This window comes from Sphaerothrix gracilis Ecp01, from assembly GCF_030405905.1.
In the GTDB taxonomy this organism is placed as follows: Bacteria; Cyanobacteriota; Cyanobacteriia; order Phormidesmidales; family Phormidesmidaceae; genus Sphaerothrix; species Sphaerothrix gracilis.
Genome location: NZ_JASATW010000029.1, coordinates 1 through 57,355, shown reverse-complemented (window position 1 = coordinate 57,355; position 57,355 = coordinate 1). Strand labels below are relative to the sequence as shown.

Here is a 57,355-nt window from a genome sequence, read left to right as displayed (position 1 = left end):
CGAATGGAACTTCCGCCACGACAAAATCATGGAGTTCTTCATTGTCCAGACCTTCCTCGGCTCCAATAATGACAAGCCAGAGCAGCACTTAGGCGATCCGCGCTTTCGCGGTGTCTATTTTCTGCTCGCCCGTTTACTGCCCCTCAAAGATGCTCTAGCCTTGCGAGAACGACTGATCAACCACGCTGCCGACACCCGCGACCACACCGTTAGCGACGATTTTATCCAGCTCTTGCGATCGCGCCAAAAACTCAGTCTTGCCAGCTAGCGATCATTCCAAGATACTTACACGGGCACGATAGGACAGCCTTTATTCCTCAGCTCATCTCGTGCCCTACGATCCCAACAAAACATCATCGGCGATCGCTGCGACTCCCTGGCTATGACTACGCTCAGGCAGGGGTCTATTTTATGACGCTGTGCATCTTTATGACGCTGTGCATCCGCGATCGCGCCCACTTATTCGGTGAAATCATCAACGGCGAAAGGCAATACCCCACTTGAGAACCCTGCGCCGCCAAGCCATCAGCTTGAGGCAGATTGAGAGAGCAGCGCGATCGCTCTACTGAAAGCAAACTCACCCTTCTGCTACGAGGGCAAACAAAAAAGGGCGGACAGTAAACTGCCCACCCATGACCTTTTAGGAAACTAGCTTAAACCTTAGTAGCGATAGCTGCTGCCACCGGGCTTATGCACGATAAAGCTGAGAATCTGGCACTGCTTCACGTTATCAAAGCCGACAACGCGCACAAAGCAGTTGGGATACTCAGAACGGCAAGCCTGAACTTCATCTAGCACCTCGCGGGTGGAGTTCGCCTTAAACAGCGGCAGCTTCCACATCGTCCAGTAATAAACTTCCGGGTCAGAGGTTTCGTTAAACTCAACCGCCGGAATGTAGCCCATCTTGAGAATGTAGGCAATTTGCTTCTCAATCTGCGCATCCGTTAGCGGCGGCAGGTAAGAAAGAGTTTCATAACGACGCTCTTTTGGCAGAGTTTTCATAGTTCTCAGTAGGGGTTGAATTGAAAGTAATTAACAACTGAGGAATTAAGCTGTTTAATTCCTACTCCGACGAATTTTCTGAGTCGGGATTGGCTTCCACATCCGACAGCGTCATCTGGGTAGCCCGCTCTAAATATTGACGACGATGCTCTATATTGGCTTGCTGAATACTGGTGTTGACCAGTTCTGGCAAAAACTCACAGATTTCTTCAGCGATATGCTGCCGCACCGTCATGACGCGAACCGCCAAGTCTGGCTGTTCCTGCAGTAGGGCTTGCAAAAAGGCTTCGCCATCCTGCAGTTTTTCACGGGTCGCAAAGGCATTAAGCCAATAGGAACGGGGCAGATTGGTTTCGCGTAGCTGGCTGAGGACTGTACGCACGGCTTGATAAGTCAGATAGCTGACCGTCACCTTGGCGGTGTCCTTGGCAATTTGCTTTAGATCCATCAATTCACGAAAACCTGGACGATTATTCTCCGCCAGCGTATTGATGGCAGATGAGTCCTGATTAAAGCCCCATTCGAGCGGCTGAAGGCGCGGGCAGCAGAATTTGACCTACTGCCCGCCTCAGACAGCTCGCCGTCAAAGCTAGATTAGAGCTTATCCATCGTCTCGAATTCGAACTTGATTTCCTTCCACAGTTCGCAAGCCGCCTGAAGTTCAGGTGACCACTTGCAAGCCTCGCGGATGATATCGCCACCTTCGCGGGCCAGATTGCGGCCTTCGTTCCGGGCTTGGACGCAGGCTTCGAGAGCAACGCGGTTAGCGGTTGCACCCGGCGCATTACCCCAAGGGTGACCCAGAGTACCGCCCCCAAACTGCAGAACGGAGTCATCACCGAAGATTTCCACCAGCGCTGGCATGTGCCAAACGTGGATACCACCGGAAGCAACGGCAAAGACGCCGCCCATAGAAGCCCAGTCCTGGGTGAAGTAGACACCGCGAGACTTGTCTTTCTCGACATAGTTCTCGCGCAGCAGGTCGATGAAACCGAGGGTGCTCTCGCGATCGCCCTCTAGCTTACCGACGACAGTTCCAGTGTGGATGTGGTCACCGCCGGACATCCGCAGGCACTTGGCCAAGACGCGGAAGTGCATACCGTGGTTGCGCTGACGGTCAATTACCGCGTGCATGGCCCGGTGGATGTGCAGCAGCATACCGTTGTCCCGGCACCACTTGGCCAGGGTGGTATTGGCGGTGAAGCCAGCGGTGAGGAAGTCATGCATGACGATGGGCATGTCGAGTTCCTTCGCGTACTCGGCCCGCTTCATCATTTCCTCGCAGGTGGCAGCGGTGACGTTGAGGTAGTGACCTTTGATTTCGCCTGTTTCTGCCTGCGCCTTATGAATCGCATCTGCGACAAACAGGAAGCGATCGCGCCAGCGCTGGAAAGGCTGTGAGTTAATGTTCTCGTCGTCCTTGGTGAAGTCTAGACCACCTCGCAGACACTCATAAACCGCCCGGCCATAGTTTTTAGCGGAAAGACCGAGCTTCGGCTTAATGGTGCAGCCCAGCAGCGGACGACCATACTTGTTGAGCTTGTCGCGCTCAACGGTGATGCCGTGAGGCGGGCCTTGGAAAGTCTTGAGGTAGGCAACGGGAATCCGCAAGTCTTCCAGACGCAGGGCTCGCAGCGCCTTGAAACCAAACACGTTACCGACAATGGAGGTCAGCATGTTCGTGACTGATCCTTCCTCGAACAGATCGAGGGGATAGGCCACGTAGCAGATGTACTGATTGTCTTCACCCGGAACCGGCTCAATGTCGTAGCAGCGGCCCTTATAGCGGTCAAGATCGGTCAGCAGGTCTGTCCATACGGTTGTCCAAGTACCCGTTGAGGATTCAGCGGCAACCGCTGCCGCACACTCTTCGGGAGGGACGCCAGGCTGAGGCGTCATCCGGAATGCCGCCAGCAGGTCTGTATCTTTGGGGGTGTAGTCGGGAGTGTAATAGGTCAGTTTATAGTCCTTTACACCCGCATCATATCCAGCAGCTTTTGACTGAGTCGTTGTCTGAGAGTAAGACATATCTCCTCTTCTTCCTGTGAATCTAAAATAAACCTCGAACCAACCCTACCCATCAACTCAGTGGCCACGACCGGCCTAAACCAGACGTGAGCGCAGGTGTTCGAAGCACTCATCTTGACAGCCGAACGCTGGAACAAATGTCGAAACGATTGCTCCTACCGAATTTCAGGCATTGCCAAATTCCTATGCCCTAGAATACTACCAGTGTTCTGATAAGTTTGATTTTGAAAGATCTGTATACATTCATAACTTTTGATTATGAATATAGGTGACAGTAAGTGTCACTTTTTCTCGGAGCGTGAAGAAGGGGTTTTGTATTTGGACAACTGCTGGTATGAGTTGACATTTCTCCAACAGCGAGCTATCAAGGCATCATCAAAATCTCATCACATTTGCGAGGTATGGCGTGTTAGCACCTTCACTCAGGCACTGGGGAATTTTTATTGGCGCTTCCTGTTTGTGGCTGGGATTGCCGGGGCAAGAACTGATTAACAGCGCGATCGCGGCCTCACTGCTGTCTGGGGACGCGGAGACATCCGAACTAGCTCAAGCACTGCCCGTAGAGCCGCCCAGCTCTTATGAAATCGCGCCGCCACCGCCTCGCCGGGAATCGCTGCCCCCCCAGCGCTATCTGGAGGAACAGCAGCAGATAGACTACCGGGTCGGTGCCCTACAGGAAGACTACACGGGCAGCTTGTGGGTCGGTTCCTGGCAGGGACTGGCCCGTATCGACCCGAATACAGGTAATGTGCAGGCCGAGGTGAGGCTGCCCAGCGCCGTGATTTCGGCAATGGCGCAAGACCGGGTGGGGCGGATTTGGGTTGGCACCTATGCCGGACTGTCCCGCGTAGATCCGCGCAGCAATGAAATTACGGCCCAAAACTTTTTCCTGCCGTCCAACCGGATTTTGGCGCTGCAGGTAGATAACCGAGGTTTTCTGTGGGTGGGCACCGATCGCGGCTTGGGCATGATCAGCCCCGATCGCGGCCTGTTGATGACGACGCTGCAGGATTTGCCGGGAGTTAGCGCCAATGCCCTAGCGATCGATCGCGACGGCCAGCTCTGGGTCGGAACCTTAGACGGCATTGTTCGGATCAATACGGGCAGCGCCTTCCCAATGGTGCGCAACGCCAACGTACCGGGAGATGTGGTGCAGGCGCTCACCATTGGCCCGCAGGGACGGCTGTGGGCTGGCACGCCAGACGGCGTCTTTGTCTTTGATCCGCGCAGCGGCCAGCTCCAGCGAGCCGTGACCCAGCTTAGAGGGCGTAACGTAACCGCCCTGGGCTTCGACAGTACGACCAGTCTGTGGGTCGGGACTCAGGACGGGTTGCTAAAGCTCAATCCTTATAACGGGGCCATTATCGGTCAGGTGCCGGGCCTGCCGTCTAGCTATGTGCTATCGCTGTCAACGGATACGGGGAATAAACTTTGGGTGGGAACCCGTCAGGGGCTGGCCTGGGTCAGCCTGCTGACCGGAGAGGCGCGATCGCACATGGAATTTGTCAGCCCCACCGAATAATTTGTCGTCGTTGGTGAGGGTTTAGCAGAAAATTGTTCAACTGTGTCTGAATAATTACGCTCAAAACCCTCCCCTAAAACCGATCGCAGGTCATTTTAATTAACAAACGGCGTTTACAATTCGCCGCGAATTTCTTCCACCACGCCGTCCCGTAGCAAAATTTCCACCTGCATTTTACGAATCAGATTGTCGCCCACTGCCACCCGAAAGAAACTCTCAACCTGGCCCTGAGCCACTTCGTTGTTGAGTTCTAGGGTTTGCACCTGCTGTAGCTGCTGCAAAGCCTGATTTTTCTGCTGCAGCAGCTTGCTTTTCTGCTGGTTGAGCTGGTTTTGCACATTGCCAATTTGCTGAGTCACAGCGGGGCTATCCGGCTGAGGACTTTGCTTTTGAATTTCAGTAACCGCTCGCTGCCCCTGCATTTCGAGCTGCTGTAGCTGGCTGTCTAGCTTGTTGAGCTGAGCCTGTAACTGCTTTTGGGCTTCTTCTTTCCAGAGCGGAGTCACAATCGCCTTGATATTGACGACCCGCTTCATCAGTAAGTTAGATTGAGAAACATCCATAGGAATACTGGTCGGCTGAGAAACTCTTCTTAACGCACATCGACGAGGCAGATGCCCCACCTGCAGTCATGGCCCGCTCAACTGGCTGGCAAGCAGCGATCGCGGAAACTATGAAAACATCGCGTCAATCATACCGCGATACCGTTCCATAACGACGGGACGACGAATCTTCAGCGTTTGCGTCATCATGCCGTTTTCGATTGTTAGCGGCTCGTCAATCAGCGTAAAGACGCCAATGCGGTCATCGGGGCGGTAGCCGGGGCGACCTTTAACCTCGCGGTTTAGCTCTTGGCGATAAAGCGCTTGAATAGAAGGGTGATTCAGCGGCAGGGCACTTGGACTGGCGATGTCTGCCGGAGAAGTGGCTATAGTTTTGCCCTGCTCGGCAGCCCACTGTTCTAAAGCTTCGAAGTTGGGCACAACCAGCGCTCCCAGCGTTTTTTGATCTTGTCCCACCAGCATGATCTGATCGATGTAGGGGCTGCGCTGACAGGCATTTTCAATCGGCTGCGGCTCAATGTTTTCGCCGTTGGTCAAAACAATGGTGTCTTTAGCCCGCCCGGTAATGATCAGGTCGTCCGTCGGAGTGACCTTACCGAGATCGCCCGTATCAAACCAGCCTTCAGGATCGATGGCCTTGGCAGTAGCTTCGGGGTTTTTGTAATACCCCTGCATCACTTGTGGCCCCCGCAGCAGCACTAGGCCCTGCTGACCCACCGCCAAATCCTGCCGGGTTTCGGGGTTGACAATGCGGGTTTCAGTGCCGGGCACAGGCTGACCGTCGGCCCCGCGCAGGTTGTGCCAAGGACGGCGTACGTGGGTAATGGGGGCGGTTTCTGTGAGGCCGTAGCCGCCGAGAATATCGATGCCGACGACTTCGTAAAAGTCTTCTAGGTGTTCAGCAATCGAGCCACCACCGCTGACGACAAACTCAATCTGGTCTCCCGTTGCCGCCCGCACCTGCTTGTAGACCAGGCGATCGCCGAGCTGATGAATCGGCCAAAGGGCGATCGCCTGCACCAGGGCTACCAGCTTATCTGCCAGAGAAGGCTGCAGGTTTTCTAAATCCAGGTTGTGTAAGGTGCGGCGAGCGTAGATGTAGCGATGACTCTGCTGCAGAAAGAAGCGCACCAGCTTTTGTTTCTTGGCAGGCTGCTCGCGGAACTGCTTCTGCACCCCTTCATAAATGGACTCCCACAGCCGCGGCACGCCTACCATGTAGCGAGGCCGAAACTGCTTTAGGTCTTTCTTGACCTGGCGAATGTTGGTGTAGACCTGACTGCAGCCCTGAGAGAGCACAAAGTACTCAAACGTGCGCTCATAGCAGTGCCAAATCGGCAAAATGCTCAGCGCGCCTTCACCGGGTAGGGGATGCACTACCGAACAAGCCGCCGTGATTTGTGACAGCAGGTTGCCGTGGCTTAGCATCACCCCCTTCGGCTTGCCGGAGGTCCCGGAGGTGTACATCAGCGTCGCCAGCTCATCCCGCTTGAAGCTGACAGGCTGAAGCTGAGCGCTCTGGCCTAAAGCCATGATTTCCGAGAAGTTAAGCAATTTAACAGGCAAGTCAGACGCCTGCTCATCGCTCAGCAGACCGATGAACCGCAGCGATCGCCCTTCTAAGCCGGTTGAAAGCTGTTTTAGCGTTGCTAAATCCTGCACAATCAGCGCCGTACTGTCGCTGTGTTCCAAAATGTAAAGCAGCTCGTCTGGGTCAGCCTGGGAACCGCGCACAGCATCGATCGCCCCGGCGGTCATCAGTCCCTGGTCGGCTACCATCCAGCGAGGACTATTATCCGCAAAGAGGGCAACCCGGTCGCCCTTGTTAATCCCCAATGCCTGTAGCCCTGCCGCAAACTGACGAATTTGCTGGTGCAGTTCCGCAAAGGTGAGCTGGGCAGTAGGTTTACTGTGGGGGTCATGGAGGGCGACAATGTGACCAAAACGCTCGGCGGCGATCGCCCAAATTTCAGGAATGCCCTGAGCGCTACTGTAGTCTACCGATTGCTGTAGGTTCTGCCGTTCTTGCTCTGCAAGGGGACGCACGTTGGGAAGAGCCATCACCGTCACCTCCATTGGGAGAGTTGCATCATGCGGACAATAGTACCGCAGCTTGCCTTCAGCCTACTCGCTTCTAGCCAACATGCCGTTACAGGGCAGGACGAAATCGTAACTGGCTGCAGGATCTATCTGACGATTAGGTTAGCCAGGGTAAGAGTTTTGTAAAGTGGTTTGTAAAGTAAAAAATCAAAGGAGAAACCCATGCCTAAAGCCACTTGGAACGGGGCTGTTTTAGCCGAAAGCGACAATTGCGAGGTAGTCGAAGGAAACCAGTATTTCCCGCCAGACTCGATCAACCAGGAATACTTCAAGCCCAGCGATAAGCACACCACCTGTCCCTGGAAAGGCCAGGCCAGCTACTACACGATTGAGGTGGATGGCGAAACCAATCAGGATGCCGCCTGGTACTATCCGACCGCCAAAGACGCCGCCAAGAATATTGAAGGCTATGTCGCCTTCTGGCGCGGCGTCAAGGTGGAAGCCTAGCGGTTATCGGCTGGCAGTCTGCACTAAGTTTGCTAGGTCAGAGGGGGCGATCGCTCCCTGCTCGGTGACAATGGCGGTAATCAGCTCTGCCGGCGTGACATCAGAGGCCGGGTTGTAATACTCGGCTCCCTCCGGGGCGATCACCGTCTCACCAATCTGGTAAATATCGGCAGCCGGATTTTCGCTGATAGCGATCGCGTCTCCGGTCTTAAGCCGCAGATCGACGGTAGAAAGGGGGGCCGCCACCAGGAAAGGAACTTGGTGAGCTTTGGCAATCAGCGCGAGGCCATAGGTACCGATCTTGTTGAGGGTATCGCCGTTGAGGGCAATGCGGTCAGCCCCGACCAGCACCGCCTGCACCAGGCCCTGTCGCATACAGTGAGCCGCCATGCTGTCAGTGACGATTGACACCGGGATGCCTTCCTGAACGCACTCCCAGGCGGTCAGGCGGGCTCCCTGCAGTCGCGGCCGGGTTTCCCCAGCGTAGACCCGTGCTAGACGGCCTTGCTGCCAGGTCGCGCGCACGACGCCCAGAGAGGTGCCATAGCCAGAGGCGGCCAGCGCGCCGTGATTGCAGTGGGTATAGATGGCCAGCTGCTGCGGGCTGTCCGGCAGTGCCTGCAGGCCATGACGACCAATGGCGTAGCAGGTTTCTAGGTCTTCTTTTTGCAAAGCTTGGGCAGCTTCCAGCAGAACTTGTTTGAGGTAGTCAACGCTGCCTAGAGTGTTGCTGACTTTTTTAAGCAGGCGATCGATAGCCCAGCTCAGATTGGCCTTGGCCGGACGGGTTTCCTTCAGCCGCTCAGCGACAGCTTCTAGCCGCTCTAAAAAAGCTGGGCGATCGCGGGTCGGAATTTCCCTAGCCCCCAGATATAAGCCATAGGCCGCCGCGATGCCGATGGCCGGGCCGCCGCGCACAATCAGGGTTTTGATGGCCGTTACCATGTCTTCAAAGCGGCTGATAGACACCAGGGTATAGACCGCTGGCAGTCGATTTTGATCGATCAGCAAAACGTGATCGTCTTGCCAGACCACTGGATAAACATGGGTTTCAGGAATCTCTGCCATCGCGATCGCCCGTTTGTCTACACGCTCACTACCGATTTCCCGACCGTCATGGAGGCCCGAATCCGTTCTGCCATCTGAGCCGGGGTCAACTCCAACGTTACCTTAGACTCGTCCGGCTTGGCGTGATCGACTAGCCGATCGGGCACGCCTAGACGCAGCAGCGGCACGTTGACCTGAGCATCCAGCAGCATTTCCGCCACCGCACTGCCAAAACCGCCCATCAGGCAGCCCTCTTCTAGGGTCACGACGCGGCCAATTTGCTGGGCCAAGGGCAAAATCAGCGCCTGATCTAGCGGCTTGACAAAGCGAGCGTTGAGCACCGTTGCCTCGATGCCATGTTCGCTGAGAATTTCGGCTGTCTGCATCGCCGGATATACCATTGAGCCGTAGCCCAACAGCAGCACGTCGTCGCCCTGGCGCAGCAGCTCGCCTTTGCCGATGGGCAGTGCCTCTAGTCCTTCATCCATCAGCGGCACGCCGTAGCCGCTGCCACGGGGATAGCGCACTGCAATTGGCCCATCCGTGTAGTTGATGCCTGTGACAATCATGCGCTGCAGCTCAGCTTCATCTTTGGGAGCCATCAGCACCATGTTGGGAATGCAGCGCAGATAGGCAATGTCGTAGAGTCCCTGATGGGTAGGGCCATCAGCCCCGACAATGCCGGCCCGGTCTAAGCAGAAAAAGACGGGCAGCTTTTGGATGCAAACGTCATGCACAATTTGGTCAAAGCCGCGCTGGAGGAAAGTTGAGTAAATAGCGGCTACCGGGCGCATTCCTTCGCAGGCCAGTCCTGCCGCTAGCGTGACGGCGTGCTGTTCGGCAATGCCGACATCGATGTACTGTTTCGGCAACTTTTCCTGCAGCTTACTGAGCCCTGTACCCGTTGCCATCGCCGCTGTGATGCCGATGATTCGCGGATCGTCTTCGGCTAGCTTAATCAGGGTTTCCACGAAAACTTTAGAGTAGCTCGGCGGCTTGGGCTTGCTCGGCGGCATCCCTTTGCCTGTACTGAGGTTGAAGGGCGACTGGGCATGGTAGCCCACCTGATCTTTCTCAGCCAGGCTATAGCCCTTGCCCTTGGTCGTGGCTACGTGGACTAAAACCGGCCCAACGTGCTTGTGGGCTTCTTTGAAGGTGCCGATCAGTTCTGCTAGGTTGTGACCATCTACTGGCCCCATATAGGTAAAGCCTAGTTCTTCAAATACAGCCCCTACCTTGGGAACGGCTAGCCGTTTCATGCCTTCCTTGACCCGGCTGAGTTCAGGGGAGAGGGACTCGCCGACAAAGGGCAGCTGCTTGAACTGCTCTTCTAAATTGTCAGAGATGAACTGTACAGGCGGGCTGAGGCGCATTTTGTTGAGGTAGCGGGGAATGGCGCCGACATTGGGTGAAATCGACATTTCGTTGTCGTTCAGCACCACCAGCAGGTTAGTGTTGGGCATGTGGCCGGCGTGATTGATCGCTTCTAGGGCCATGCCGCCCGTGAGCGCCCCGTCGCCAATAATGGCCGCTACTTTGAAGTCTTCGCCTTTAGCATCGCGGGCCAGGGCCATGCCCAACGCCGCCGAGATACTGGTAGAAGCGTGTCCGGCGCCAAAATGGTCAAAGTTACTTTCGCAGCGTTTGAGATAGCCCGCCACGCCGTCCTTTTGGCGCAGCGTATGGAACTGGTTGTAGCGCCCAGTGATTAGTTTATGGGGATAGGCCTGATGGCCCACATCCCAAATCACCTTGTCTCGATCAAGATCTAAGGTTTGGTACAGCGCCAGGGTCAGCTCAACAACACCCAAGCCAGGCCCTAGATGCCCGCCGCTAGTCGCCACCGTTTGCAAATGCTTCTCTCGAATTTGACGGGCAATTTGCTCAAGCTGATGGACGGAAAGGTTATGCAGTTGGTTAGGGTGAGTTATTTCACTCAGGTGCATATTGAAATACCCTCAAGATCACGTAAATTAAGGTTTGAATACCCTTTCACTGTAATAAAAGTTTAGGGTGGGGGCGATCGCTAATCCGAAATCCAAGCGTTTGTCTGAAGCTAGAGCAGCGATCAGTTGATAGGCTGTTGTTAGCCTAAATCGAGTTGTGTTAACTTCACGATACGCTTTTAATCAACCGATATAACCCGTAATTTTCTGTTATGGTTCATTCTCGTCGGTGGTCAACCCATTTCCAGTGGCCTGTGATACAGTTGGCGATCGCGGGGCTGGCGGCGGCTTCGCTACCGTTAGCGGCGGTTCGCCCGGCTCTGGGCAACGACTTTCAGGAATGTGCTGCCGGACTGCTGGCAGCCGGAGTTGACACTGAGGTGGCGGCTGCAGCCTGTGCTTCGGCGCTGGAGCCTGATGAGGTTTCTGAATGTGTCACGGATATTAAGGCGCAAACGGAATTAGATTTAGCGGATGTTGTGTTTGCCTGCCGCCGAGTCCGGCGACCGCTAGAGCTGGCTGACTGTACGGTAGATATTCATTTCAGTTTGGCGCTGAGTGAGTCTGCGTCCACCCTGTCTCACTGTCGCCGCACTTTGCTGCCGCTGCGCTTTTCTGACTGCGTCGTGGGATTAAATCAGGCAGCAGGTTTGGATCTAGATAATGCCCTAGAGCGCTGCATTGGCGCAGGTTACGAACCGAGAGATATCAGCCCCACATTCATCCCTCGGCAGTAGGAGGTGGGTTTTGTAGAGTGGACTGTTTATGGCTGATATATCTCAACTAAACTGACCCTCTACAAAACCACGCGAAATATGTCTATACGCAAAACCCGTCCCTATTCTTCAATCTGGTAGCCCAGATCGGCCAGACGGGTACGGGACTGCCGCCATTTCGGCTGCACCTTGACAAACAGCTCTAGATAAACCTTGCCAGCAATCAACTTTTGAATCTGCTGGCGGGCAGCCGTACCGATAGTCTTCATCATGCTGCCGCCCTTGCCAATCAAAATGCCCTTTTGAGACGATCGCTCCACATGAACCGTTGCCAATACCCGCGTAATCGTTTCTTCTTCCTCCACCCGGTCGATCGAAATCGCCACCGAATGAGGCACTTCTTCGCGGGTGTGCGCTAAAATCTGCTCCCGAATTAGCTCACCCATGATGAACCGCTCCGGCTGATCGGTCACCAGATCGGGCGGATAGTAGTAAGGCCCAGGTTCAAGCTGCTGCGTCAGCAAGTCCTGCAGCGAGTCCATACCGGCACCCGTTAGAGCCGAGAACTGGTGCAGCGGCCACTGGTGTTCGGCCGCGATCGCCGCGTAGCTCTGATTAATCGCATCAGCCTCTTCAGCCTGCTGGTCAATTTTATTGATGCCCAAAATCACCGGCGTCTGGCTGCGCTTCAGCAATTCCACAATGAAGCGATCGCCCCGTCCGGCTGCCCCTGTGCCATCGACCACAAATAGAGTAGCATCTACTGAAGAAATAGCCATCTGAGCGTTTTGCACCAGCACCCGGCCCAGTTCATGATGAGGCTTGTGAATACCGGGCGTATCAACAAAGATAATTTGGGCCGTCGGCGTTGTCAGAATGCCGCGCAGACGGTTGCGGGTCGTCTGGGCGATGGGTGAAGTAATGGCAATTTTCTGCCCCACCAGGTAGTTCATCAGGGTGGACTTGCCGACATTGGGCCGTCCGACAATGCCGACAAAGCCGGAGCAAAATCCCTCTGGAGCAGCGGGAATCAAACTTAGATTCAGTTCCTCCATCTTGTTCTAGCTGCCCGTGATGTGAATAATGACTTCTCGCTGATGGCCGCGATCGCGGTGTTCCCAAAGATAAATACCCTGCCAGGTGCCCAACCCTAACCGACCGTTGCTCACCGGAATCTGCTCAGAGGTGTGGGTTAGCGCTGTGCGAATATGGGCAGGCATATCGTCCGGGCCTTCGGTACTGTGGCGATAGCGGCGGTTTTCGGGCACTAAATCGGCAAAATAATTTTCCATATCGACCAGCACGTCTGGGTCGGCATTCTCTTGAATTACCAGGCTAGCGGATGTATGCCGTAGAAATATGCTGCACAGCCCGGTCTGAACGCCAGAATCAGCTACGGCTGACTGTACTTTATGGGTGAAGCGCTCTAGGGATTTGCCCCGCGTCTGCAGTGTCAGGGTCGTTTGGTAATGAATCGTTTCCGTGGTCTTAGTCGCCATGCAGGTCTGTCTAGCTCATCTCTTCCAGGATAAGACAGGGGCGAGTTTCTCGCGGCAGTCCTGGCTAGCGGTTGTCAAGGCAATGCGGCAGACCGGCTCACCTGAGCTATGGCCTATTAGTCCAGAGAAAACTTTGCCTTGTCGATGTTCTGGATATTTTGTATGAGCTTGATCCGGCCAAGCCTTCACTGAAAATACAAAACTGTCAAGCCATTTTTGTTAAAGCCAAATTAAACACTTGTTAACCCAATTCGCTGGAGAGTCGTCTACGCTTAAAAGTAGACAAGCTGCCAGATTTTATCAGCGAAATGACGCGACTTTTAGTTCATCTGGGCGTCCTAGCTAGCAGCCTCTGGATAATATTGATCCGCCCAGGAATAGCAGAATTTAGAGAAATTGTTGTCACCCTGAAGCTAGAGGGCTTAAGTTCCTATAGAAGCGTATTAGCGCAGGCTGAAAGTTTAGCCCAGCAAACCCTCAGTCAGGCTTTTACTAATGATAGCGAGCTGACAGAAGTGACCCTCACGGTGTTAGGCGATCGCAATGGTCAATCTGCTCCGTTGGTGCTAACAGCCATTACGCGAGAACAGTGGCAGGAAAGCCAAATAACTGCTGAGCGCCCGCAAGCCTTGCTAAGTTCAGTAGCGCTGCTGGGGCTTTTGGAACCGGAGCGATCGCCGGTGGCAAAACCCGCTTCAGTAGCCCCTGCCTCACTGCCCTATGAAGATGTCCTGGAACAAGATCCAGCATTCCGAGATGACTGAAAAAGGCTGTTAGCGGAAACGCTGACGCCACACAAGTAGCTGCGATCAGCCTGAATGCGTAAAAGGCAGACACAGGCCGTCACCCCGGCCCTTGTGCTGCAGTTTTATTCTCGCTTCTGCCCTAGCACTCATACCAACAATTTATAGAGCTTGTCGAGTGTCTCAGATCACATTTGCAGAGAATAAGCCATTTTTAGGCTTCAGCCGCAACAGCTTAATCACTAATTAACCAGTACTTACTCTTAAATTAATCAGGCTCAGATTAAAAAATAGGCTAGCTGAATAAAACGCTTCAAAAGTAAGGAGTCTTTTGCCTAAAATTTGAAGCAATTCTTAAGTGCGATCGCGGCAAATTTTTAATATTAGCGAAATGCCACAAATTTCTTTTCAGCCTCAATAAACCTAGTTAATATAAAAAAGACTAGATTGTTTTATGCAAAAAACTGCTCTATTTTTAGGACAGTTTAAACGCGGGTTTAGGCTGCATAGCATATTTCTGCTCTGGCTCTTTCATCAATAAGGCTGCTGTTGCAGCTATCTGTGCTTATTCACCCATAAGACAGAGCTGTTGTTGTTGGCTCAATGATTTTTACTGGGTCAGACTTAATTGCTTTATGCGCCTAGGCTAAGCTCCCTGCTCTCGCTTCTGCTGTTCGACTGATCTGGACTGTAGTTTTGCAGTCTGGTGCCGTCGGTCTGGATTGAAAGTTATCTGATGTAAGCCGAGAGATTCTTAGGGATACCATGTCCAAGCTTTCCCGTAGGCAGCTCCTGATCTTTTTTGGAGCAAGTGCCGCAACAACCGCGCTAGCGCCGACCCTTAGCAGTCGCGTATTCGATCGCTCTGAGGCCGCGATCGCCCGCTCAACCTTTATCAGCCCTAAGCTAACCCCCGTTCGTTTGCCCCATCCGCTGCCGGCCTATCAGGCGGCTAACAGCTATTTGCCAGAGACGAAAGCTGTTCTGAGGCCCACTAGCAATGTCAAGCTCGATAGCTATACGGTCGTAGACGATGTGGTTGTTCCGCCAGAATACAGTCGCTACGTCGTCATTGCCTGGGGCGATCGCGTCTTCCCCAGCAGCAGCGACTACTTTGGCTATAACAATGACTACACAGCGTTCATTCCGGTTCGTCGCCGGGATCTCAGCGATGGCTATCTCTGGGTCAATCACGAATACATTTCCTATCCTTTCTCACCGCTGGCACCGGGCGCTGACCCTGCCTTCAACAGTCCAGAATTCAAATCCACGTTTGAGGATGTAGTTGGCTTTGCGCTGCCCGACGTGGTGAATACCGAACTGCTAGGAGAATTTGCCTACAACGTTGGGGGGTCTGTTGTTCGCATTCGCCGCAATGGCGGCGGTGAGTACAAGCCTGTGGCGCGCGACAGTGCTAATCGCCGCTACTCTTTGGTTTCAGGTCTAGCGCTCAATCGTAACCGTTCTTTTCCTGCCGCCTGGGGAGCGCGTCCCCACCAGCGCGGTGATAACAACTACTTCATCGGCACTGGGCCGGCTGCAACCGATGTCTTCAAGCAGGTCAACAGCGATAGCCTGGGCGAAAAGATTATCGGCACCGGCTTCAACTGCTCCGGCGGTGACACCCCCTGGGGCACGATTCTTTCAGCCGAAGAAAACTTCCAGGCCAGCAGTACCTTCTTTGTGGGTGTGCAGGAACTGGTCGACTCCAAAGGCACCCAGACCGATTATATTGACGGCACTGTAGGCGCTGAATTCGGCCTAGTCGGTGAGAAATACGGCTGGATGGTTGAGGTTGATCCCGAAAATCCTAACGTGCGGGCCAAGAAGCATACGGCCCTAGGCCGCTTCCGCCATGAAAACATCGCTTTTCGCCTCAGACGGGGTCAGCCTCTAATTGCCTACATGGGCGACGATCGCCGAGGCGGTCATACCTGGAAATACGTCAGCAAGGGAGTCCTAGGCCGTCCGCGAGACAAAAGCAACAGCCGCCTATTTGAAGAGGGCACTCTGTACGTTGCTAAGTTCAATCCCAACGGCACGGGCGAGTGGCTACCCCTAGAAATTAACCAAACGACCAACCCGATTTCGCCTTCGGTCTTAGCGTCAGAAGTGATCGCCGCTCTGGGCGATCCGGGACGGAGTGTTAACCTGCTGCTACCGCTCCGGCCTGGATTCCCCGATGGCGGTTTTGCGGATGCAGGAGGCAATCCCACTGACGCTGAGAACGGCACCCCCACGCTTTCTGGTAAAGACGGTGGCGTTGTTACCGTTACGCTTGAGAATGAGAGCATTCTCAGTGCCTATCAGGGTAAAAAGCTGAGTGACTTCTATGCCAGTCAGGGCGCAGTTTTAGTAGATTCCTATTTGGCGGCGAACCTAATCGGTGGGACTCCATCGGCGCGGCCAGAAGACCTCGAAGTTCATCCTCGTACCGGCGAAGTCTTCATTGCCTACACCGATCACATTCCGGGCGGAGATGGCTATCCTGACTCCCGCATTTTCCAAACGGCCAAGCTCAGCCCTGAAGTAAATGCCCAGCAACCCTCCGGAGGTCTTTACAAGATTATTGAGAGCAGCGCCAATGGAGCCGGAACCACTTTCCGCTGGGATAACTTTGCCCCCGCCGGTGAAGCCGGCGCTGATGAAGGAACTGGTTTTGCCAACGTCGATAACCTCGCCTTTGATGGCGTAGGCAATGTCTGGGGCGTCACCGATATGTCTACCAGTCGTCAAAATGGCTTCCGCACGGGAATCAATCCGGGTACCCGCACCATTGATCATACCGAGACGGGCAGCACCGATGCTCTGGTAGGTGTCTTCGGCAATAACTGGGTGTTTTACATTCCCACGCGCGGTCAGGATGCCGGTGCCGTGGTGCCATTCGCTCAAGGCCCTATGCGCTGTGAGATTACAGGCCCTACCTTTGTCGGTTCTGACACCCTGATTGCATCCGTGCAGCACCCCGGTGAGGATGTGCCTGTCGGTTCTGAAACTGTGCTAGAGCGCGAAATTGAAATATTGAACTTGGATGGCACCCTGTTCAATCAGGTGCGTCGGGTGCCGCTAAGCAGCGGTTTCCCCAGCAATATTGGCTATCCGCTGCCCGGTGATAATGACAGGTTTGAAGAGATTGCCGATCTGCCGCGTCCCTGTATTATCGGCATTCAGCGTTTAGATGCTGAGGATGGCGATTTTGCCGGAGATGAAGATGACGAAGCCCCTGATAATGACTTTGAGGGGGATGAAGACTAACACGGTGTCAGGCGTCAGGTTTTGGGGAGGTAAGATGTGGAGACGCAAAGACGCTTTCTAGATGAGCGATCGCCGCGTCCGCTTTTCTGGCTTCCCCATGTCTGCTTCTGTCTACAAAGTTGAAAGAAACTGACATCCATTTGGAACAGTTATTGGCGCTGGTGGGCCAAAGTCTGCCAGCGCTAATACTGCTCAGCTAGATTTATAGAGGCTGCCATCGGGCAGTGTCGCCCCGCTTAGATTAGCGCCTGTCAGGTCAGCGCTGCTGATTTCAGCTCGCGTGAGCAGGGCTTCAGCCAAATTAGCCTCAATCAGCCTCGCCCGCGCTAGATAGGCACTCACCAGTGTCGCCTGGGTTAGATCAGCTCGGTAAAAATCAACCCGGCTGAGGTCTGCTCGATTGAGACGTGCTTTCAAGAGGTGAGCCTCACTGAGGACGGCATTAGTCAGCTTGGCTTCAGCCAGATTGACCTCTGTCAGAACCGCTTGCGACAGGTTAGCGCCCATGAGCTGCGATCGCTGCATTTTAGCCTCGGTCAGATTGGCCTGAGTTAGGTCAGCCCCCGTCAAAAAGGCATCACTGAGAGAGGCTTGCGCTAAATTAGCGCCCTGCAGCTTTGCGCCGCTGAGATCGGCATCTCGCAAAAATGCTTCGCTCAAGTTTGCCCCCCGCAGATCGGCATTGGCTAAATCTGCCCCCCGCAGATTGGCCCCCTGTAGATCTGCCTGTCTCAAATTTGCCCCCCGCAGATAGGCTCTGCCCTGAAGACTTTCTTGCCTCAAATTTGCCCCCCGCAGACAGGCTCCGGTGAGATTAGCGCCGCTGAGATTGGCATCTCTGAGATCAGCGTCCATCAGGTTGGCGTCCAGCAGATTCGCCAGGCTTAAATCGGCACCATATAGGCTGGCCTTTTGCAGGCTGGCCCCGTGCAGATCGGCGTCGCTAAGATTGACGTGCACCAGGTTGGCCTGGTTGAGATTGGCCCCCGACAGCCGCGCTCGCATCAGATTAGTTTGACAAAAACTGACGCGACTGAGAAAAGAAAGGGTCAGATTGGCATTTTCCAGGTCAGCTTTGTCTAAGTTGGCCCCGATCAGGTCGGCCTTTTCCAACTGGGCACTGACCAGATGGGCACCCTGAAAATCTAGCTCACCTGCTGCATAACGCTGTAGTAGTTCGCTCGCGTTCATAGCAGGTAGTAAGGTCGCATTACCCGCGCGATCGCCGCCGCTACCCGCAGATTTTCGTCAGCGCCGTCTAAGCAGTGGGCCAAAATGGTCAGCTTGCTTTCCAGATCGGCAAAGGTTTTGCAATAGTCAAAGGTTTCTTTGAGCAAGTCTTCTAAGGTTTTGGCTCGCAGCGATCGCCAGTCAGGCTCAGTAAAGCTAAACGGCCCGTACACGCAGGACTGCAGTAGGATCTTGGCTCGCAGCGGATTGGTGTACTTCAGGATTTCTAAACGCAGCGGGAACAGATTGCGGCGGTTCTGAGCGGTTTCTGTGGCAACTGTCGGCTGGGGTCGCAGTAGCGACTGATGCGTGCGGGTTTGCCCGGTAACGGCTGACTGGATGGGGGCTTCTAGCTGAGTGAGCGGAGCTGCCCGTTGGCCAGGCTGACCGATAGAAGTATCTAGACTAGTAGAGATTAGCTTTGAGGCGTGATAGAGCGGCTGTACCGCCTTTAGCAAGATATAGGCTACCTGGCGGTACTCGTTCTGGCGGTTGAGCTGTTTAATGATGTGCTCTAGCTGAGACTTGAGCGCCTGAGCCGTTGGAAATTGCTGATGTACCTGCTGCACTAATTCTGTAAGGTCAATTTGCCCCAAAATTTGAGCGTTGTTTTCCCAACTGCTGTAGTTGAGACAGTACAGCAGCTTGGTCAGCCGCCGCCGCTGCGCAGATCGCCCTATCATCTGAGCGATCGCCTCGTACTTTTCGGTCACCAGGCTGACTTCTAGCTGAGTGGCCTTATCAGCCTGCCTGAATGTGAGCGGGCGAGCGGCATAGAGATGACTGACCTGCGCCACAATAGTCTGCGCGACTGCCGTATAAACCTGCCGGTGATTGAGACTAGCCACCGTATCCAGCAGTTTTGCTTCTAGCGCCTCCAGCGTGGGATAGCGTTCGAGCAAAGACTGCAGCAGTAACTCTAACTCAAACTTGGCTAGAACAGCCGGACTGTTTTCCCAAATGTTTTGACAAATAGCAAAAATGAGCTTCTTGATGCGGCGACTCTCGTTGTGATGCTGTAAAGCATAGACAACCTTGTCTAGCGTGTCAGATTTATTAAAGACATCAACAGCATTTTTCATGCGTAGACTAAAAGCCGAAGTACCCCTGCTTTCAAAGTACCCGTTTTAGCGGGCGAGTACGCTAAAACGCTGAGATTCAGATCTGGTGTTCTACGGTAGGCTATAGCTGGCAATACGAATCACTAAGTTCCCCTGACTGGGATTTTGGTTGAAGACAAAAGCGCCTGCTTCGGTTTCGCTGCTGGCTAAAAACTGAAACTGTTGTTCCCCCGATTCAACCACGGTGCCGTTGACCTCTAGCTCCGCAGTAATTTGAACTGAGTCCACAGTACGGCCTCCCTGATTCATCACCACAAACGGCACGTAAAACTGATCCCCCTGCTGTCGCACCTGTCGGTATTTGACCTCTAGATGAGGCGGTTCCTGGGTTTTAGGTTCGCCTAGCCACAGATAGCTAGCCAGCCCCACGATGACGGTGAGAATAATAGAGGCGATCGCAAAGCTAGTCCATTCTGCCAGCGATCGCGAAGACTCATCTTCTAAAAAGGGGGCGTCACTATGTTGCGGCAGCGGCTGTGGGTCTGGTTTGGAGTTGCTCATATCACCAGCCGACCTGCTGCGCCACCTACACTCGCCGGCAGTCCCAGCACCAACGTTTGTGAGAGCCAAACCGCCAGCGGATCGCCAATCTCAATCTGCTTGAAAAAGCCCAGCATCAGTCCAGCTGCGATCAGAGCAATCAGGTAAGAGACTACGGTTTCGTTTAGCGGTGTTTGAAACAGGCCCCGCTGGCGGCGGCGCTTGGGCTGGTTGGCAAAGCTGGCCTGAAACACGATGCTGTATGAAATTAGCAGCGAAACCCCAATCATCACAATTAGCCAAGGCCCAGAGATGGCGGTTGCTAGCATGGGCACCTCCTCGGTGGGGGCAATGTTAAACGCAATAAAGATAGCGCCAATCAGGGTGGCGCCAATGTCGCTGATCGTCTCATTCAGATTGTCTTTGGGGTCTTCGCGGCGAGCATGACCGTCTTCACTGCCGAGATACTGATTGGCAACGGTGACACCCAGGGCAAAAGGTACGCCGCTGTAAACGACCTTGCCTAAGGCTTCTTGAATCTGGGTTGTCAGCGTAATTTCTCGCAAAATAATCAGCATCAGTCCGGCGCAGAGCAGACCAATGGCGATCGCTTCAATGCTGTCAAACAGAGCGCTAGTCCAGTGAACGCTCTGGGTTTTACGAAAGCCTTCAGTGCGGTTGAGCAAAAAGACTACGCTGAACGTGATGACTAGAGCCAGCAGCAGCAGTCGCGGTTCTGCCGCCGAACCAATCCACCACATTTCCATCGTGTAGAGCAGGGGGATGCCAAATAGAAAACCGCCGCAGGCGCCGCGCACGAGATCGTTAAATTCGTGCTTCCAAGCCGAATGGCCCTTCGTTTTTTTCCGCCCCATAATGTCGTTTTTCTGCAGCCTAAATCGGTGAGAGCTGCAGCTATTAGAGCTATTATCCTACAGCGATCGCCCCCCTAGCGAGAGATCAGGTAGAACGCATGTCCGCGATCGCCCCCCTGGCCATCGCCGCGATCGCCTGATCGGTGGCTTTGGGCAAACGGTAATACTTGCCGCCCGCCGTCTTCGCCAGTTCTTTGCCAAAGCCGGTAGAGACAAACTTGCGCTCGGTGTCGATAATCAGGAGCTGAAAGCCAATAGCCCGAATGCGGGCGGCAATTTCTAGCAGTTCAGCCTTGATATCTGGCTTTTCATCGGCGTCAACGGGTTCTCCCAGGGATCGGGCCAGGGGAATATTGCCGCGCCCGTCAGTAATCGCCACAATCACCACATTGCCAATATCGCCGGACTGCTGGGCATTGGTACCTACTCGCACCGCCTGCGCTAGACCGTGGGCCAACGGAGACCCGCCGCCGCAGGGCAGGCGCTCTAGTCGCCGCCGCGCGGCAGCAATGGATCTTGTTGGCGGCAGCAGCACCTCGGCCTGCTCGCCCCGAAACGGAATCAGCGATACCTGATCGCGGTTTTGATAGGCTTCGGTGAGGAGCTGTAGTACGGCTCCCTTGGCTGACTGCATCCGGTTCAGCGCCATCGAGCCAGAAGCATCCACCAGAAACACCACCAAAGATCCGGCTTTACGGGCCAGCTTTTTGGCTCGGATGTCCCCCTGCTCCACAATTACCCGGCGCTCGGGCTGACGGGCGCGGCGAGCTTTTTGATAGGGAGAAGCAGCCCGCAGCGTCGCATCCACCGCAATTCGACGCACCGGGCCTTGGGGCAGCATCGGCTTGATGTAGCGGCCTCGCTCATCCGAAAAAATAATGCTCTGACTGCCAGACTTACCCTGGCGGCTCATGGCCTGGGCAAATAGCAGCACTGACGGATCGATCACGACCCCTTCCGGGTCGAAGACAAATTCTTCTGGAATGCTAGGGGGCGACTCCTCCTGCTCCTCATCAGAGTCCTCTTCGTCTTCCGGGTCTTCGGCATTGTCTTCTTCTGGCTCGTCTGGTTCATCCGCTTGCTGGCTTTGCGGCGGCGGCGGTGGCGGCGGTGGCTCCTCTGGGGGCGGTTCCTGCATTGCCAGCGATCGCGGCAGGATCACCAGTTCAACTGCGCAGCGCAGATCTTCAGCGCTGACTGCGGTGCGACCGTCTAAAGCGGCATGGGCCTTCGCTACCCGCAGGGCAAACAGTTCCGCCCGGTGTCCCTGGACGCCGCCCCGCAGCGCTTCTGTCACCAGGTACTGCACCTGCTCCCGGCTGATGCGCACGTCCTTCAGCCACTCTCGCGCCAAAATGATCTGGGTTTTGAGCGCGTCTAGCTCCTCAGCATACTGGGCCAGAAAGGCTTGCGGGTCGTCATTAAACCGAGCGGTGCGCTCCACCACTTCAACCCGGCTATCCAAGTCCAGGGGCCGATCGGCAGCTAGAGCGATCGCAATTCGATCGAGCAGATGATCTCGTAGATTTCCTTCTTCTGGATTGTAAGTGGCAATCAGCAGCGGCTCGCAGGGATGCTGAAAGCTAATGCCTTCACGCTCAATCAGGTTGCGGCCTTCGGTCAGCGTCGACAACAGCAGATTGGAAATCTGATCGTCCAGCAGATTAATTTCATCAACGTAGAGCACGCCGCGATTGGCCTCAGCCAGCAGCCCCGGCTGAAATACCGTTTCCCCCCGCGTAATCGACTTGGCGACATCTACTGAACCCAGCAGCCGATCCTCCGTCACCCCTAGCGGAATTTGAATGAAAGGTGCTGGAATCACCTTAGTTGGCAGCTCAGAAATATCCCTCGCTTCCTGACCCAGTCGCTCCAGGGTAGCGTCATCCCAGCGGCGGGGATTCGTCGGCTCGGCGTTGCAGCAGGAGCCGTCAATCACCTCAATCGGCGGCAGCAGCTCGTGCAGGGCGCGGGCCATGACCGACTTAGCGGTACCGCGCCGCCCGGCAATCACCACGCCGCCGAGGCCCGGATCGACTGCCGCCAGCAGCAGCGCCAGCTTGATGGCGTCCTGATCGACAATTGCCGTCAGCGGGAACGTAGCGGGGGAAGGAAAATCAGCAACCGCAGTCATAGCAACGAGATAAATGTCCAGTGTTTCAGCTTATCAAGAAATTTGGGGGGACGGGGCTGGCGGCCACCCGCAAACCCGGCATTTTTACGGATTGTCAGGGAGCGGTAAGGCTGAAAAATCCTGGTTTTTGCGGGATACGGCGGTAGTTGGTTAGTCAACGATAGAGCTGGTGCCGTTTACCTATTGTCCTATGTTCACTCTGCTATCGGCAGCGCGATCGCCCCTTCAGGCCACCCTAAACCTATTTTTACAGGGAACCTGTCCTCTCTGCGATCGCGCTACGCCCGCTGCCTTTTGCCCTACCTGTACCACTAGCCTACAGCAGCAAGTTTCTCCTCAGCTTGACCGGCAAAGCTCACTGCTTGTTTTGGCCTGGGGCCGCTACGAAGGACTGCTGAAACGAGCGATCGCGGCGCTGAAATATCAGCAGCAGGCTCAGATTGGGGCTGTTCTCGGTCAGTGGCTGGGAGAAGCTTGGCATCAGCACGGTCAGATTTTCAGTCAGCGCCCTGTTGTCGTGCCCATTCCCCTGCATCCTGACAAGCTGAAGCAGCGGGGCTACAATCAGGCGGAGCTGATTGCCCAGGGATTTTGCCGGGTGACGGGCTGGCCGCTGGCGGCTCGCGGTTTGCAGCGGACTCGCGCGACTGAAGCCCAATTTGGCCTAGATGCTCAGGCGCGGCAGCGCAATGTGGCTGAGGCATTTGAGCTGGGTCATGCCTGGCAGCAGCGATCTAGGACTTCCGTCCTGCTGATAGACGATATTTACACAACCGGGGCGACTGCGCTGTCAGCGGCAAATACTTTGCGGCGGCATCAGGTTTCGGTATTGGGCATTGCCGCGATCGCCCGCGCTGGCTCCCAGATTAGGACAAAGCCTCATAGGCCAGGGCAAAAACGGGTTCAGGATCAAGTCCGGTAACTAGCTGAAACTGGGTGGGCGTTAAAACGCTCATGACGGGCTGAGTTTCCCAATTTTTTAGTTTCTCATGTACCTGCATTAGGAAACTAACGCCCCTAATCATGGGATAGCGCAGCCAGTTTTTGACCAAAATTTCAGCTAGGGCTAGCTCGACTAAAGCAGTTGAATAGCAGTCTAAAAGGCAGCTAAGATACACCTCAAAAGCAGTACACTCTTCACCGAATAGCTGATAGCTATCAATCACGTGTCTAACTCTTTGGTGGTGAATGCGCTCCTCAATTTCCATCGTTTTTAGGCTAAATTCTGTAGTTTTATCAGCGCTTTAATGTCCTTATAGCTTAGCTTTAATCTCAGCTTAAGCGCATATTTGCCAAGCATTAATCTATTGAAATCAATCAATTTATTTCCATTATTGAAAATAACCAGGGACAAGCAAAAGCAGTTTGTAACATTTCGCAAGCTAAACAGCGCTTATTTCAGGAACATTAATCTAATAAAAAAGGGTGAGCGTCACTCACCCTGAAGATTTGCTGTGTCCAATTATGGTTTTCTACGCAGCGAGTAGCTGGCGTAAAACGTAGTGCAAGATGCCGCCATTGCGATAGTATTCCACCTCTTCGTCGGTATCAATTCGGCAAAGCAAAGTGGTCTGTTCGCTGCTGCCATCGGCTCGATGCACCGTCAGCATTACCTCCATACCGGGCTTGATGCCGTCCTTGAGCCCGGTCAGGTCAAAGGTTTCGCTGCCGTCTAGCTTCAGCGTTTCGCGGCTAGTGCCCGTGGGAAACTGTAGCGGCAAAACGCCCATGCCAACTAGATTAGAGCGGTGAATCCGCTCATAGCTTTCCGCGACGACCGCCTTGACGCCCAAAAGCCGGGTGCCCTTAGCGGCCCAGTCCCGCGATGACCCCGTACCGTACTCCTTACCCGAAAATACGATCAGCGGCGTATCTTCAGCCACGTACTTCATCGCCGCGTCGTAAATCGACATTTCTGCGCCAGCGGGCATGTACTGAGTGACGCCGCCAGAGGTGCCAGGGGCCATCTCGTTGCGCAGGCGAATATTGGCAAAGGTGCCGCGCATCATCACCTCATGATTGCCGCGCCGGGAGCCGAAGGAATTGAAGCCAGCCGAGGTGACCCCGTGGTCAATCAGATAGCTGCCGGCAGGACTGTCTTTTTTAATCGCGCCAGCGGGTGAAATGTGGTCAGTGGTAATGCTGTCGCCTAAAAGCGCCAGGGGACGGGCACCGTGGATATCTTCGACAGCGCGATCGCCCACGGTAGACTGCATCCCGGCAAAGAACGGCGGATTTTGCACGTAGGTGCTGTCAGCTTTCCAGGGATAGGTTTGACTATCAGCTGCTTCAATCTGCTGCCAGGACTCAGTGCCCGTAAAGACATTGCTGTAGCGGCTTTGATACATCTCTGGCGTCAGCGAAGCCTGCATCACCTCACGAATTTCGGCCGTGCTAGGCCAAATATCTTTCAGGTAAACGGGCCGACCGTCGGCGTCCTGACCAATAGGGTCATTAAGTAAGTCAATGGCGAGATTGCCTGCGATCGCGTAGGCCACTACCAGCGGCGGCGAGGCCAGATAGTTAGCTTTGGTGTAGGGACTGACGCGGCCTTCAAAGTTGCGGTTACCGGAGAGAACAGCGCCCACTACCAGGTCTTTGTCCTCGATCGCCGCTACAATCGGCTTTGGCAGCGGCCCGGAATTGCCGATACAGGTGGTGCAGCCATAGCCCACCAGGTTAAAGCCTAGTTCGTCTAAGTCCTGTTGCAGGCCCGCTCGTTCCAAATAGTCAGAAACTACCTGACTCCCAGGTGCCAAGGAAGTTTTCACCCAGGGCTTCACCGTTAGCCCTTTCTCACGCGCTTTGCGAGCCACCAGTCCGGCCCCAATCATCACCGAAGGATTCGAGGTATTGGTACAGCTCGTAATCGCCGCAATGACGACAGCACCATCTACGAGGTCGTAGTCAGCCCCCTGCACCGGCGCTAGCCGCTTCTCGGCGTAGGATTCTAAGCCGCTGAAGCTGGGAAAGTCAGAAGTTCTAAACTGCTCGGCTAGCTGCGACAGCAGTACCCGGTCTTGGGGACGCTTGGGACCCGCCAGAGAGGGTTCAACCGTAGACAGATCTAGCTCTAGGGTGTCGGTAAAGATGGGATCGGGGGTGTCCGCATAGCGCCAGAGTCCCTGTTCTTTGGCATAGGCTTCCACCAGGGCAATGCGATCGGCCTCCCGCCCGGTGAAGTGCAGATAGGTAATGGTTTCTTCGTCAATGGGGAAGAAGCCGCAGGTGGCGCCATACTCAGGTGCCATGTTGCTAATTGTGGCCCGATCAGCCAGGGTGAGGTGGGCCAAGCCGTTGCCATAAAACTCAACGAACTTGCCGACAACGCCCTTTTGCCGCAGCATCTGCACCACGGTCAATACCAGGTCGGTGGCCGTGGCCCCTTCTGGAAGCTGTCCGGTGAGCTTGAAGCCGACGACTTCTGGCACCACCATCGAAATCGGCTGGCCCAGCATGGCCGCTTCTGCTTCAATACCGCCGACGCCCCAGCCTAAAACAGACAGACCGTTAATCATAGTGGTGTGGCTGTCAGTGCCGACCAGGGTATCGGGGTAGGCCACGGTTTCGCCGTTCGCTTCTTTAGTCCAAACCACCTGAGCCAGGTACTCTAAGTTCACCTGATGACAAATTCCGGTTCCAGGCGGGACTACCCGAAAGTTGTCAAATGCCTTTTGGCCCCAGCGGAGAAAGGCATAGCGTTCGTGGTTGCGCTGAAACTCCTGCTTGACGTTTTCATCAAAGGCGTTAGCTGAGCCAAAGGCGTCTACCATCACCGAGTGGTCGATCACCAAATCTACCGGGGACAGAGGATTAATCTTGTCTGGATCCCCGCCTAGAGCCACCATCGCGTCTCGCATCGCAGCTAAATCCACCACTGCCGGCACGCCGGTGAAGTCCTGCATGAGCACCCTTGCCGGACGGTAGGCAATTTCGCGATCGGAAGTTTGGGTTTGTAGCCAGGCGGCGATCGCTCTGACATCATCTGCCGTCACAGTGCGGTTATCTTCGTGGCGCAGCAGATTTTCCAGTAAAACCTTGAGACTATAGGGGAGACGACTCACATCACCTAGGGTCTTAGCCGCTTCCGGTAGGCTGTAAATTTGATAGTCTTTACCCTCGACAGACAGCGTTTTCTTGGCGTTGAAACTACTCACAATATTGCCCTTCTCCCCATTGCAGCGTTAACAATTATTCATCCTATAGCCCTAGCCTAGCGCCTTCAATAGGATCCTTGGCTTTGAGCCGATGTAGATAATGCGTCTCAGTTAGCTAAAAATTGCTTTTTCTGTTCATAGCACTCAAATCATTTCGGAAACTGTTTGGCCTAAACACCCCTTCTATAAAAGGTCAATATGTTCTGGGCTGTAGCCCTATCGACTGGTAGAACGTCAGGTTCAGTCTCCTGGGAGAAGTCAGATTTAACAACTTCTGACACTCTGACTAGAACAAGGCTATTTCCTAAACTCTTGAAAAAACTATGTTAAACAACCAGGTTAGAACTGCAGCTCTGTTAGGTTTGCTCAGCGGCCTGCTGGTTTTAGCGGGCTATTATTTAGTCGGCAATGAGCAAGGTTTAATTTTAGGGCTTATTTTTGCGGCGATTACCAGCTTTAGCTCCTGGTACTTTTCCGATCGCGCCGCGCTAGCAGCTTACCAGGCCCAGCCGATTACCCGGCAGCAAGCTCCCGAACTTTATGACATGGTGACCCGACTGTGCGATCGCGCCGAACTGCCCCTGCCCAAAATTTTTGTAGTCCCAACGAAGTCACCCAACGCCTTTGCCACCGGACGCGATCCCGAACATGCCGCCGTAGCCGTTACCGAAGGCATTATGCAGCTTCTCTCGCGTGAAGAGTTAGAAGGCGTTTTAGCCCATGAGCTGACCCACGTGCGCAACCGCGATACCCTGACCCAGGCCGTGGCGGGTACCTTAGCCGGAGCAATTACTTTTCTAGGCCGTATTCTCACATTTGGGGCACTTTACAGCCCTGCCTCTTATGACAATCGCCGGGGGCCAAACCCGATGGCGCTGCTGTTTTTGATTGTGCTCGCGCCTGTCTCCGCCGCCCTGATTCAGATGGCTATTTCTCGCACTCGCGAATACGCGGCTGATGCTGGTGCGGCTGAAATTACGGGAACTCCTCTCGCCCTTGCCAGTGCTTTAGAAAAGCTGGAGGAAATTGGTAGTCAGATTCCGATGCATGGTAATCCGGCCATGTCGCCGCTCTTGATTGTCAATCCTATTTCTAAGGAAGGCTTACAAACCCTCTTTCGCACCCACCCGTCAACGGAAGAGCGGATTAAGCGCCTACAGGCGATCGCCCAGCAGCTCCAGCAGCAGCAATCCCCGGCGTTGGCTAGCTAAGCATCCAATCCGAAAATTCGTCATTGCTTCAGCGTAGGCGTCAAGCGTTCCTGCGCTTCAGTTGGCTATGCTGATAAAGCTGGTGTATGGATCGAGGCAAGATGGCAACGGCGCAACAACCCATTCACGTAGTTGGCGGCGGACTCGCAGGAACTGAGGCAGCCTGGCAGATTGCTCAGGCGGGAGTGCCGGTGATTTTGCATGAGATGCGGCCCGTTCACCGCAGTCCGGCCCACCACAGTGAGCATTTAGCAGAACTGGTGTGCAGTAACTCCTTTGGCGCTCAGTCGAGCGATCGCGCCTCTGGCTTGCTCCATGCCGAACTGCGTCAGCTAGGTTCGGTAGTAATCGCCAAAGCAGATGAACATGCGGTTCCGGCGGGGGGCGCTTTGGCCGTGGATCGGGCCGTATTTAGCCGCGACCTGACCGAAACTCTGGCGCAGCACCCTCTGGTCGAGCTGAGACGGGGGGAAGTCAGCCACATTCCAGACGAGAGCATCGTGGTAATGGCGACCGGACCGCTGACCAGTTCTGTCCTCTCAGAGGATTTGCAGCGCTTTACGGGTTTGGCCTATATGAGCTTTTTTGATGCGGCTAGTCCCATCGTGGTGGGGGAAAGCATCAACCAGGAAGTAGCCTTTAAAGCCTCGCGCTACGATAAGGGCGAGGCGGCTTACCTCAACTGCCCGATGAACCGAGCAGAGTATCTGCATTTTTGGCGATTGCTCTGCGAAGCGGAGCAGGCGGAGCTGAAAGAGTTTGAGCGAGAAACCGCTAAGTTTTTCGAGGGCTGTTTACCCATTGAGGAAATGGCCCGGCGGGGAGAAGATACCATGCGCTACGGGCCGCTGAAGCCGGTGGGTCTGTTTGATGCTCGCTTAGGTGACTTTCGCGATCCGGCCAATAAGGGCAAAAAGCCCTACGCCGTGGTGCAGCTCCGGCAGGAAGACAAAGCCGGTCAGCTCTGGAATATGGTCGGGTTTCAAACCAATTTACGCTGGGGCGAGCAAAAGCGGGTTTTTCGCCTCATCCCCGGACTTGAAGAAGCTGAGTTTGTCCGTATGGGCGTGATGCACCGCAACACGTTCATCAATTCGCCGGAACTGCTCAGCCCGGCCCTGCAGTTCAAGACCCGCTCTACCCTACTTGCTGCCGGACAGCTCATTGGCACCGAAGGCTATACGGCAGCCACTGCCGGAGGTTGGCTAGCCGGAACCAATGCCGCTCGCCTGGCTCACGGAAAATCGCTCCTGGCGCTGCCCGTAACCACCATGATGGGTGCGCTCTTCGACTTTATCAGCAGCGCCTCCCCCAAGCACTTCCAGCCCATGCCACCCAATTTTGGCATTCTGCCCGCCCTGCCCCAGCGGATCAAAAACAAGCGAGAGCGCTATGGACAGTACCGCGATCGCGCGCTCCAAGACTTGAACTCTTGGGTTCAGCAAAATCAGCTTAGTTTATATCAGCTACAGTCCGCCATTAGCGCTTAATCTGAAAAAGCCTCACTCACTTGCGCCAATGCGAAGTTGCAGGAATTTTGGACAAATCACAGCGATCTTTATAGCGATATACGATCTCTTGAACTTCCTCAAGTAAACCAGATTCAAGGACTATTGGATTAAGCCCCATAGAGAGAAAGCAGCGATTCGAGACAACAAATTCATTTGCCTCTGGTTCAAAACGAGGATTGGGTAAATATTGGATTTCGGCTCCCATTAAGTCAGCTATAATTTTCGCCAAATTATTGATGCTGTGGGTTTGAGTAATTTGATTGAATATTTGTACTCTATCTCCGCCATCAGGAGGTTGACTGAGAGCTAATTCAATACAGCGGACTGTATCTTGAATATGGATAAAAGCTCGAGTTTGCCCGCCCGTTCCGTACACCGTTAGAGGGTAGCCCACGGTTGCTTGAACTAAAAACCGATTGAGTACCGTTCCATAGATGCCATCGTAGTCAAAACGATTAATTAATCGCTCGTCTTGCTTTGTTTCAGACGTTTGAGTGCCCCAAACAATTCCTTGATGCAGATCGGTAATTCGCAGTCCATTGTTTTTATTATAAAAATGAAAAAAGAGCTGATCCTGAGATTTAGTCATGTGATAAATACTGTCAGGATTCGCTGGATACAAAATTTCTTGCTCTAAAGCTTGACCCGACTGAGAATTAAGAGTGACAGATAAATAACCTTCAGGAATTTCTATACTAGCTGTTTTGTAACCGTAAACCCCAATCGAGCCTAGATGCAGTAGGTGAATATTTAAGCCAGATTCAACAATAGCGCAAAGCACGTTGTGAGTAGCAATCAAATTGTTATTCACAGTGTATCGCTTAGTTTGTTCTGTCAGCATGGAGTAGGGAGCAGAGCGCTGTTCCGCAAAATGCACAATAGCGTCTGGTCTTAATTCGCAAAGCAGCGAAAAAAAGCTTTGATAGTCTGCTGCAATATCAATATTATAAAAATCTATCTTTTGACTAGACAGTTTTTGCCAAGCTGAAATTCGAGTAGAAATCGAAGTAATAGGAGTGAGAGACTCTGTTTGTAAGTCTATATCTATCTTTCGACGAGCTAAATTATCAATAATGATAATTTCATGTCCCAAGTTTGAAAGGTGTAATGAAGTCGGCCATCCACAGAACCCATCACCGCCTAATACAAAAACTTTTTTCATGGCTCAGATAGTTTTGATGAGGAATTAACTTTATGTATAGCCTATTCAATCAATCCGATCAGCATTAATCTTTATCAGCCTTCGTCATAAACAGCCTTAACAGAATTAATATATTGCTCAATTTCTGGGTTGAGATCGCCATAATAGGCAATTTGCAATGTTCTTGCCTGTTCCCAGATCCATTGCCAATGATGGGAAGGAACGCCCGAAAAATTAATACTTTTTCCCATAAAAGGGAGATTGGGATCTTGGCTGGACTGAATATGCGAAATGATTGAATTCAGTAGCGTAGAATTTTCTCCCAAAAAATTATAAATTGGGAAAAGCGGTAAATTTGCGTATTTTTCCCAGAAGCCTTTGGTAACTCGATTCCTCAAGAAATCAGTATACTGACTAATTAGCTGTGAAGGATGGACTAGCTTATCTTGAGTTATGGCAGATGCCAAATGACAGCTATTGGTCTGAGATTGAATATATAAAAAGGTATCGTAAATAACCAAATTGCCGTTAACAAGCTTGACTTTGTTAAAAGCGTCAAAGGGTGAAAAATCTTGGCGAAGCTTTTGAATATCAACGAACATTTCAAATGTTCTTACTAAACCTGATTCGGCTGAAAAATATTGGTTAGTGTATGACCTAATTCCTTGAAACATAGAGTTGTGACTCTGCATCTGTTCGTAAAGATCCTCAAATAGATGCGGATTTGTAGGCATTGCGTCTAAATCATGCAGCAAAGCATATCGAGTGTCTGCAATTGCAATGCCCTTTGTCCAAGACAGCCAAGAATACACCCAACCCCAAGAAAAGAACTTTGCTACAGCAGCCTGCTTTGCATCGTAACCAATGATTTCAATAGGTAAGTTTTGAGCCGCGTCAAGGACTTGCTGCTTGTAGGAAATTTTTGATTCTTCAACATCAAAAACTAGGATTAAGCGCCGCATATTGGGCAAATGCATTTTGGCGATAAAAGCGACATTGGCGATCGCGATCGCTGGCATATTATTCATGCAGCCAATAATAATGCTGTAGCCCAATTTAGGTTCCCTCAGAGGCCGCCAGCGCACTAAACCAGGCAGGCTAACGTTCATGGGTAGGTATCTTAGCCAGGCCTTAACAAATTCTAAGTAAGTCACGATGCTTCCTTAGCCTAACGGCTTAAAGTACGCGTAACATGTCTTGATTTTTCAAAGAGCAAGTTCTTAACAGGCATATTAGGTAAGTTAAATATGCGCTGTTGAGCTGAAAAAAGCTGCAGTGTAGCTATCGACTGCTCGTTTTGAGTTTGAAATATTTTTGACGAATCTGCTTGAGTGCTAAAACAAGACTCCCTGCGATCGCTCCTAAGAACATAGACGGTTCAGGAACGGGCGGATTTTGTGACACAAATCCGGGGGAACCCACATCCTTTGAACCATATAAAGATGGATGAGCAGCTATGTTACCAACTTGATTGGCAGAGACGGCATAGGCGCCGTCAACGCCAGGAACGCTGAGCTGCCAGTGGCTGCCAACCGTTGGATCTAACGTAATATCCTTTAAATAGATTGAAGCGCTATCGTTAGGTGTCGGAAAAGAAGAGCTAAATTTTTCAGTGGCGCGCTCAAAGCTGAAGTCTAAATATGCCCTAGAAAAATCAGGGGTATTGTTCCATGCGTTTGTAGACCACAACCCGAATCTCATAACTTGGCCCCGTAGGTAAAACTCGCAGTAAGGAGCGTGGCCTAGCTTGCAGTCAGGAAAGAAAACAGGAATAAAGTTGATCTCCTGCCCGTTCTTTACAGTCCACATGTCAGGTAGAGAACGTAACCCATTATTGCCCCAGTCATTCTGAGGATCTCGAACAACGCTACCATACAAGACGGCGGACGAGCGGGCACCAATCAAACTGCCTTGAGGGATAATGCCTGGCGTTGAGCGATTGGTTGCAAAGACATGATTGGAGAGGTCAACATCATATTCATGGGGATTGTAGAGTTCAATCCAGGCGTAGTCACCATTCCAGTCACTATTGGGATCATACATAATCTCTGTCGGGACAAGGCCAATTGCATACGCAGAACGCCCCATCGCCAGCAGACTACAGCCTACGATTCCAAGAACTACCGGTGGAAACCGATAGTTCATCCTTATTGGTTTCATAATACTGAGACGCCCCCTGATTTAGGAAAGATTACCTAAGTTTAGCGCCTACCTAGCTAATGTAGATCTTCCCGTCTGTAGGTAATAGCTGACTCAGTTGTAGATTAGTGGATTGGCTAACCTGTCTACGTTTTACCCAAAGAATCGCTTTGTACCCCTTTAACAATTCGCGATAGCTCGCTTTTTTCATCCACTGTGATTCGCGTGGGGGAACCGCTGATAATTCGCTCCAGGTTACGGAAAGAGTCTTTAATTTCAGGACCTTTTTCGCTGATGGTGTACTCGCGAATGCCCTTATCGTGCCAGGAACCTCTCATCTTGAAGACATTAATGGCGCGAGACATTTCACCTCTGATTTCGACATACTGCAGCATCAGGATGGTGTCTGTAATCGTAGAGATGTGAGAATCTGTAACAGAGTGCGATCCCATAAACTGCTCGGTCGTGTTGGTGAAAAACCCGGTAATTTCTTCCTGCTTAGCGTAACCCGTAACCCCAATCACGAACTGACGAAACGAATTATTGTTAACGCCGCGATCGAGCGCGGAGAGAGAATCGATCGCCATGCGAGATGGCTTGAAATGAGTGATTTCAGACTTAATAATTTGAAGATGATCTTCCAGTCCGGCTGATTCTGGATAAGCGCAGATGATTTTCAGCAAACCCTGCTGTTCTAGATCTTCAAAGTCAATACCCCAGGAATAGGCATTGCGGAAAAGCTGGGCGCGAGACTCTTCATAAGCAAATAAGACGGCTCGCTCTCCGGCGCGGCAGCCATCTTCTAAAAATTTGCTGACTAGCAATGTTTTGCCGGTTCCGGTTGCTCCCGTAGCCAGGATAATTGAGTCTTTGAAGAAGCCGCCACCGCACATTTCGTCCAGCGTTTTAACGCCGGATGAAACTCGGACGTTAGACGATCGCTGAGTCAACCGCATAGCCCCCAGTGGGAAGATATTGATGCCCTGATCGGTAATTGTAAAGGGATACTCCCCTTTCATGTGAGTTGTTCCCCGCAGCTTTAAAATTTCAATCGTGCGGCGACGACGTTCACCTTCTAAGACATTGCGCACAATGACCACATTGTCGGAAACAAATTCTTCAACGCCATAGCGGGCTACTGGCCCGTATTCATCTACGCGCTCGGTCGTCATGATAGAAGTCACTCCCGTCTGCTTGAGACGAGCGACAAGCCGAAAAATCTCTCGTCGTACGACAGAAGCCGCGTCGTATTGCTGAAAAACGGCTGTGACTGAATCAATCGAAACCCGTTTGGCCTGGTACTTGCGAATGGCGTATTGGATGCGCTCAATTAGGGCTGAGAGATCAAAATTGCCTACAACATCCTGGCCTTCAGGATCAGGAGAGGCATCTAAAATAAATAGTCGGCCATCATCTATAAGCTGTTGTAAATCCCAGCCAAAGCTCTGAGCATTAGTGATGATATCTTCTGGAGATTCTTCAAAGGTGACAAAGACGCCTGATTCATCAAAATGGACAATGCCGTTGTAGAGAAATTGAACTGCCATCAGGGTTTTACCGGTACCGGAGGTACCGCTCGCCAGCGTAGTCCGACCCGCTGGAAGACCGCCATGACTAATATCGTCAAAGCCCTCAATCATGGTGCGAATCTTTTGAACGCCTGTCAGCTTTTTTTTGGGTAAAGCTTTTTCATCTTGAGAAGACTGGCTCATAGGAGTATCAAAAGAGAAATACTAAACATAACTACAAAAAGGGAAAGGAAAAACCATTAAAAATTCTTTGAGAGGTTGATAGCGAAAAAAGTCTGGGTCTGTATCGAGGATCTAAAATTTGCTCTAGCTAAAGCGCTCCTCTTCTTGCAGTTCGTCGTATAAAAGATCCAGGCCAATTAGAACGCGCTCTCGATCGGAAAGATCCCCAATTATTTTGCGCACTGGCGGCGGCAAAATTTTAGCTAAAGTCGGCGTTGCTAGAATTTTGTCCTCTTCTGCTAGCTGGGGATTCTTAAGCACATCAATCACTTTAAGCGCATAGACCCCCTGAAACTCCTGTTCGAGAATATTGTTTAAGGTTTTCAGGGCTCGAATCGAGTTGGGCGTGTTGCCCGCTACGTAAAGCTTCAAAATATAAGTTTTTTTAAGCGGACTCATAGCTCTTAAGTTTTAGCTTGCAGAATTTCAGGTAAGCGCAAAGATAAGTTTTAAGGTTCTCTAGGAATAGAACGGCGATACATTTCGCAGAGATGGGCAATCACATCAATTAGGGTGAGGCGGTAGTCCAGCAAAATCTCTTCACTGCGTCCCTCAAGCTGCAGCTGCTTTGAAAATTCATCCATCAGATCCATGTGAATTTCAACAATCTGAGAGACCGGAATATTGGCAAAAAAAGCTATGTTGACATAGTCATCAATTTTCTGATTGAGGGCAGAATCTTCAGAAAAATAGCTCAAAACGATACTGCGATAGTCACTGCTCAACTTATCTATTAGTTCTTGGCGCTCTGCGCGGGTCATATTGCGAAAAAAGTTTTGGGCATTGCGCTTGTAGTAAACTCCAAGATACCCTAAACGCTCCTTCAGTTTTTTAGCAAGCTTTTGTTGCTTGCTGGTCAAGGCGCTGCGGCTCTCGGTGGCTCTAGGAGAATTATCAGCATCGCGATCGCTGACAGCTAGAGTGACAAATCGGTTGATAGCTTGGTGAATACAGTTTTCTAAATCGTTGAGATTTTTGTGATCTAAATAAGTCACAACAGCCTGTAGGGTAGGCAGCACGCTTGAATCAGCTTCTGTCTCCTGATGAGGTGCTACGGTATCAGCTCCGCTATCGATGACAATAATCGGCAGCAGGGACTCTTTGGCTTCTAGCTGCGCGAGTATATGCTCAAGGTTTGCGCTCCGCTGCAAGATGAGGCAGTCAATTTGCTGATGATTAGCTGTAGACCAGTCCAGCAGCGTCGCTTCGTCCGGTATCTGCTTCAATACATAAGAGTCTTGACTGAGATTTTGTTTGAGCGTCTCAGCCAATGTTGGAGCCGGAGCAAAAATACCAACGAGAAATTGAGAGGGCAAAATGCTTTCAGAAATAGAGAAAAAGGTTTGACAAATCACCTACAGCCAGCATTGCGCCAGATCATTACAGATCGCCTTCCCAGTCACCGCCTGTATTATTGCAAGATTCTTAACAATTATTGTAAGGTCAAAGGCGTTTGAAATGAAAAGCTATGCTCATAATTGAGGTGGGGATTGATGTGGCCTGATTACGGAGCTAATGTTCTAGCGCTGACCGGCTTGGGCATTGATGATATATAGATGATGTGGGTCTAAAGGTTTGCTCTAAGCGCCCTTGATCAATCGACTTTGATTAGCTAAGTTGAATCAGTCCAAAACCAGCATACCGCTTCCCAGACACTTCATCGTGACACTGCAACCGCTTCAGCAATTTCAGGAGGCACCTACCTCCCTAGTTCATGGCTACACCCACAATTGCTCAGTTTTTGAGTCCGGCGCCTAGCTGCAAGCAGTCAAGCACATTAGAGCTGGCATGGCAGTGCTGCTGTCGTTCTCAGCAAGATGATTTAGTCCTGCTGGACGCTGCTCAGTATCCAATTGGCGTCATTAGGGCAGTTCAGATTGCCGCTTGCCTGCTGCAAACAGAGAGCCTGCCCGGTTCTACCCTTTTAATGCCGCATTTTGCGGCTGACGTAGAACCGCTACGGGTTATTTCCGTCGAGACGCCGCTACCTTTCCTGTGGCAGCAGCTAGGGCAAAGACAGGGCCACTGGGCAGTGGTAGATGAGCGATCGCACTATCTCGGTCTGCTTGATAGCTCAAAACTGCTACAGTTTGTAGCCGCCAACCCAGAGGCCATACCCTCTCTGAGGCCGTCAGTTACAGAAGCCAAAGCACAGAAGCCAGTTTTGCCTAATGATCGGCTACTACAGCGCTTCAGGGCGACGGCTGACTTGAGCAATCTGTGTCAAAAAATTTTGCTAGAAGTTCTGCAGCAGATGCCGCTGCCGCTACAGCTACAGGCAGACGATGGGCGAGTACTGGGACAGACAGAGACTTGGCAGGTGCATCACAGCAGCCTGGAGAAAATGCCTGCTGCTGCAGTTCAGAGTCCCTCTCTATTGGCCTCTTTAGAAGAGCGAGCAGCCGCTATTGGGCTTAGCCAGGACGCCCACCAGTTGGTAACAGATCTAGATCCGCATCCTCTGCCCGCGATCGCGGCTGCAGCCCAGCCCCCAGAAGGAGCGCCTGCGTGGCGAGTTTGGCGAGTTCCCCTAGAAGTTAATTTGGCTGAATTGGCCTATCTTGCTGATTCTGTCCCAGACTGGCAGTTAGCGTCTAACATGGCCATGCTTGAGCAAGTTTGCGCCATCCCCGATTTAGCACCCGCCACGCCGCTGCTGCGATTTTGGCTGCTGGTGGCTCAGCCCCTAGAAACCTGGCAGCACCTGCAGGATCTCAGCGATCGCAATGCAGACTTAGAGCGCACCAACACGCTTAGAGCCGAGCTATTAGGCTGTCTCAGCCACGAGCTGAAAACCCCTCTAACGTCGCTGCTAGGACTTTCTAAGCTGCTGCAAGATCCGCGCTTAGGCCCCCTGAGCGATCGCCAAAACCGCTACGCCGCCCTGATTTATCAAAATGCCCGCAGCCTCAAAGCAACCGTCAACGAAATCCTAGATCTCACTCGCATTGAGTCAGGCCAGATGACGCTGACGATGGAGCCGGTTAAGCTAGCCGATCTCTGCCATCAGGCGCTGCTACAGGCAGAGGATTACAACCGCGCTCGAGGGGAGGGGGAAGCTCGTAGTCATCCTCTAACCCTCAACCAGTTCCATCTGGAGATTGAGCCGGGGTTAGAAAGATTGGTTGTCGATGAGCTGCGGCTGCAGCAGGTTTTGATTCATTTGTTTAGCAATGCGCTCAAGTGTACTCCTGAAACGGGCGACATCGGGCTGACCGTGCAGCACCAGGGAGATTGGATCCTATTGAGCGTGTGGGATACGGGAGTAGGCATTCCGGCAGAGCAGCAGCGGTTCATTTTCCACCGCCTGCAGCGGATTGAGAATCCTTTAACGCAGCGCTTTACCGGTCCCGGCTTGGGACTTGTTTTAGTGCGGCAGCTAGCTCGTCTGCAGGGCGGCGAGATCAGCTTTGTTTCTCAAGCAACCCAGGGCAGCCAGTTCACCCTGCTGCTGCCTGCTGTCTCAACCCTGCCAGAGGCGATCGCGCAGCCCAATTCGATGGCCGATAAGCCCCTGGTGATTTTGCTAGAGCAAGATCCAGGTCAGATTGAGAGTCTAGCCCAGGCCATTGAATCTTTGGATTGTCTATCGGCGATCGCCCGTTCCCAGCCAGAACTTTTAGAGAAAGTGCAGCAGCTGCGGCCCCAAGCCGTTCTGCTGAATCTGGCGGTGGCTGACAGCAGCGATTTGTTAATCAAGCAGCTACGAGCTGAGGCTGAACCGCCGATGCTAATTGCGATCGCTGCCGCCGAAACCCAGGTTGCTAAAGCCAGTCAGGTGGATCATGTTTTACCTGTGCCGCTTGATCCGACTGCGCTGCAGCCGCTGCTGGCTCGCTTCAGGCCCGTACCGCCCACCCTGGCAGATGTGACTGTGCTGTTGCTGAAGCAGGCAGAAACCCTGAGCCACTCTACTAATCCGGTAGATCGCCTCCTCCAGCAGTATCAGTGCCGCGTGTTGGAGGTAGATGATGTAGATCAGGCCAAGCTTTTAAGCCAAATTTGGCGGCCTCAAGTGATTCTGCTCGATCCTGAGATCGATAATCCGGAAACATGTCTGCAACGGCTGAGCCGACAGCCAGCACTGTCTAGCCTACCTGTCGTGACTTTGACCAATGCAGCTACCCAGTTTGCCAATCAGCTAGCCACACTGAGGGTTTTCCCCTGTCTGGCTTCTTTGGAAAGTGCTTCGGCTAATGCCGCCAGCTCGCCCTTGCTAGAGGTGATTCAAGTGGCGATACAAACCTGTCAGTCCCATTAATCCAGCTTTTCGCCGCTGAAGATGAAAATGGGATCAACGGCGGCAAAAACTTGATGATAGCCGCGTCTTTCTAGCCGATTGACGGCGGGTTGGACAACCTCAATATTGCGCACCTGCAGCTCGGCAAAGCTTTCGGATACCTGATACAGATTCTCTAAATTGCTGACAGTGACAACGAAGCGGCCGCCCGCACTCAGCGATCGCCAAGCGGCTTTCACCGTTGCCTGCAGCGGTCGTCCCCCCTCGATCAAAATGCAGTCGGGCTGGGGGGGAAGGTGGGCTAAACAGTCGGGGGCGCTGCCTGCAATCACGTCCACATTGCTGACCTGAAAGCGATCGCAATTGTGCCGAATTAAATTAGCAACGTCTCGATCGCGCTCTACGGCAACAATTTGCCCTGTCGGACACAGCAGTGCTGCTTCAATCGCAATCGTGCCGGTACCCGCGCCGATGTCCCACAGCCTGGAGTCTTTTTTCAGCCGCAGGTAGCTCAAGACCAATAGCCGCACCTCCCGCTTGCTCATGGGAATACCGGGAAGCTGCTCAAACAAAGCGTCAGGAATACCGGGCGTGATATAGGGCCACAGAGAAGCCATTGTGCTATTAGATGGTGCGGATAAAGGTATCAGTCCTCATCAGGTTAAACGAATTACTCAAGCTAGGCTCGCCGACGAGATGATTCTGACGGTCTGTAAGCTGGGATCAGCGCAGCCTGTGAGAGTGCCCCCGGCTGCCAAAATAGTCTGTAAATAGGCGATCGCCTCCGGCCCAATTTTCTCTCCCGGAAAGATGAGGGGAATGCCCGGCGGATAGGGGCAGATCAGCTCAGCGCTAATTTCGCCAAGGGCGGTTTGCACAGGGACCGTTTGAGTCGGCGCAAAAAAAGCCTGTCGCGGCGTCAGGGACGGCACCGCCGAATAGGGAGGCAGCGGCGAGCCAGGCGGCGGCGATTGATGACTCGCCTGGGGGGTCAACTGCTCAAAGGCGGTGACAAGCTGCTGTAGGTCTGCCGCCGTATTGCCCAAACTGACGATGAAGGTCAGGTGTCTGGCCGTGGGCAGCTCAGCCGTTACGCCAAGCCGATGGTGCAGCCACTCATCGGCGTCAAATCCATTTAGCCCCAAACCCACAACTTCAACAGTCAGCCGGGTCAAATCGAGCCGATCAGGAGCCACCGCCGCAGGAGATAAAACGCGCAAACCGGATATACGGCTAAGCCGCGATCGCGCTGTTGTCGCTAACTCCAGGGTTCGCTTCATAAGCGAATAACCCTGGGTTGCCATCTGCTGACGGGCCGCGTCCAAAGAGGCCAGTAGCAAATAGCTAGGACTGCTGGACTGGATCATTGCCAAAGCCTGTCGCAGGCGATCGCGATTGATTCTCTGCCCCTGAACGTGCAGCATCGACGCCTGGGTCAGGGCCGAAAGAACCTTGTGGGTTGACTGCACGGCGATATCTGCCCCAGCGGCGAGGGCAGCGGCGGGCAGATCGGGGTGAAAGCCGAAATGAGCGCCATGAGCCTCGTCTACAATCAGCGGCAGGTCAAACTGATGCACGTGCCGGGCGATCGCGGCGACTTCAGAACAAAGCCCCAAATAGGTCGGTGAAACTAACACAACGGCTTTAATCGCCGGGTGTTGAACCAGAGCCCGCTGCACCTGGGCCAGGGTCACGCCGCGCACAATATCCCAGTCCGAGTCATAGGCAGGCTGTAGCCAAACGGGGACAGCTCCGGCCAGGACAAGAGCTGTAAAGAGCGAGCGGTGGGCATGGCGCGGCACCAAGATGCGATCGCCAGGCTGGCAAACCGCTAGAACAGCCGCCTGCAAGCCACAGGTAGAGCCATTGGCGAGGAAAAAGGTTTCTTCAGCTCCAAAGGCAGCGGCGGCTAGTTTTTGCGCTGCCTGGATTGGGCCAGCGGGGGCTAACAGATTATCCAGCTCCGGTAGTTCCGGCAAATCCGCCTGCAGTGCCTTCTGACCAATGAGTTCGCGTAGAAGCTGGGTAGCTCCCTGCCCCCGTTTGTGCCCAGGAGTGTAAAAAGCCGCCTGCGATCGCAGGGCGCACTGCTGTAGAGCCGTGACTAACGGCGCTTGTCGCTGCTCAGCCTCAAATCTACTGGGCTGCTCTCGGTTGATAGCCATGCCGAACTGACAGCCCGCTAGGCTGGATCGCAGCGAATTTCTACCAGGAAGCCGTCTGGGTCGTAGCAGTAGATGCCGCGTCCGGTAGGGCGGCTGACCGGGCCGTGATCAAGCGGGATCTGATTGGCCTGCAGCACCGCGATCGCTAAATCAAACTGCTCCGGGGCAATGTCAAAGGCTAAATGGTTGGCCCGGGTAAACTGCTGCTGCGGATCGGCAGCAGGCGGTGACAGCTCTGGCTCCCAAAATAAATCCAGGATGGTATTGTCCGGCAGCCTGAAGTTAGCTACTTTCCCGGCTGCTACCAGCTCTTTAAGGGTTTTAGGAACTTCTGTCCCTGTCAGCTCATGCAGTCCCAAAATTTCGCCATAAAACCGACGGGAGGCCATCATATCTTGAACGTTGAGGGCAATGTGGTGAATGCCTCTGAGCGTTTGTTTGGGCAGTCTCATGGGCGATGTGGTCACAAGGTCAGACATAAGTAATGCGGCTCAGACTTGCTTTTGATGATATAGCAATTGTCAGCGGGTCGCTGGCTGCGGCTGCTGATCAAAGTGATTGCACAGGACATAGGTGGGGGCCGCTGGCCTGATGATGACAGTCGCTCTGAACAAAATACCAAAACAATCATGAGGTCTTTATCTACAGAAAAGCTGTCTAAGTAAAAGCCCCAAACATCCTGACAGTTGGCTTTTAGTTTAGAAAAGCGTATGTGGGCCTGGTTTTACAGGTCTATAAGGGCCAGAGGGGAGCAAAATGACGAATAAAGCATTGCTAATCGGGATCGATAGAACAGGGGCTTGGCTACCGTCTCATCCATTAGGGGCCGCAACGCAAACTGTACAAGCGCTACGGGAGGTAATAATTTCAGAGCATGGCCCTTTTCAAAAAGCGGAAGTTGAAACGCTGATCAATCCGGACGCCCAGCAGATGCGACAGGCTGTGACGCGGCTCTGCACTAACGCTGCTGCCGAGGATTTGCGTCTGCTCTATTTTTTTGGTGCGGGTTTGATGACTGCTGAAACTAAAGAGATTTATCTAGCCGCCACCAATACCGATCCTCATTATTTACAGACCACCGCCCTTTCAGCCGCCTTTCTCAAAGGATCGCTCGACAGTAGCCTATCTCAGCGACAAATTATGATCTTAGACTGTAGCTGGTACGGCGCTCTGACCGAAAATTCTTCGATTTTAGGCTCGGTCAATTTAGCCCATCTCGCCAGCGAAAATCGGGTGGTCCTGGCCTGTAGCGGTCAGTCCCTCACCCTGACTGATAAGGGGCCGCTGCCGCTCTATACCCAAATTTTGACCGAAGGTATTCGCACTGAGCTAGCCGACATTAACGGGGATGGGGCTATCTCGGCCGCTGAGCTGCATCACTACATCTACCGCGAAATCCACGAAGCCAACCTGGAAATTTATCCGTTCCTGTACGCGCTCGGAGACAGCGCCCAACTGACGCTGATGCAGCTCCCGGCTTACACACCTGAGCAGGAATATCGGCGCAGCGTAGAAGAATACGTCGCGGCTAGCTATGGCACGCTCACTGAGCAAAGCCGTAAAATTTTGGATTTTCTTAGAGCCAATCTAGCTTTATCGTCGCAAGTCGCTGAGGCGATCGAAGCTCAAGTGCTTTTACCCCACACCGAAAAGCGGCAGAAGCTTGACCAGTATCAGCAAGTTTATCTAGAGGCCATCCAGTTAGAAAATCCACCGCGTCAGATTATCCGGCGGCGGCTGCGATCGCTGCAAAATCAGCTTCAGCTCACCAATGACGAAGTTCAGTTTGTGGAAGAGCAGACCCAAACTCAGCGGGAACCTGCCATTTTGCCGGCTGAAACCGGGCCGCGAGAGCCAGCTATTGAAGTCGTGAACGGTAAACGAGCGATCGCCACCTTTGCCGAGATCGATCGCGAAACAGTCGCCTAAACAGGGCAAGCGGGGCAGCTAGTAGCTACCCCGCCCGGTGCTGATCATTTTTAAACAACAGGACTTACGCTCTTGACGAGATTTTAATTAATCACAGGATCCCCCTGGCTGCCGCCACTCCCCTTAAACAAGGGGCAAGGGGAATCCCATCACTACTGCTAGCGTCTCGAATTTTAAACGGCGTAACTCCTATGCGACTGGCTAATTGGCAGCCTTAGCCTAAAACCGCCTTGGCCCGCGACAGCACGTTCTCAACGGTGTAGCCAAACTTCTCCATCACCAAACCGCCCGGAGCTGAAGCCCCAAAGCGCTCAATGCCGAGAATGTCACCCTCAGATCCGGCATAGCGACACCAGCCGAAGCTAGAAGCCGCTTCTACCACTAGACGCTTGGTGACTGACTTGGGCAGTACGGACTCCTTGTAAGCCGCGTCTTGGGCCTCAAACAGCTCCCAAGAAGGCATGGAAACGACCCGCACCTTCTTACCTTCACCGCGAAGCTGCTCGGCTGCCTCTACGCAGAGAGAAACTTCGCTGCCGGTACCAATCAGAATGATGTCGGGGGTTTCTTCGCCGCCTGAGAGCACGTAGGCTCCCTTGGCGGTATTCTCAATCGAAGAACCGTCCAGATTAGGCACGTTCTGGCGGGTGAAGGCGATCAGAGTCGGCGCCTTGCGGTTTTCAACGGCAATCTTGTAGGCACCGGAAACCTCGTTGCCATCGGCTGGACGAATCACCGTCAGGTTGGGGATGGCCCGCAGAGAAGCAATGGTTTCGACTGGCTGGTGGGTGGGGCCGTCTTCACCCAAACCGACCGAGTCATGAGTCATGACGTAAATCACGCCCGCCTCAGACAGGGCTGACAGACGAATCGCGGCCCGCATGTAGTCGGCAAAGACCAGGAAAGTAGCGCAGTAGGGAATCAGCCCGGAGTTGTGCAGGGCAATGCCGTTGCAGATAGCGCCCATGCCGTGCTCCCGGACGCCAAAGCGTAGGTTGCGGTTTTCGTACTGGCCGCGCTGAAAGCTGCCCGAAATCTTGAGTTCTGTGAGGTTGGAGTGAGTCAGGTCAGCGGAGCCGCCAATCAGTTCGGGTAAAGCCGGAGCCAAAGCGTTCAGCGTCGCCTGAGAATGCTTACGAGTCGCGGTTCCTTTGTCGGCAGGTGTGAAAGTCGGCAGGCCGTCCGCCCAGCCCTCAGGCAGCTTGCCAGAGAGCATCCGCTCAAACTCCGCCGCCGCTTCTGCATACTGGGTGCGGTAGGTGGCTAACGTTTCTTCCCACTCGGCCTCGTAGCTAGAACCGCGATCGATCGCCTGGCGCATGTGATTGAAGGCATCTTCTGGTACTTCAAAATCGCCGTAGTTCCAGCCAAGATGCTCGCGGGTAGCGACAATTTCATCAGTGCCTAGGGCTGCCCCGTGGACGCCCGGCGTATTGGCTTTATTGGGCGAGCCGTAGCCAATGGTGGTGGTAACTTTGATCAGCGAGGGCTTGTCGGTCACGGACTTGGCATTTTCGATCGCTTTGGCGATCGCATCTAAGTCGGTATTGCCGTCTTCTACGTGCTGAACGTGCCAGCCATAGGCTTCAAACCGCTTGGCGACATCCTCGGTGAAGGAAATATCAGTCGAACCATCAATAGAAATATGGTTGTCGTCGTAGAGGGCAATCAGCTTACCCAAGCCCAAATGTCCCGCCAAAGAGCAGGCTTCACCCGAAACCCCTTCCATATTGCAGCCATCACCCAGAATCGCATAGGTGTAGTGGTCTACCAGGGTGCAGTCTGGCTTATTAAATCGAGCAGCCAGATGGGCTTCTGCCATCGCTAGGCCGACCGCATTGGCAATGCCCTGTCCCAGAGGCCCGGTTGTCACCTCGACCCCGGCTGTCTCGAAGTTTTCGGGGTGTCCCGGCGTGCGGGAACCCCACTGGCGAAACTGCTTAATATCGTCTAGGCTGACGCTGTCATAGCCCGTCAGGTAGAGCAGGGCATACTGCAACATGCAGCCATGACCCGCTGAAAGCACAAAGCGATCGCGGTTAAACCACTGGGGGTTCTTAGGGTTGAACCGCATGAACTTATCCCAAAGGACAAACGCCATTGGCGCCGCCCCCATTGGCAGGCCAGGGTGACCAGATTTAGCTTTTTCAACAGCATCAATAGCTAAAAAACGGATTGAGTTGATGCAAAGTGCTTCCAGAGATTGGGTTGCGACAGCCATAGTCCTAATGATTGAGTAACGGTACAAGGAGCCTGGGTCATCAGTGTTAGCGCCCTGAAGTATTAACGCCCTGAAGTCCTTAAATTTTTAGACGCTCTTGCCATCATCCCATCCTGAGGGAGTGAGGATCAAGCAATTAGCCACGGGCCGAACTTGGCAAGTCCCCAGTGACTTGCCCCCGTACAATTCAGACCAAGGCTAGACTGAGTCAGTTAGCCCAGCCTCGAAGCCAGCCCATTCATCTAAATCATAATGTCCATTGATAAGTCATTATACCTACTGCCTCGGCGCTAACGGCTAAATTTTCGCATGGCCAAGGTAACGTTATGCCCACCGAAGCCAAACGAATTAGACAGAACAGCCTCAACTTTGAGTTTGCGGCTTTGATGAGGTACGTAGTCTAAATCGCAGTCAGCGTCGGGGTTATCTAAGTTGATGGTAGGCGGTACCTCGTCATTGGCAACGGCCAGGGCGGCAGCCACGCCTTCAATCCCTCCAGATCCCCCCAGCAGATGTCCGGTCATCGATTTAGTCGAGCTGATGGCAATCTGATAGGCGCGATCGCCTAAAGCCCGCTTGATCGCCTCGGTTTCAGTGGGATCGTTGGCCGGGGTGCTGGTGCCGTGGGCATTGATATAGCTAATGTCTTCTGGCTGTAAACCCGCGTCTTTCAGCGCTAGCCGGATGGAACGAGCCGCGCCTTCTCCGCCTGGTACCGGAGCAGTCATGTGGTAAGCATCACAGGTCATGCCGTAGCCCACAATCTCGGCGTAAATCTTGGCCCCGCGGCTGAGCGCATGTTCTAGTTCTTCTAGCAGCAAAATGCCGCAGCCTTCCCCCATCACAAAGCCATCGCGATCGCGATCGAAAGGACGGCTGGCATGGGCCGGATCGTCGTTGCGCGTTGAAAGTGCTCTGGCCGAAGCAAATCCTGCTAGGGCCAGCGGCGTTACCGCCGCCTCCGTACCGCCTGAAATCATGGCCTGGGCGTAGCCCTGCTGCACTAAGCGAAAAGCATCACCAATCGCATTAGATCCAGCCGCACAGGCCGTCACCGGACAGGAATTAGGCCCCTTAGCTCCCACATGAATAGCGGTCAGACCCGCTGCCATATTGGCAATCATCATCGGTACCATAAACGGGCTGCACCGACTCGGCCCCCGCGTCAGGTAGACCTCTTGCTGATCTTCTAAAACTTTAATGCCGCCAACGCCGGTGCCAATCATGACACCGACCTGTTCAGCATTGAGATCGGTAATCTGGAACTGGGCATCCTCGATGGCTTGTTGGCTGGCGGCTACCGCAAACTGAGCAAAGCGATCCATGCGCTTAGCGTCTTTGCGATCGACATAGTCAAGCGGATCAAATCCCTTAACTTCACCTGCAATTCGACAAGCATGTTTGGACGCATCAAAAGCAGTGATGACATCAATACCGCTACGGCCACTGACCAGTCCCTGCCAGTACTCAGACAGAGTGTTTCCTAGTGGAGTAACGGCACCTAGCCCGGTAATAACAACACGCTTCTTATTGGAATCTGCCATAACTTTAAAACCAGTCGTTGTCTACCCAGAGCGCAGATATTGAGAACGCTTTGCGGCTGTCTTTACAGCCTTAAGCAGCAGATTTGTCCTTGATGAAGTCCACGGCAGCCTGAACGGTACCGATATTTTCAGCCGCTTCATCAGGAATTTCGATATCAAACTCTTCTTCCAAGGCCATTACCAGCTCAACGGTATCGAGCGAATCTGCCCCTAAATCATTGGCAAAGCTAGCCTCTGGCTTGACCTCAGTCTCTTCAACGCCGAGCTGCTCAGCCACGATCTTTTGAACCTTTTCAAAAACTGCGTCCTGGCTCATGTTTTCCTTCTCTTCGCAATGTCGTAAATCGATAAAATACGTACCCACAACACCTAAACCACGATCGGGGAACTAAATCAAGCCAGCCAGCCTTGAAATAGCTGCCTTTTCGCGTTTAAGCATTCCTACATCTTAATCTGAAAGCGCACCTTCCACCGGCTGCAATCCAATAATCGATGGTGAAAACCTTGCTAATCAAAGATTTGAGGCGATTCCGCCGCAAACGACGGATATTACGTTCCATAAACTTTTGTAGTTTAGCCTTCAATCTGTAAAATCCCTCGCTATAGACTATTCATTGATTGGAGAACCCTTACCTGATGGTTGATTCCAGAGGTCATCCCTGATTCTCTGGTTTCGTACTATTGAAAATCTTTAACATTGGAGTCATAAATTCAATGTCTCACTCAGTCAAAATCTACGATACTTGTATCGGCTGCACGCAGTGCGTCCGGGCTTGTCCGACGGACGTTTTGGAGATGGTACCCTGGGATGGCTGCAAGGCCGGTCAGATTGCCTCATCTCCCCGAACCCAAGATTGTGTAGGCTGCAAGCGTTGCGAAACCGCTTGCCCGACCGATTACCTCAGTATTCGGGTCTATCTCGGCGCTGAAACCACGCGCAGCATGGGCTTAGCCTACTAAGTTCACGGCCTTTAACTATCCTATGCGTCTCTTCACAGAGATGCTTTGAGCCGGGGGAACATTCCCCCTTTTTTTGCTTTAAACGCAGAACAACCTCGCCCAAAACACAAAGGTTGGCGCGGCTGAGGTTGCTAAAAATTCGCTTTACTTTAGACGGGCTGCCCCCCGCCTAAGCCCAGTCTTATTAGCTATCTGACTAACCTAAGTAACCTGAACTACGTCTAGGCGTGAGGTTTCTAGCCGCTCCATCCAAACGGCCAGAAAGTCATGATTTGCCTGCTGCTCTTTAGGATCACTCGTATCGGCAGGAAAGGGCAGCAACCCCATCAGAGCGGCTGTAGTCACGCAAAACATTGACTTCTGAAAGCTCTGACAGATACGCACGCGAATATCGGCTTCGCCCCGCAGTCCTTGGCGGTAGAAGGTACTGAGATAGTCGGGCAGATAGTGGCGCATGTCCTGCATCAGCAGCGTGGGTGGGATACCGGCACCGCCGACAGGGAGGGGATCGGCGTACAGAGCGCCGTAGGTAAAACGACCCTGATCGGGCGAGATCTGATTGGCCTGGGCGTTATAGGAAACCGTTCCCTGAAACGGCGTCCCTCGGAAGAAGATGGCTTCTACATAGGGGACAGCCGTATCCATCAAAAAGGTGAGTTCTGCCTCTGGCGGTAAAAGCCAATAGGGCTGGTCTTTAATTTCGACGCTGTAGGTAATGGGTTTGGTTGCCGCTTCGACTAAGCCTGCCTTGACGTGATCAACCACGTCGGGAATTGAGGTGACTTCTTTAGCGTCATAGCGATCGCTCAGCGACAAAAACATATCGCTCATAACCCGCCAGAACTGACCCAAACCGCTGTAATAGGCTAGCTGGCGCACCTGCTCCGGCAAAAACTGGGGAAATAGGCGGTGCAGAGCTGACATCATCGGGTTTGAGCTGATTTTGGCTTGAATTGCCTGCTCGCAAAGCTGGGAAAATTCCGCCGTATGCAGGTAATCGTCTAAACCGCCGCCGCCGTGCCAGAGCATCGTCCGCATACAGTATTCGGCATATTCGTAGTTAATGCGGTCATGCCACCAGTGACGCAGTAGTTTTTGCCAGGTCACTTCACCATTGAAGTATTTGAAAAAAGGAAACAGCACCAAAAACTGGTGTTCGGCAATGTAGTTGAGGTTAATCGAATAGGCGTCTAAAACAACGCCGTAGCTTTTAAGAATGCCGACAACCTCTAACAGGTTATCTGGAGTATCTGGCAATAAAGCCTGACCCGATAGGAGGCGGGCGATATAGGTGTCTGAGTCTGCTGCGATCGCAGAGGGGCTAAAAGTTGTCAGCATGTTTGTCATAGCGGGCAGTCTTCAACAGGGCTTGTGCAGGCCAGCTCGGAGATCTGGGCGATCGCCGTCGGCAGTGATTGTACGAGAGCCGTCGTGGTATTTTCTGTCCAGCGGGTGATTAACTCTGGCTGCAGACCGCAGAAGGTAATAAGCAGCGCCAGGGCGATCGCTGGAATTCGCTCGCTCCACTGCACAGAGGGCAAGCACAGATCAATTTCTTCCGGCTTGGTTACGGGGCCAATGCTGAGCCGACCAAAAAAGGCGCGGTTGACTAGCAGCAGGAAGTAAACTGCGGTCAGACCGGAACCCACCATACAGAGCAAGGTCTGAGGACCAAAGCTAACGATGCTACCGCGAAAGACCAGGAACTCAGAAATAAAGCCCACCATGCCGGGAATGCCAGCGCTAGCCATAACGCCTAGCACCATGAGACTGCCGACTAAAGGCAGTCCTCTTTCAGGATTGAGCAAACCCCGCAGCACCTGTAAATCCCGCGTGCCTGTCTTTTTATAGACAATCCCAACCAGTAAAAACAGCAGAGCTGAAATCAGGCCGTGACTGATCATCTGGAATACGGTGCCCAAGATGCTTAGGGGCGTGGCCGCCGCACAGGCTAGCAGCACATAGCCCATATGGCCGATAGAGCTGTAAGCCACCATCTTTTTCATATCCTGCTGGGCGATCGCTGCCAAAGACCCATATAGAACGCTAATGGCAGCCCAGGTTGCCAGCCCTGGCGCTAGGATTGTCCAGGCAACCGGAAATAACCCCAAGCCAAAGCGCAGCAGACCGTAGGTTCCTAGCTTCAACAGCACGCCCGCTAACAGCACTGAAACCGGGGTTGAAGCCTCTACGTGGGCGTCCGGCAGCCAAGTGTGAAAGGGAAAAAGCGGAATTTTGATGCCGAATCCCACCAGCAGCGCTCCCAGCAGAACAAACTGCTGAAAAAGCGGCAGACTCTGGGACATGTGGACATCGTAGTCAAAGGTAGCGGCTCCTGATAGCCAAGTCAGCCCCAAAAAAGCGCCTAAAATCAAAATGCCGGAAATGGCCGTATAGATCAGAAACTTGGTGGCCGCATAGCCGCGCCGCGCCCCGCCCCAAATCGCAATCAGCAGGTAGAGGGGGATCAGTTCCAGCTCGTAAAAAATGAAAAACAACAGCAGGTTTTGGGCCAAGAAAGCACCAGCTACGGCGGCATTAATCAGCAGCATCAGAGAGAAATAGAGTCGGGGCCGGGCAATATTGCCGCTGCTGCTATAGATAGCGATAAAGCCAAGCAAACTGTTGATGAACACTAACGGCAGCGAAATCCCGTCTAAACTCAGCCGATAGGTCAGCCCCAGGCTGTCTAACCAAGGCAAAAACTCCTGGAACTGCCCCCCTGATTGAGCAATATCAAACTGGCTGATTAAAATGCCGCTGACCACCAGGGTTAGAGCCACAACAACAAGCGCAACAGCTCGCAACTGCTGGACCTTACTGGGCCAAAGGCTGACTAAGATAGCCCCGAAAATAGGAATAAAAATGAGTGCGCTGAGCATGATTTGGCAAAAATTACCACATTGACCAGGTCATCAGTAGGCCAAGCAGACTAACTCCAATAACGATGGTGAGGAGATAGCCTTGAGACTGGCCCGAAATGCTGTATTTGAGGCTTTCGCCGCTAAAGAGAGAGGCAAAGCCTATCAGATTGACAAAGCCATCGACGATATAGCGGTCAAACCAGTTACTGAGGCGAGCTAAGGTATCAACCGCTAAAACCACCGTGAAGCGATAGAGCTTTTCGGTATAGAAATCATAGGCCAGCAGGTCCTGCAGCAATCGAAAAGGTCTTTGAATCGGTCTAGACCAGATTTTCTTCAGCGAGATGGTGGCACCTATTAAGGTGCCGACAGCGCCAGAAGCCACAAGCAGCGCGATCGCAGTTGGATTGATGTACCGCCAGGGCGGCAGCAGCAGCAGCTTATACATCATCACTGGCAGCAGCAGCGTAAAAACCGCCAAGACAATCATCGGCACCGCCATCGTCCAGCCGACTTCCGGGGTGCAGTGGGTTTTAGCCTCAGGCTGGCCCAGGAACACCAGGCGAAAAATCCGCACCAGATTGAGAGCCGTCAGGGCATTGACTAGCAGAAAAACTGCCACCAGCCAGGGATAGTCCTGCCACAGGAAATCAATTCCTAAGCGCAACCCCCAAAAGCAGCCAAAGGGCAAGAACCCTGTCAGACCCAGACTGCCAACCGCATAGGCAAACGTAGTCGCCGGCATCCGCGCCCCCAGTCCGCCTAGCTCGGTCAGGTTTTGGTTATTCGTGGTTAGAATGACCGACCCCACGCTCATGAAAATCAGGGCTTTGGCGACCGCGTGGGTAAAAAGAATGGTCAAGGCTACTCCAGGCCACTCCGTACCGACGGCGATAAACACCAGCCCTAAATAGGCGCTGGTGGAATAGGAAAGCGCCCGCTTCATGTCAATCTGAGCGATCGCCACGAGGGAGGCACCAACGGCGGTAGTGACACCAATGGCAATCAGCGCGGTCAGCGCTATCGGTGACAGAATTACAATCGGCTGCAGCTTGATCAAAACATAAGCGCCGCAGGCAACCACCACGGAGTTTCGCATAATTGAGGCTGGATTTGGCCCCTCCATTGCCTCGTCTAGCCAGAGATGCAGCGGAAATTGGGCACATTTGCCGGTCGGCCCGGCAATCAGCGCTAGCCCTAAGAGGGTTGCCGTCAGCGGTGATAAATCAGCAGTCTTGACCCATTCATAGAGGTGATTGAAATTCAGATCGCCCGCAAAGGCTGCTAAACTCACAACGCCCATCAGCAGCAGAACATCACCAATGCGCTTGGTTAAGAACGCATCGCGGGCGGCTGTGACAACAAGGGGTTGGGCGTACCAAAAACCTACCAGCATGTAGGTAGAAAGCGTCAGCATCTCGAGCAGAGAATAGCTGACAAAGAGAGAGCTGCTGAGGACAATACCGCTCATTGCTCCCTCAAAAAAGCCCATAAGAGAGAAAAACCGCGCGATCGCCCAGTCTTTTTCCAAGTAGCCCAGCGCGTAAATCTGGGCCAAAAGACTCAGCACCGTAATCAGCTCTAAAAAGCCGACATTCAAAATTGAAATTTCAAAGGCAAACGAAAGATTGAGATCAGCCGCCTGCAGCCAGTTAAAGACCAGCTCTTGGGTGCCCTCATTCCAAATGCCGCGAAAAATTGCCCCACCGTGAAGCAGGGCCAAAACGGTTGTAAAAATATTGATATACGCGGCGGGACGAGGTCCGGTTCGCCGCACCAACCCAATAGACCAGGGCAGTCCTAATACTGCACCTAAAAGTCCGTAAATCGGTACTAGCCAGCTCGTCTGAATGAGGAACTGCGTCATCTAAGGTATCTCTAGTTTTTCTACTAAATTCAGGTTCAATAGACTTTTGGCAATAAAAATCTAGGTAAGACTCTGTGTTGGGTGCTCTGTTGGATGCTCGGCCCTACAGGCGATCGCCCAGGGCATTAGCAACTCTGCCAGTAACGGCTGGGTGTTTTCTGCAGATTAGGGCAAGAATGACATCGTGCAAAGCAGTCAACCCTGCCTATAGCCCTAACAGCCTAGACAAAGTGCCTTAACGTTGCTCACAATTTTACCTGATTTCATTCAGCTTCCCGGTGAACTCGCCAGAACTCTTTGCGGCGATGGCGCTGGCGTTGGGCTCAAAGCTCAAAAGTTCGCTGCAGTGATGAGTGACTACTTTCGCCTACTTCAACTTATGTTTAGATTTGCAAGATTTTCTTGTATTAGATTTAATGATATTTAATATTAGCAACAATCATTGCGACTTATATTGCCAAAGCGTCCCCGCACTTCTATTCTGAAGTTTACGTTCAGAGTTACGCAGGCCAAAATACAGAACTTGAAACTCTTGGCAAAAGTCGTCGCTTGCCTGGTTTTTGTTGCCCTGATTTTTCAGACGGCAAATCTACTTCCAGGGCAGCTGAGGGCTTTTGCGCCTGTGCCTGTTTTATGAGGAGATTACGACAATGCCTATTGCCGTTGGAATGATTGAAACCAAAGGGTTTCCTGCCGTAGTTGAGGCAGCAGACGCGATGGTGAAAGCTGCTCGTGTAACCCTGGTAGGTTACGAAAAGATTGGAAGTGGCCGCGTGACCGTGATTGTGCGCGGAGACGTCTCCGAGGTGCAGGCATCAGTGGCGGCGGGAATTGAGTCAGCCAAGCGCGTCAATGGGGGAGAAGTGCTGTCTACGCATATTATTGCGCGTCCGCACGAAAACCTGGAGTTTGTGCTGCCCATTCGCTATACCGAGGCCGTCGAGCAGTTCCGAACTTAGCCTATCTGGCCCTTGGTCCTAGATAGGCTAGCGAACTTTAGATGGCATCCCAGAGAGGGTGTACCAGCTTTGGGCTTGGCCGCGGCACATTTAGAGATGACAGTCTCGGTGACTTAGCTTTCTATATTTTTTGATTTGGTTACGACTCACGCTCCGTAGTTTTTAGATAAAGGTAAGGTTAAACAATGGCGATCGCAGTTGGCATGATTGAAACCCTGGGTTTTCCGGCTGTTGTAGAAGCAGCAGACGCCATGGTCAAGGCTGCACGGGTGACTCTCGTTGGCTACGAAAAGATTGGCAGTGGCCGCGTAACCGTGATTGTGCGCGGAGACGTCTCCGAAGTGCAGGCATCAGTTGCAGCGGGAATTGAAAACGTTAAGCGCGTCAATGGAGGTCAGGTTCTTTCGACCCACATCATTGCTCGCCCCCACGAAAACCTAGAGTTTGTGCTGCCCATTCGCTACACCGAAGCGGTTGAGCAGTTCAGAGAGAGCGTCAGCGGTATCCGGCCCTACGGTAGATAGGCTTTATGCGCCTGGCAAAAGTTCGCGGCACGGTTGTTAGCACCTGCAAGGAGCCTAGCCTGAGGGGCGCAAAATTTCTCCTGGTTCAGCTCATTGATGAGTCAGGAGATCTTTTGCCGGAGTATGAGGTAGCTGCAGACGTGGTGGGTGCTGGCATCGGTGAATGGGTTTTAGTTTCCAGAGGGAGCGGGGCTAGGCAGCATGACGGCTATTTGGAGCGTCCCGTGGACGCCGCAATTGTGGCAATTGTAGACACCGTCAACATGGACGCGGGCCTGGTTTACAGTAAACGAGACGACTTCAGCTAGCTGCGGTTCTTTGCTCTGCGGAAGCTGCCGATGCGCTCGTCAAGGCTAACGCCCTTTCACAAACGGTTGACCCTTTAGCAGGTGCGCTCTGAGCGCAGGCTTTGCCCATTTTAGCTGTCTCAATCTGATACAGAGATTGTTTCTAATCAGCGATCGCCGCTCGGCGGCTTTCCCAGCCTTTTTCTCATCATGCGATGAAACCTCAAATTGATAGCTCGGCTCAGGTTCACTCCTTTTCCCAAGTCATTGGCGATGTTCGCATAGGGCCAAATGTTTCAGTTGCCCCAGGCACGTCGATTCGGGCTGACCAAGGAGGCCCGTTCCATATTCAAGCGGGTGTGCAAATTCAAGATGGCGTTGTCATCCACGCTCTAGAACAGGGGCGGATTCTGGGTGATAACAATCAACCCTGCTCTGTTTGGATTGGTGAAAAGGTTACCATTACCCACAAGGTTTTGGTTCACGGGCCTGTCTATATCGGCAAAGACTGCTTCATCGGCTTCCGCTCAACCATTTTTAGTGCTCGAATTGGTCAGGGCTGCGTCATTATGATGCATGCCCTGATTCAGGATGTTGAGGTACCACCGGGCAAGTTTGTGCCATCGGGAGCCTCGATTACCACGCAAGATCAAGCGGATCGGCTACCGGATGTGCAGCCGGAAGATCGCGCCTTTGCGCAAGATGTGATTGGTGCTAGCCGTTTGGGTTCTAGCTATCTTTACGCTGAAGAGGCTAACCGCATCACCCCCATTCAACAAAAACTTCATCGTCCCCATACGAAGCAGTCCACTGAAAGCAACGGAAGAAACGAGATGCAAACTCAACGATTAGCTCCAGAAATTGTGCAGATGGTGCGGCAATTGCTCAGCCAGGGCTATCAAATCGGCACCGAACACGCAGATGTGCGTCGCTATCGCAGCGGCGTTTGGCAGACCTGTTCGCCCATTCAGTCCAAGCGAGAATCAGAAGTATTTGCGGCTTTAGAAGCCTGTTTGCAAGAGCACACAGGCGAGTATGTCCGTCTGTTTGGAATTGACCCCCAAGCTAAGCGGCGAGTGGGCACGGCCATGACCATTCAGCGCCCAGACGGCAAGCCCATTGAGACTTCTGCCGGACAGACAGTGGGAGCCAGCGTTCCCATTCGTCAGTCTAATAGCTCCGGTCGTCAGCGCAGCGCCAGCTACGGCACCCTCAGCGGTGAAGTTGTGCAGCAGGTAAAGCAGCTCCTCAATCAGGGGTATCGCATTGGCATGGAACACGCCGATTCCCGCCGCTATCGCAGCGGCGTTTGGCAGACCTGTCCGCCGATTCAGTCCAGCCGCGAATCAGAGGTTTTAGCCGCCCTAGAAGCCTGCCTGCGAGAACATGCCGGGGAATATGTCCGCATGTTTGGTATCGATCCGCAGGTTAAGCGGCGGATTGCGACGACGACAATTCAGCGTGCTGACGGCAAGCCGGTTGAACTCTCTGGCAATGGAGCGGCGTATAGCCACTCGCCTGATAACTCACCTCGCTCAGAGCAGCGGGCCGCTACGGCAACTGGAGCGCTGAGCGCCGAGGCAATTCAGAAGGCGCGGCAGTTGATCAGCCAGGGCTATCAAATTGGCACTGAACACGCAGATGTGCGTCGCTACCGCAGTGGCGTCTGGCAAACGTGTTCGCCAATCGAATCCAATCGAGAGGCAGAGGTTCTAGCCGCCTTAGAAGGCTGCGTGCAAGAACATGCTGGGGAATATGTGCGCATGTTTGGCATTGATCCTCAAATGAAGCGCCGTATGGGATCTCCTCTAACCATTCAGCGTCCGGGGGATCCGCCCCAACGGTCAGCTAAGCCATCTCAAAATGGCAGCAGAGCCGCTTCGTCGGGCTATGAGAACGGCAATGGGGCAGCTGCTACTAGCCAAGCGCTCAGTTCAGAGCTGGTGCATAAGGTTCGCCAGAGTCTATCCCAGGGCTATAGGCTGAGCCTGGAGTATGCTGACCGCCGCCGCTATCGTAGCGGTGCCTGGCAAACAGGGCCAAGCTTACAGTCCCAGAGCCAGTCGGCTGTAATTGCCACTTTGGAAGACTTTATGCAGTCCCATGTAACTGAGTATGTCCGTTTGATCGGCATTGACCCCCAGGCCAAGCGGCGCGTTTTTGAGGAGACAATTCAGCGCCCGGATGGTCGCCTAGAACCCGCCCATACGGATAGACAGGCTACAGCGGCGGCGGCAACGCCTTACGCCAATCCCCCTAAATACAACAGCCCCGCCGCCTCACCCAGCCGCAATGGCGGTTCAAGTAGCGCCCTCAATGCTGATTTACGTCAGCAGGTCACTCAGCTAGTGAATCAGGGCTATCAGGTTGGCACTGAGTTTGCCGATCGCCGTCGCTACAGCAGCGGTGCCTGGAGCAGTGGCGAATCGATTCATAGCAGTCGTCCGGCTGATGTAATTTCCTCTTTGGAGAGGCTGCTGGCCGATCACAGCGGCGAGTATGTCAGACTGGTCGGTATCGATCCGAAAGCGAAGCGGCGGGTGCTAGAAGCAACCATTCAGAGACCTTAAGCCCGAAAATTACTTATGGGATCGTCCCCGCTACGGCTGAGTAGCCAAAGTCACTTTTGTGCCATTGGAGAGGTGGAAATTCACCCTAGCGTGGCGATCGCCCCTGGAGCTGTTCTAGAAGCGGCTCCAGGCAGCCGTATTTGTCTAGCGGAGGGAGTCTGCATTGGGGCTGGTAGCGTACTGCAGGTGTATCAGGGACTGCTAGAGCTGGCTGCGGGCGCTAGCCTTGGCAAGGGCGTTTTGGTCGTTGGCAGCGGTCGCATTGGGGTTCACGCCTGCGTCGGCGCTGAGGCCACCGTCATTAATCCGGCGATTGATGACGGAGCCGCGATCGCAGCCAAGACTCTGGTGGGCGATAGCAGTCGGCAGCTAGCTAAGCCAGTTGCGCCTCCCCAACCTGCTGCGGAGGAGAGCGCTGAGGCGTCAAGCAGCACCGCTAATGCCGAGCCGCCTGTCACTGCGTCCAACGGTTCAGTGCCACCCACTGCCGCTGAGACGACGGCTGAAGCCGCCGCCGAGACGGCCAATGGTAACGGCAAGCTGTCCCAGTTCTCTCACGTATACGGTAAAGATCAGGTCAATCAGCTAATTTCAACGCTATTTCCTC

At 53.2% G+C, this 57,355-nt stretch carries 49 protein-coding genes (1 of these 49 cut by a window edge); 18 read left to right on the top strand and 31 right to left on the bottom strand.

The features are described 5' to 3' along the window. Window positions 1–268, top strand: part of the annotated coding region (locus QJQ48_RS23425; RefSeq protein ID WP_346293671.1) for a HEAT repeat domain-containing protein (this coding region is incomplete at its 5' end). The annotated region extends 2,618 nt beyond the left edge of the window; 268 of its 2,886 annotated nt are in view. A gap of 392 nt (window positions 269–660) precedes the next feature. Here the strand turns inward: QJQ48_RS23425 and QJQ48_RS23420 are convergent. The 3 genes from QJQ48_RS23420 to QJQ48_RS23410 all read right to left on the bottom strand — a co-directional run bounded on the left by QJQ48_RS23420 (window position 661) and on the right by QJQ48_RS23410 (window position 3,030). Then, a complete protein-coding gene (locus QJQ48_RS23420; protein ID WP_346293670.1) occupies window positions 661–1,002 on the bottom strand; it encodes a ribulose bisphosphate carboxylase small subunit in 342 nt (113 codons plus the stop codon). Between the two features lie 61 nt (window positions 1,003–1,063). Next, entirely contained in the window at window positions 1,064–1,450 is a 387-nt protein-coding gene (rcbX, locus tag QJQ48_RS23415) for a RuBisCO chaperone RbcX (protein ID WP_346293669.1), read from the bottom strand. Window positions 1,451–1,596: 146 nt separating this feature from the next. Beyond that, a complete protein-coding gene (locus QJQ48_RS23410) occupies window positions 1,597–3,030 on the bottom strand; it encodes a form I ribulose bisphosphate carboxylase large subunit (protein ID WP_346293668.1) in 1,434 nt (477 codons plus the stop codon). A 406-nt stretch (window positions 3,031–3,436) separates the two neighbouring features. On the opposite strand from QJQ48_RS23410, the gene QJQ48_RS23405 reads away from it, so the two are divergent. Next, on the top strand, window positions 3,437–4,552 hold the full coding sequence (locus QJQ48_RS23405; RefSeq protein ID WP_346293667.1) for a ligand-binding sensor domain-containing protein: 1,116 nt from the start codon (window positions 3,437–3,439) through the stop codon (window positions 4,550–4,552). 113 nt (window positions 4,553–4,665) lie between these two features. Here the strand turns inward: QJQ48_RS23405 and QJQ48_RS23400 are convergent, their stop codons facing one another. Together QJQ48_RS23400 and QJQ48_RS23395 are read right to left on the bottom strand one after the other, a co-directional pair. Next, window positions 4,666–5,115 carry a YlqD family protein gene (locus QJQ48_RS23400; RefSeq protein ID WP_346293666.1) on the bottom strand — a complete coding sequence of 150 codons (450 nt, stop codon included), beginning with the start codon at window positions 5,113–5,115 and terminating at the stop codon, window positions 4,666–4,668. Window positions 5,116–5,223: 108 nt separating this feature from the next. After that, window positions 5,224–7,176 carry an AMP-dependent synthetase/ligase gene (locus tag QJQ48_RS23395; RefSeq protein ID WP_346293665.1) on the bottom strand — a complete coding sequence of 651 codons (1,953 nt, stop codon included), beginning with the start codon at window positions 7,174–7,176 and terminating at the stop codon, window positions 5,224–5,226. Between the two features lie 201 nt (window positions 7,177–7,377). On the opposite strand from QJQ48_RS23395, the gene QJQ48_RS23390 reads away from it, so the two are divergent. Then, a complete protein-coding gene (locus QJQ48_RS23390; protein ID WP_346293664.1) occupies window positions 7,378–7,662 on the top strand; it encodes a DUF427 domain-containing protein in 285 nt (94 codons plus the stop codon). 3 nt (window positions 7,663–7,665) lie between these two features. Here the strand turns inward: QJQ48_RS23390 and mtnA are convergent, their stop codons facing one another. Both mtnA and dxs read right to left on the bottom strand, forming a co-directional pair. Next, entirely contained in the window at window positions 7,666–8,730 is a 1,065-nt protein-coding gene (gene mtnA, locus QJQ48_RS23385) for an S-methyl-5-thioribose-1-phosphate isomerase (RefSeq protein WP_346293663.1), read from the bottom strand. Between the two features lie 17 nt (window positions 8,731–8,747). Continuing rightward, on the bottom strand, window positions 8,748–10,655 hold the full coding sequence (gene dxs / locus QJQ48_RS23380; protein WP_346293662.1) for a 1-deoxy-D-xylulose-5-phosphate synthase: 1,908 nt from the start codon (window positions 10,653–10,655) through the stop codon (window positions 8,748–8,750). 212 nt (window positions 10,656–10,867) lie between these two features. Here dxs and QJQ48_RS23375 point away from each other — a divergent pair, with 212 nt between their 5' ends. Beyond that, window positions 10,868–11,392 carry a hypothetical protein gene (locus QJQ48_RS23375; RefSeq protein ID WP_346293661.1) on the top strand — a complete coding sequence of 175 codons (525 nt, stop codon included), beginning with the start codon at window positions 10,868–10,870 and terminating at the stop codon, window positions 11,390–11,392. 101 nt (window positions 11,393–11,493) lie between these two features. On the opposite strand, the gene era is transcribed toward QJQ48_RS23375, so the two are convergent. Both era and QJQ48_RS23365 read right to left on the bottom strand, forming a co-directional pair. Beyond that, window positions 11,494–12,426: a GTPase Era gene (era, locus tag QJQ48_RS23370; RefSeq protein WP_346293660.1), complete on the bottom strand. Its 933-nt coding sequence runs from the start codon at window positions 12,424–12,426 to the stop codon at window positions 11,494–11,496. A 6-nt stretch (window positions 12,427–12,432) separates the two neighbouring features. After that, the gene (locus QJQ48_RS23365) at window positions 12,433–12,870 is read right to left on the bottom strand and encodes a secondary thiamine-phosphate synthase enzyme YjbQ (RefSeq protein WP_346293659.1); all 438 of its coding nucleotides are present in this window, start codon (window positions 12,868–12,870) and stop codon (window positions 12,433–12,435) included. 308 nt (window positions 12,871–13,178) lie between these two features. On the opposite strand from QJQ48_RS23365, the gene QJQ48_RS23360 reads away from it, so the two are divergent. Together QJQ48_RS23360 and QJQ48_RS23355 are read left to right on the top strand one after the other, a co-directional pair. Next, window positions 13,179–13,634: a hypothetical protein gene (locus QJQ48_RS23360; protein ID WP_346293658.1), complete on the top strand. Its 456-nt coding sequence runs from the start codon at window positions 13,179–13,181 to the stop codon at window positions 13,632–13,634. Between the two features lie 744 nt (window positions 13,635–14,378). Next, window positions 14,379–16,868: a PhoX family protein gene (locus QJQ48_RS23355; RefSeq protein WP_346293657.1), complete on the top strand. Its 2,490-nt coding sequence runs from the start codon at window positions 14,379–14,381 to the stop codon at window positions 16,866–16,868. Between the two features lie 192 nt (window positions 16,869–17,060). On the opposite strand, the gene QJQ48_RS23350 is transcribed toward QJQ48_RS23355, so the two are convergent. The 5 genes from QJQ48_RS23350 to bchD form a co-directional block, all read right to left on the bottom strand. Then, window positions 17,061–18,059, bottom strand: a complete 999-nt coding sequence (locus QJQ48_RS23350) for a pentapeptide repeat-containing protein (RefSeq protein WP_346293656.1) — start codon at window positions 18,057–18,059, stop codon at window positions 17,061–17,063. Further along, window positions 18,056–19,180 carry a hypothetical protein gene (locus tag QJQ48_RS23345; protein WP_346293655.1) on the bottom strand — a complete coding sequence of 375 codons (1,125 nt, stop codon included), beginning with the start codon at window positions 19,178–19,180 and terminating at the stop codon, window positions 18,056–18,058. Before QJQ48_RS23345 ends, QJQ48_RS23350 begins: the two co-directional genes overlap by 4 nt. A gap of 90 nt (window positions 19,181–19,270) precedes the next feature. Beyond that, entirely contained in the window at window positions 19,271–19,720 is a 450-nt protein-coding gene (locus tag QJQ48_RS23340; RefSeq protein ID WP_346293654.1) for a TIGR02588 family protein, read from the bottom strand. Continuing rightward, window positions 19,717–20,574, bottom strand: a complete 858-nt coding sequence (locus tag QJQ48_RS23335; protein ID WP_346293653.1) for a TIGR02587 family membrane protein — start codon at window positions 20,572–20,574, stop codon at window positions 19,717–19,719. Before QJQ48_RS23335 ends, QJQ48_RS23340 begins: the two co-directional genes overlap by 4 nt. 85 nt (window positions 20,575–20,659) lie before the next feature. After that, window positions 20,660–22,708 carry a magnesium chelatase ATPase subunit D gene (bchD, locus tag QJQ48_RS23330; RefSeq protein ID WP_346293652.1) on the bottom strand — a complete coding sequence of 683 codons (2,049 nt, stop codon included), beginning with the start codon at window positions 22,706–22,708 and terminating at the stop codon, window positions 20,660–20,662. 13 nt (window positions 22,709–22,721) lie between these two features. Between bchD and QJQ48_RS23325 the strand changes: the two genes are divergently transcribed. Next, window positions 22,722–22,862 (top strand): hypothetical protein, encoded by a 141-nt coding sequence (locus QJQ48_RS23325; protein ID WP_346293651.1) that lies wholly within the window; start codon window positions 22,722–22,724, stop codon window positions 22,860–22,862. Window positions 22,863–22,898: 36 nt separating this feature from the next. Beyond that, on the top strand, window positions 22,899–23,630 hold the full coding sequence (locus QJQ48_RS23320; protein WP_346293650.1) for a ComF family protein: 732 nt from the start codon (window positions 22,899–22,901) through the stop codon (window positions 23,628–23,630). On the opposite strand, the gene QJQ48_RS23315 is transcribed toward QJQ48_RS23320, so the two are convergent. Then, on the bottom strand, window positions 23,575–23,916 hold the full coding sequence (locus tag QJQ48_RS23315) for a hypothetical protein (RefSeq protein ID WP_346293649.1): 342 nt from the start codon (window positions 23,914–23,916) through the stop codon (window positions 23,575–23,577). The genes QJQ48_RS23320 and QJQ48_RS23315 overlap by 56 nt on opposite strands. A 264-nt stretch (window positions 23,917–24,180) precedes the next feature. Beyond that, the gene (gene acnA / locus QJQ48_RS23310) at window positions 24,181–26,865 is read right to left on the bottom strand and encodes an aconitate hydratase AcnA (RefSeq protein ID WP_346293648.1); all 2,685 of its coding nucleotides are present in this window, start codon (window positions 26,863–26,865) and stop codon (window positions 24,181–24,183) included. Between the two features lie 323 nt (window positions 26,866–27,188). Here acnA and QJQ48_RS23305 point away from each other — a divergent pair, with 323 nt between their 5' ends. Together QJQ48_RS23305 and trmFO are read left to right on the top strand one after the other, a co-directional pair. Next, window positions 27,189–28,076, top strand: a complete 888-nt coding sequence (locus QJQ48_RS23305) for a M48 family metalloprotease (RefSeq protein ID WP_346293647.1) — start codon at window positions 27,189–27,191, stop codon at window positions 28,074–28,076. 101 nt (window positions 28,077–28,177) lie between these two features. Next, the gene (gene trmFO, locus QJQ48_RS23300; RefSeq protein WP_346293646.1) at window positions 28,178–29,566 is read left to right on the top strand and encodes an FADH(2)-oxidizing methylenetetrahydrofolate--tRNA-(uracil(54)-C(5))-methyltransferase TrmFO; all 1,389 of its coding nucleotides are present in this window, start codon (window positions 28,178–28,180) and stop codon (window positions 29,564–29,566) included. A 16-nt stretch (window positions 29,567–29,582) separates the two neighbouring features. Here trmFO and QJQ48_RS23295 read toward each other — a convergent pair whose 3' ends face one another. From QJQ48_RS23295 to QJQ48_RS23270, 6 genes are all read right to left on the bottom strand, one after another. Further along, complete coding sequence (locus QJQ48_RS23295) at window positions 29,583–30,749, bottom strand: NAD-dependent epimerase/dehydratase family protein (RefSeq protein WP_346293645.1); 1,167 nt, start codon at window positions 30,747–30,749, stop codon at window positions 29,583–29,585. A 74-nt stretch (window positions 30,750–30,823) separates the two neighbouring features. Then, entirely contained in the window at window positions 30,824–31,882 is a 1,059-nt protein-coding gene (locus QJQ48_RS23290) for a hypothetical protein (protein WP_346293644.1), read from the bottom strand. A 127-nt stretch (window positions 31,883–32,009) separates the two neighbouring features. Next, the gene (locus QJQ48_RS23285) at window positions 32,010–32,873 is read right to left on the bottom strand and encodes a lamin tail domain-containing protein (RefSeq protein WP_346293643.1); all 864 of its coding nucleotides are present in this window, start codon (window positions 32,871–32,873) and stop codon (window positions 32,010–32,012) included. Between the two features lie 140 nt (window positions 32,874–33,013). Next, window positions 33,014–34,579, bottom strand: coding sequence for a circadian clock protein KaiC (kaiC, locus tag QJQ48_RS23280; RefSeq protein ID WP_346293642.1), 1,566 nt, complete (start codon window positions 34,577–34,579; stop codon window positions 33,014–33,016). Window positions 34,580–34,702: 123 nt separating this feature from the next. Next, window positions 34,703–35,017, bottom strand: coding sequence for a circadian clock protein KaiB (gene kaiB / locus QJQ48_RS23275; RefSeq protein ID WP_346293641.1), 315 nt, complete (start codon window positions 35,015–35,017; stop codon window positions 34,703–34,705). A gap of 50 nt (window positions 35,018–35,067) precedes the next feature. Then, entirely contained in the window at window positions 35,068–35,934 is an 867-nt protein-coding gene (locus QJQ48_RS23270; protein WP_346293640.1) for a circadian clock protein KaiA, read from the bottom strand. A 398-nt stretch (window positions 35,935–36,332) separates the two neighbouring features. Between QJQ48_RS23270 and QJQ48_RS23265 the strand changes: the two genes are divergently transcribed. Then, complete coding sequence (locus tag QJQ48_RS23265; RefSeq protein WP_346293639.1) at window positions 36,333–38,879, top strand: ATP-binding protein; 2,547 nt, start codon at window positions 36,333–36,335, stop codon at window positions 38,877–38,879. On the opposite strand, the gene cbiT is transcribed toward QJQ48_RS23265, so the two are convergent. From cbiT to QJQ48_RS23250, 3 genes are read right to left on the bottom strand one after another with little or no spacing between them, the layout of a single operon-like run. Further along, window positions 38,876–39,475 (bottom strand): precorrin-6Y C5,15-methyltransferase subunit CbiT, encoded by a 600-nt coding sequence (gene cbiT / locus QJQ48_RS23260; RefSeq protein WP_346293638.1) that lies wholly within the window; start codon window positions 39,473–39,475, stop codon window positions 38,876–38,878. The two genes, QJQ48_RS23265 and cbiT, sit on opposite strands and share 4 nt — an antisense overlap. 57 nt (window positions 39,476–39,532) lie before the next feature. Further along, window positions 39,533–41,023: an aminotransferase class I/II-fold pyridoxal phosphate-dependent enzyme gene (locus QJQ48_RS23255; RefSeq protein WP_346293637.1), complete on the bottom strand. Its 1,491-nt coding sequence runs from the start codon at window positions 41,021–41,023 to the stop codon at window positions 39,533–39,535. Window positions 41,024–41,040: 17 nt separating this feature from the next. Then, window positions 41,041–41,502 carry a VOC family protein gene (locus QJQ48_RS23250; RefSeq protein ID WP_346293636.1) on the bottom strand — a complete coding sequence of 154 codons (462 nt, stop codon included), beginning with the start codon at window positions 41,500–41,502 and terminating at the stop codon, window positions 41,041–41,043. 277 nt (window positions 41,503–41,779) lie between these two features. Here QJQ48_RS23250 and QJQ48_RS23245 point away from each other — a divergent pair, with 277 nt between their 5' ends. Further along, window positions 41,780–42,952 (top strand): caspase family protein, encoded by a 1,173-nt coding sequence (locus QJQ48_RS23245; RefSeq protein ID WP_346293635.1) that lies wholly within the window; start codon window positions 41,780–41,782, stop codon window positions 42,950–42,952. A gap of 214 nt (window positions 42,953–43,166) precedes the next feature. Here the strand turns inward: QJQ48_RS23245 and tkt are convergent, their stop codons facing one another. From tkt to acpP, 3 genes are all read right to left on the bottom strand, one after another. After that, the gene (gene tkt, locus QJQ48_RS23240; RefSeq protein WP_346293634.1) at window positions 43,167–45,173 is read right to left on the bottom strand and encodes a transketolase; all 2,007 of its coding nucleotides are present in this window, start codon (window positions 45,171–45,173) and stop codon (window positions 43,167–43,169) included. A 290-nt stretch (window positions 45,174–45,463) separates the two neighbouring features. Further along, on the bottom strand, window positions 45,464–46,717 hold the full coding sequence (fabF, locus tag QJQ48_RS23235; RefSeq protein ID WP_346293633.1) for a beta-ketoacyl-ACP synthase II: 1,254 nt from the start codon (window positions 46,715–46,717) through the stop codon (window positions 45,464–45,466). Window positions 46,718–46,787: 70 nt separating this feature from the next. Then, window positions 46,788–47,033, bottom strand: a complete 246-nt coding sequence (gene acpP / locus QJQ48_RS23230) for an acyl carrier protein (RefSeq protein ID WP_346293632.1) — start codon at window positions 47,031–47,033, stop codon at window positions 46,788–46,790. Window positions 47,034–47,431: 398 nt separating this feature from the next. Here acpP and psaC point away from each other — a divergent pair, with 398 nt between their 5' ends. Then, window positions 47,432–47,677 carry a photosystem I iron-sulfur center protein PsaC gene (psaC, locus tag QJQ48_RS23225; protein ID WP_346293631.1) on the top strand — a complete coding sequence of 82 codons (246 nt, stop codon included), beginning with the start codon at window positions 47,432–47,434 and terminating at the stop codon, window positions 47,675–47,677. A 201-nt stretch (window positions 47,678–47,878) separates the two neighbouring features. On the opposite strand, the gene QJQ48_RS23220 is transcribed toward psaC, so the two are convergent. From QJQ48_RS23220 to QJQ48_RS23210, 3 genes are read right to left on the bottom strand one after another with little or no spacing between them, the layout of a single operon-like run. After that, window positions 47,879–49,015, bottom strand: coding sequence for a CO2 hydration protein (locus QJQ48_RS23220; RefSeq protein ID WP_346293672.1), 1,137 nt, complete (start codon window positions 49,013–49,015; stop codon window positions 47,879–47,881). 5 nt (window positions 49,016–49,020) lie between these two features. Continuing rightward, a complete protein-coding gene (locus QJQ48_RS23215) occupies window positions 49,021–50,559 on the bottom strand; it encodes an NADH-quinone oxidoreductase subunit M (protein ID WP_346293630.1) in 1,539 nt (512 codons plus the stop codon). A 13-nt stretch (window positions 50,560–50,572) separates the two neighbouring features. Further along, window positions 50,573–52,408, bottom strand: coding sequence for an NAD(P)H-quinone oxidoreductase subunit F (locus tag QJQ48_RS23210; protein WP_346293629.1), 1,836 nt, complete (start codon window positions 52,406–52,408; stop codon window positions 50,573–50,575). Between the two features lie 650 nt (window positions 52,409–53,058). Between QJQ48_RS23210 and QJQ48_RS23205 the strand changes: the two genes are divergently transcribed. From QJQ48_RS23205 to ccmN, 5 genes are all read left to right on the top strand, one after another. Next, window positions 53,059–53,367, top strand: a complete 309-nt coding sequence (locus QJQ48_RS23205; RefSeq protein WP_080806054.1) for a carbon dioxide-concentrating mechanism protein CcmK — start codon at window positions 53,059–53,061, stop codon at window positions 53,365–53,367. Window positions 53,368–53,552: 185 nt separating this feature from the next. Continuing rightward, window positions 53,553–53,891 (top strand): carbon dioxide-concentrating mechanism protein CcmK, encoded by a 339-nt coding sequence (locus QJQ48_RS23200; RefSeq protein WP_272062027.1) that lies wholly within the window; start codon window positions 53,553–53,555, stop codon window positions 53,889–53,891. 5 nt (window positions 53,892–53,896) lie between these two features. Beyond that, window positions 53,897–54,199, top strand: a complete 303-nt coding sequence (ccmL, locus tag QJQ48_RS23195; protein WP_346293628.1) for a beta-carboxysome shell vertex protein CcmL — start codon at window positions 53,897–53,899, stop codon at window positions 54,197–54,199. 194 nt (window positions 54,200–54,393) lie between these two features. Beyond that, window positions 54,394–56,748, top strand: a complete 2,355-nt coding sequence (locus QJQ48_RS23190; protein WP_346293627.1) for a RuBisCO small subunit-like domain-containing protein — start codon at window positions 54,394–54,396, stop codon at window positions 56,746–56,748. A gap of 15 nt (window positions 56,749–56,763) precedes the next feature. Next, window positions 56,764–57,355, top strand: a 592-nt coding sequence (ccmN, locus tag QJQ48_RS23185) for a beta-carboxysome scaffolding protein CcmN (protein WP_346293626.1), incomplete at its 3' end; no start/stop codon positions are given.

What these genes read in the sequence shown, in the direction of transcription:
- QJQ48_RS23360 (WP_346293658.1), top strand. Translation starts at nt 13,179, where the DNA reads ATGACGCGACTTTTAGTTCATCTGGGCGTCCTAGCTAGCAGCCTCTGG.
- kaiB (WP_346293641.1), bottom strand. Translation starts at nt 35,017, where the DNA reads ATGAGTCCGCTTAAAAAAACTTATATTTTGAAGCTTTACGTAGCGGGC.
- bchD (WP_346293652.1), bottom strand. Translation starts at nt 22,708, where the DNA reads ATGACTGCGGTTGCTGATTTTCCTTCCCCCGCTACGTTCCCGCTGACG.
- QJQ48_RS23295 (WP_346293645.1), bottom strand. Translation starts at nt 30,749, where the DNA reads ATGAAAAAAGTTTTTGTATTAGGCGGTGATGGGTTCTGTGGATGGCCG.
- QJQ48_RS23375 (WP_346293661.1), top strand. Translation starts at nt 10,868, where the DNA reads ATGGTTCATTCTCGTCGGTGGTCAACCCATTTCCAGTGGCCTGTGATA.
- QJQ48_RS23410 (WP_346293668.1), bottom strand. Translation starts at nt 3,030, where the DNA reads ATGTCTTACTCTCAGACAACGACTCAGTCAAAAGCTGCTGGATATGAT.
- psaC (WP_346293631.1), top strand. Translation starts at nt 47,432, where the DNA reads ATGTCTCACTCAGTCAAAATCTACGATACTTGTATCGGCTGCACGCAG.
- QJQ48_RS23340 (WP_346293654.1), bottom strand. Translation starts at nt 19,720, where the DNA reads ATGAGCAACTCCAAACCAGACCCACAGCCGCTGCCGCAACATAGTGAC.
- QJQ48_RS23400 (WP_346293666.1), bottom strand. Translation starts at nt 5,115, where the DNA reads ATGGATGTTTCTCAATCTAACTTACTGATGAAGCGGGTCGTCAATATC.
- QJQ48_RS23390 (WP_346293664.1), top strand. Translation starts at nt 7,378, where the DNA reads ATGCCTAAAGCCACTTGGAACGGGGCTGTTTTAGCCGAAAGCGACAAT.
- fabF (WP_346293633.1), bottom strand. Translation starts at nt 46,717, where the DNA reads ATGGCAGATTCCAATAAGAAGCGTGTTGTTATTACCGGGCTAGGTGCC.
- QJQ48_RS23350 (WP_346293656.1), bottom strand. Translation starts at nt 18,059, where the DNA reads ATGAACGCGAGCGAACTACTACAGCGTTATGCAGCAGGTGAGCTAGAT.
- QJQ48_RS23205 (WP_080806054.1), top strand. Translation starts at nt 53,059, where the DNA reads ATGCCTATTGCCGTTGGAATGATTGAAACCAAAGGGTTTCCTGCCGTA.
- cbiT (WP_346293638.1), bottom strand. Translation starts at nt 39,475, where the DNA reads ATGGCTTCTCTGTGGCCCTATATCACGCCCGGTATTCCTGACGCTTTG.
- QJQ48_RS23215 (WP_346293630.1), bottom strand. Translation starts at nt 50,559, where the DNA reads ATGCTCAGCGCACTCATTTTTATTCCTATTTTCGGGGCTATCTTAGTC.
- QJQ48_RS23220 (WP_346293672.1), bottom strand. Translation starts at nt 49,015, where the DNA reads ATGCTGACAACTTTTAGCCCCTCTGCGATCGCAGCAGACTCAGACACC.
- QJQ48_RS23315 (WP_346293649.1), bottom strand. Translation starts at nt 23,916, where the DNA reads ATGGAAATTGAGGAGCGCATTCACCACCAAAGAGTTAGACACGTGATT.
- QJQ48_RS23210 (WP_346293629.1), bottom strand. Translation starts at nt 52,408, where the DNA reads ATGACGCAGTTCCTCATTCAGACGAGCTGGCTAGTACCGATTTACGGA.
- QJQ48_RS23335 (WP_346293653.1), bottom strand. Translation starts at nt 20,574, where the DNA reads ATGGGGCGGAAAAAAACGAAGGGCCATTCGGCTTGGAAGCACGAATTT.
- QJQ48_RS23420 (WP_346293670.1), bottom strand. Translation starts at nt 1,002, where the DNA reads ATGAAAACTCTGCCAAAAGAGCGTCGTTATGAAACTCTTTCTTACCTG.
- QJQ48_RS23285 (WP_346293643.1), bottom strand. Translation starts at nt 32,873, where the DNA reads ATGAACTATCGGTTTCCACCGGTAGTTCTTGGAATCGTAGGCTGTAGT.
- rcbX (WP_346293669.1), bottom strand. Translation starts at nt 1,450, where the DNA reads ATGGATCTAAAGCAAATTGCCAAGGACACCGCCAAGGTGACGGTCAGC.
- QJQ48_RS23255 (WP_346293637.1), bottom strand. Translation starts at nt 41,023, where the DNA reads ATGGCTATCAACCGAGAGCAGCCCAGTAGATTTGAGGCTGAGCAGCGA.
- QJQ48_RS23265 (WP_346293639.1), top strand. Translation starts at nt 36,333, where the DNA reads ATGGCTACACCCACAATTGCTCAGTTTTTGAGTCCGGCGCCTAGCTGC.
- ccmL (WP_346293628.1), top strand. Translation starts at nt 53,897, where the DNA reads ATGCGCCTGGCAAAAGTTCGCGGCACGGTTGTTAGCACCTGCAAGGAG.
- kaiC (WP_346293642.1), bottom strand. Translation starts at nt 34,579, where the DNA reads ATGAGCCAGTCTTCTCAAGATGAAAAAGCTTTACCCAAAAAAAAGCTG.
- QJQ48_RS23190 (WP_346293627.1), top strand. Translation starts at nt 54,394, where the DNA reads ATGAAACCTCAAATTGATAGCTCGGCTCAGGTTCACTCCTTTTCCCAA.
- QJQ48_RS23305 (WP_346293647.1), top strand. Translation starts at nt 27,189, where the DNA reads ATGTTAAACAACCAGGTTAGAACTGCAGCTCTGTTAGGTTTGCTCAGC.
- QJQ48_RS23325 (WP_346293651.1), top strand. Translation starts at nt 22,722, where the DNA reads ATGTCCAGTGTTTCAGCTTATCAAGAAATTTGGGGGGACGGGGCTGGC.
- QJQ48_RS23320 (WP_346293650.1), top strand. Translation starts at nt 22,899, where the DNA reads ATGTTCACTCTGCTATCGGCAGCGCGATCGCCCCTTCAGGCCACCCTA.
- QJQ48_RS23395 (WP_346293665.1), bottom strand. Translation starts at nt 7,176, where the DNA reads ATGGCTCTTCCCAACGTGCGTCCCCTTGCAGAGCAAGAACGGCAGAAC.
- QJQ48_RS23365 (WP_346293659.1), bottom strand. Translation starts at nt 12,870, where the DNA reads ATGGCGACTAAGACCACGGAAACGATTCATTACCAAACGACCCTGACA.
- QJQ48_RS23355 (WP_346293657.1), top strand. Translation starts at nt 14,379, where the DNA reads ATGTCCAAGCTTTCCCGTAGGCAGCTCCTGATCTTTTTTGGAGCAAGT.
- QJQ48_RS23250 (WP_346293636.1), bottom strand. Translation starts at nt 41,502, where the DNA reads ATGTCTGACCTTGTGACCACATCGCCCATGAGACTGCCCAAACAAACG.
- QJQ48_RS23345 (WP_346293655.1), bottom strand. Translation starts at nt 19,180, where the DNA reads ATGAAAAATGCTGTTGATGTCTTTAATAAATCTGACACGCTAGACAAG.
- acpP (WP_346293632.1), bottom strand. Translation starts at nt 47,033, where the DNA reads ATGAGCCAGGACGCAGTTTTTGAAAAGGTTCAAAAGATCGTGGCTGAG.
- QJQ48_RS23245 (WP_346293635.1), top strand. Translation starts at nt 41,780, where the DNA reads ATGACGAATAAAGCATTGCTAATCGGGATCGATAGAACAGGGGCTTGG.
- era (WP_346293660.1), bottom strand. Translation starts at nt 12,426, where the DNA reads ATGGAGGAACTGAATCTAAGTTTGATTCCCGCTGCTCCAGAGGGATTT.
- QJQ48_RS23200 (WP_272062027.1), top strand. Translation starts at nt 53,553, where the DNA reads ATGGCGATCGCAGTTGGCATGATTGAAACCCTGGGTTTTCCGGCTGTT.
- dxs (WP_346293662.1), bottom strand. Translation starts at nt 10,655, where the DNA reads ATGCACCTGAGTGAAATAACTCACCCTAACCAACTGCATAACCTTTCC.
- tkt (WP_346293634.1), bottom strand. Translation starts at nt 45,173, where the DNA reads ATGGCTGTCGCAACCCAATCTCTGGAAGCACTTTGCATCAACTCAATC.
- mtnA (WP_346293663.1), bottom strand. Translation starts at nt 8,730, where the DNA reads ATGGCAGAGATTCCTGAAACCCATGTTTATCCAGTGGTCTGGCAAGAC.
- trmFO (WP_346293646.1), top strand. Translation starts at nt 28,178, where the DNA reads ATGGCAACGGCGCAACAACCCATTCACGTAGTTGGCGGCGGACTCGCA.